This window comes from Solilutibacter silvestris, assembly GCF_002895945.1.
Lineage (GTDB): Bacteria > Pseudomonadota > Gammaproteobacteria > Xanthomonadales > Xanthomonadaceae > Solilutibacter > Solilutibacter silvestris.
In genome coordinates this window covers 570,003-627,083 of sequence record NZ_NPZB01000002.1, presented here as the reverse complement: position 1 = coordinate 627,083, position 57,081 = coordinate 570,003, and the positions used below count along the sequence as shown (strand labels likewise).

At 64.6% G+C, this 57,081-nt stretch carries 50 protein-coding genes and 2 tRNA genes (2 of these 52 running past the window's edge); 19 read left to right on the top strand and 33 right to left on the bottom strand.

Going from position 1 to position 57,081, the window contains the following annotated elements; all coding sequences use genetic code 11:
• The 9 genes from folD to ndk all read right to left on the bottom strand — a co-directional run.
• Nucleotides 1-363, bottom strand: the beginning of a protein-coding gene (gene folD / locus Lysil_RS10535) for a bifunctional methylenetetrahydrofolate dehydrogenase/methenyltetrahydrofolate cyclohydrolase FolD (RefSeq protein WP_103075536.1). The gene continues 495 nt to the left of window position 1, outside the view; 363 of the gene's 858 nt are visible here — the first part of the coding sequence; it begins with the start codon at nucleotides 361-363; its stop codon lies off the left edge, out of view.
• A gap of 30 nt (nucleotides 364-393) precedes the next feature.
• Nucleotides 394-1,473, bottom strand: coding sequence for a molybdopterin-synthase adenylyltransferase MoeB (gene moeB / locus Lysil_RS10530; RefSeq protein WP_103075535.1), 1,080 nt, complete (start codon nucleotides 1,471-1,473; stop codon nucleotides 394-396).
• Nucleotides 1,470-2,870 (bottom strand): ribosome biogenesis GTPase Der, encoded by a 1,401-nt coding sequence (der, locus tag Lysil_RS10525; RefSeq protein ID WP_103075534.1) that lies wholly within the window; start codon nucleotides 2,868-2,870, stop codon nucleotides 1,470-1,472. Before der ends, moeB begins: the two co-directional genes overlap by 4 nt.
• Nucleotides 2,871-3,138: 268 nt before the next feature.
• Nucleotides 3,139-4,341, bottom strand: a complete 1,203-nt coding sequence (gene bamB, locus Lysil_RS10520; protein WP_425477173.1) for an outer membrane protein assembly factor BamB — start codon at nucleotides 4,339-4,341, stop codon at nucleotides 3,139-3,141.
• Between the two features lie 20 nt (nucleotides 4,342-4,361).
• The gene (locus tag Lysil_RS10515) at nucleotides 4,362-5,039 is read right to left on the bottom strand and encodes a YfgM family protein (RefSeq protein ID WP_240600509.1); all 678 of its coding nucleotides are present in this window, start codon (nucleotides 5,037-5,039) and stop codon (nucleotides 4,362-4,364) included.
• 86 nt (nucleotides 5,040-5,125) lie between these two features.
• Nucleotides 5,126-5,938, bottom strand: coding sequence for a helix-turn-helix domain-containing protein (locus tag Lysil_RS10510; protein WP_103076022.1), 813 nt, complete (start codon nucleotides 5,936-5,938; stop codon nucleotides 5,126-5,128).
• Between the two features lie 36 nt (nucleotides 5,939-5,974).
• On the bottom strand, nucleotides 5,975-6,784 hold the full coding sequence (locus Lysil_RS10505) for a tetratricopeptide repeat protein (protein ID WP_103075531.1): 810 nt from the start codon (nucleotides 6,782-6,784) through the stop codon (nucleotides 5,975-5,977).
• On the bottom strand, nucleotides 6,771-7,988 hold the full coding sequence (gene rlmN / locus Lysil_RS10500) for a dual-specificity RNA methyltransferase RlmN (protein WP_103075530.1): 1,218 nt from the start codon (nucleotides 7,986-7,988) through the stop codon (nucleotides 6,771-6,773). Before rlmN ends, Lysil_RS10505 begins: the two co-directional genes overlap by 14 nt.
• A gap of 22 nt (nucleotides 7,989-8,010) precedes the next feature.
• Nucleotides 8,011-8,436, bottom strand: coding sequence for a nucleoside-diphosphate kinase (gene ndk, locus Lysil_RS10495; protein WP_103075529.1), 426 nt, complete (start codon nucleotides 8,434-8,436; stop codon nucleotides 8,011-8,013).
• Between the two features lie 197 nt (nucleotides 8,437-8,633).
• Here ndk and Lysil_RS10490 point away from each other — a divergent pair, with 197 nt between their 5' ends.
• The 4 genes from Lysil_RS10490 (at nucleotide 8,634) to recQ (ending at nucleotide 14,778) form a co-directional block, all read left to right on the top strand.
• On the top strand, nucleotides 8,634-9,248 hold the full coding sequence (locus Lysil_RS10490) for a TetR/AcrR family transcriptional regulator (protein WP_103075528.1): 615 nt from the start codon (nucleotides 8,634-8,636) through the stop codon (nucleotides 9,246-9,248).
• 69 nt (nucleotides 9,249-9,317) lie between these two features.
• Nucleotides 9,318-11,693 carry a 3-hydroxyacyl-CoA dehydrogenase/enoyl-CoA hydratase family protein gene (locus Lysil_RS10485; protein ID WP_103075527.1) on the top strand — a complete coding sequence of 792 codons (2,376 nt, stop codon included), beginning with the start codon at nucleotides 9,318-9,320 and terminating at the stop codon, nucleotides 11,691-11,693.
• A 23-nt stretch (nucleotides 11,694-11,716) separates the two neighbouring features.
• Nucleotides 11,717-12,925, top strand: a complete 1,209-nt coding sequence (locus Lysil_RS10480) for an acetyl-CoA C-acyltransferase (RefSeq protein WP_103075526.1) — start codon at nucleotides 11,717-11,719, stop codon at nucleotides 12,923-12,925.
• 41 nt (nucleotides 12,926-12,966) lie between these two features.
• Nucleotides 12,967-14,778: a DNA helicase RecQ gene (recQ, locus tag Lysil_RS10475; protein ID WP_103075525.1), complete on the top strand. Its 1,812-nt coding sequence runs from the start codon at nucleotides 12,967-12,969 to the stop codon at nucleotides 14,776-14,778.
• A 61-nt stretch (nucleotides 14,779-14,839) separates the two neighbouring features.
• Here the strand turns inward: recQ and Lysil_RS10470 are convergent, their stop codons facing one another.
• From Lysil_RS10470 to cmk, 8 genes are all read right to left on the bottom strand, one after another.
• Nucleotides 14,840-15,565, bottom strand: coding sequence for a DUF4850 domain-containing protein (locus tag Lysil_RS10470; protein WP_103075524.1), 726 nt, complete (start codon nucleotides 15,563-15,565; stop codon nucleotides 14,840-14,842).
• A gap of 41 nt (nucleotides 15,566-15,606) precedes the next feature.
• On the bottom strand, nucleotides 15,607-16,497 hold the full coding sequence (gene galU, locus Lysil_RS10465; protein WP_103075523.1) for a UTP--glucose-1-phosphate uridylyltransferase GalU: 891 nt from the start codon (nucleotides 16,495-16,497) through the stop codon (nucleotides 15,607-15,609).
• 12 nt (nucleotides 16,498-16,509) lie between these two features.
• Nucleotides 16,510-18,426: a nucleoside-diphosphate sugar epimerase/dehydratase gene (locus Lysil_RS10460; protein ID WP_103075522.1), complete on the bottom strand. Its 1,917-nt coding sequence runs from the start codon at nucleotides 18,424-18,426 to the stop codon at nucleotides 16,510-16,512.
• Nucleotides 18,410-19,408 (bottom strand): MraY family glycosyltransferase, encoded by a 999-nt coding sequence (locus Lysil_RS10455; protein ID WP_165782468.1) that lies wholly within the window; start codon nucleotides 19,406-19,408, stop codon nucleotides 18,410-18,412. The genes Lysil_RS10460 and Lysil_RS10455 overlap by 17 nt, the downstream gene beginning before the upstream one ends.
• On the bottom strand, nucleotides 19,408-20,592 hold the full coding sequence (gene lapB, locus Lysil_RS10450) for a lipopolysaccharide assembly protein LapB (RefSeq protein WP_103075521.1): 1,185 nt from the start codon (nucleotides 20,590-20,592) through the stop codon (nucleotides 19,408-19,410). The genes Lysil_RS10455 and lapB overlap by 1 nt, the downstream gene beginning before the upstream one ends.
• Before the next feature lie 71 nt (nucleotides 20,593-20,663).
• Nucleotides 20,664-20,966, bottom strand: coding sequence for an integration host factor subunit beta (locus Lysil_RS10445; RefSeq protein ID WP_103075520.1), 303 nt, complete (start codon nucleotides 20,964-20,966; stop codon nucleotides 20,664-20,666).
• Nucleotides 20,967-21,062: 96 nt separating this feature from the next.
• On the bottom strand, nucleotides 21,063-22,748 hold the full coding sequence (rpsA, locus tag Lysil_RS10440) for a 30S ribosomal protein S1 (protein ID WP_103075519.1): 1,686 nt from the start codon (nucleotides 22,746-22,748) through the stop codon (nucleotides 21,063-21,065).
• 159 nt (nucleotides 22,749-22,907) lie between these two features.
• Complete coding sequence (cmk, locus tag Lysil_RS10435; protein ID WP_103075518.1) at nucleotides 22,908-23,609, bottom strand: (d)CMP kinase; 702 nt, start codon at nucleotides 23,607-23,609, stop codon at nucleotides 22,908-22,910.
• 137 nt (nucleotides 23,610-23,746) lie between these two features.
• Between cmk and ykgO the strand changes: the two genes are divergently transcribed.
• The 6 genes from ykgO to Lysil_RS10405 all read left to right on the top strand — a co-directional run bounded on the left by ykgO (nucleotide 23,747) and on the right by Lysil_RS10405 (nucleotide 27,949).
• Complete coding sequence (gene ykgO / locus Lysil_RS10430; RefSeq protein WP_010342887.1) at nucleotides 23,747-23,872, top strand: type B 50S ribosomal protein L36; 126 nt, start codon at nucleotides 23,747-23,749, stop codon at nucleotides 23,870-23,872.
• A gap of 132 nt (nucleotides 23,873-24,004) precedes the next feature.
• Nucleotides 24,005-24,343: a hypothetical protein gene (locus tag Lysil_RS10425; RefSeq protein ID WP_103075517.1), complete on the top strand. Its 339-nt coding sequence runs from the start codon at nucleotides 24,005-24,007 to the stop codon at nucleotides 24,341-24,343.
• A 5-nt stretch (nucleotides 24,344-24,348) separates the two neighbouring features.
• Nucleotides 24,349-25,398 (top strand): agmatine deiminase family protein, encoded by a 1,050-nt coding sequence (locus tag Lysil_RS10420; RefSeq protein ID WP_103075516.1) that lies wholly within the window; start codon nucleotides 24,349-24,351, stop codon nucleotides 25,396-25,398.
• Nucleotides 25,399-25,437: 39 nt separating this feature from the next.
• Nucleotides 25,438-26,337, top strand: a complete 900-nt coding sequence (locus Lysil_RS10415) for a carbon-nitrogen hydrolase (protein ID WP_103075515.1) — start codon at nucleotides 25,438-25,440, stop codon at nucleotides 26,335-26,337.
• 9 nt (nucleotides 26,338-26,346) lie between these two features.
• A complete protein-coding gene (locus Lysil_RS10410) occupies nucleotides 26,347-27,561 on the top strand; it encodes a TraB/GumN family protein (RefSeq protein ID WP_103075514.1) in 1,215 nt (404 codons plus the stop codon).
• Nucleotides 27,562-27,601: 40 nt separating this feature from the next.
• Complete coding sequence (locus Lysil_RS10405; RefSeq protein ID WP_103075513.1) at nucleotides 27,602-27,949, top strand: GFA family protein; 348 nt, start codon at nucleotides 27,602-27,604, stop codon at nucleotides 27,947-27,949.
• Between the two features lie 142 nt (nucleotides 27,950-28,091).
• On the opposite strand, the gene Lysil_RS10400 is transcribed toward Lysil_RS10405, so the two are convergent.
• Genes Lysil_RS10400 through Lysil_RS10390 form a run of 3 tightly spaced genes read right to left on the bottom strand, consistent with a single transcriptional unit; the run spans nucleotide 28,092 to nucleotide 35,872 of the window.
• Entirely contained in the window at nucleotides 28,092-31,241 is a 3,150-nt protein-coding gene (locus tag Lysil_RS10400; protein WP_103075512.1) for an efflux RND transporter permease subunit, read from the bottom strand.
• A gap of 9 nt (nucleotides 31,242-31,250) precedes the next feature.
• On the bottom strand, nucleotides 31,251-34,709 hold the full coding sequence (locus Lysil_RS10395) for an efflux RND transporter permease subunit (protein WP_103075511.1): 3,459 nt from the start codon (nucleotides 34,707-34,709) through the stop codon (nucleotides 31,251-31,253).
• Nucleotides 34,706-35,872, bottom strand: coding sequence for an efflux RND transporter periplasmic adaptor subunit (locus tag Lysil_RS10390; protein WP_240600507.1), 1,167 nt, complete (start codon nucleotides 35,870-35,872; stop codon nucleotides 34,706-34,708). Before Lysil_RS10390 ends, Lysil_RS10395 begins: the two co-directional genes overlap by 4 nt.
• 194 nt (nucleotides 35,873-36,066) lie before the next feature.
• On the opposite strand from Lysil_RS10390, the gene Lysil_RS10385 reads away from it, so the two are divergent.
• Both Lysil_RS10385 and Lysil_RS10380 read left to right on the top strand, forming a co-directional pair.
• A complete protein-coding gene (locus Lysil_RS10385) occupies nucleotides 36,067-36,411 on the top strand; it encodes a c-type cytochrome (RefSeq protein ID WP_103075510.1) in 345 nt (114 codons plus the stop codon).
• Between the two features lie 8 nt (nucleotides 36,412-36,419).
• Nucleotides 36,420-36,887, top strand: coding sequence for a c-type cytochrome (locus tag Lysil_RS10380; protein WP_103075509.1), 468 nt, complete (start codon nucleotides 36,420-36,422; stop codon nucleotides 36,885-36,887).
• An 89-nt stretch (nucleotides 36,888-36,976) separates the two neighbouring features.
• Here the strand turns inward: Lysil_RS10380 and Lysil_RS10375 are convergent, their stop codons facing one another.
• Both Lysil_RS10375 and Lysil_RS10370 read right to left on the bottom strand, forming a co-directional pair.
• Nucleotides 36,977-38,611, bottom strand: coding sequence for a hypothetical protein (locus tag Lysil_RS10375; protein WP_103075508.1), 1,635 nt, complete (start codon nucleotides 38,609-38,611; stop codon nucleotides 36,977-36,979).
• A gap of 3 nt (nucleotides 38,612-38,614) precedes the next feature.
• On the bottom strand, nucleotides 38,615-39,238 hold the full coding sequence (locus Lysil_RS10370) for an NfuA family Fe-S biogenesis protein (RefSeq protein WP_103075507.1): 624 nt from the start codon (nucleotides 39,236-39,238) through the stop codon (nucleotides 38,615-38,617).
• 53 nt (nucleotides 39,239-39,291) lie between these two features.
• On the opposite strand from Lysil_RS10370, the gene Lysil_RS10365 reads away from it, so the two are divergent.
• The gene (locus tag Lysil_RS10365) at nucleotides 39,292-39,633 is read left to right on the top strand and encodes a 4a-hydroxytetrahydrobiopterin dehydratase (protein ID WP_103075506.1); all 342 of its coding nucleotides are present in this window, start codon (nucleotides 39,292-39,294) and stop codon (nucleotides 39,631-39,633) included.
• Between the two features lies 1 nt (nucleotide 39,634).
• Here Lysil_RS10365 and Lysil_RS10360 read toward each other — a convergent pair whose 3' ends face one another.
• On the bottom strand, nucleotides 39,635-40,600 hold the full coding sequence (locus Lysil_RS10360; protein ID WP_103075505.1) for an RluA family pseudouridine synthase: 966 nt from the start codon (nucleotides 40,598-40,600) through the stop codon (nucleotides 39,635-39,637).
• A gap of 368 nt (nucleotides 40,601-40,968) precedes the next feature.
• Here Lysil_RS10360 and rne point away from each other — a divergent pair, with 368 nt between their 5' ends.
• On the top strand, nucleotides 40,969-44,007 hold the full coding sequence (gene rne / locus Lysil_RS10355) for a ribonuclease E (protein ID WP_103075504.1): 3,039 nt from the start codon (nucleotides 40,969-40,971) through the stop codon (nucleotides 44,005-44,007).
• Between the two features lie 66 nt (nucleotides 44,008-44,073).
• On the opposite strand, the gene Lysil_RS10350 is transcribed toward rne, so the two are convergent.
• Nucleotides 44,074-44,721, bottom strand: a complete 648-nt coding sequence (locus Lysil_RS10350) for a response regulator (protein WP_103075503.1) — start codon at nucleotides 44,719-44,721, stop codon at nucleotides 44,074-44,076.
• 315 nt (nucleotides 44,722-45,036) lie between these two features.
• Between Lysil_RS10350 and Lysil_RS10345 the strand changes: the two genes are divergently transcribed.
• A tRNA-Ser gene (locus tag Lysil_RS10345) sits at nucleotides 45,037-45,126 on the top strand.
• Here the strand turns inward: Lysil_RS10345 and serS are convergent.
• Nucleotides 45,127-46,404, bottom strand: coding sequence for a serine--tRNA ligase (serS, locus tag Lysil_RS10340; protein WP_103075502.1), 1,278 nt, complete (start codon nucleotides 46,402-46,404; stop codon nucleotides 45,127-45,129).
• 96 nt (nucleotides 46,405-46,500) lie between these two features.
• Between serS and Lysil_RS10335 the strand changes: the two genes are divergently transcribed.
• Complete coding sequence (locus tag Lysil_RS10335) at nucleotides 46,501-47,172, top strand: energy transducer TonB (protein ID WP_165782467.1); 672 nt, start codon at nucleotides 46,501-46,503, stop codon at nucleotides 47,170-47,172.
• Nucleotides 47,173-47,199: 27 nt separating this feature from the next.
• On the opposite strand, the gene aroA is transcribed toward Lysil_RS10335, so the two are convergent.
• The 5 genes from aroA to Lysil_RS10310 are packed head-to-tail and all read right to left on the bottom strand — an operon-like array spanning nucleotide 47,200 to nucleotide 52,527.
• Nucleotides 47,200-48,501, bottom strand: a complete 1,302-nt coding sequence (gene aroA / locus Lysil_RS10330) for a 3-phosphoshikimate 1-carboxyvinyltransferase (protein ID WP_103075501.1) — start codon at nucleotides 48,499-48,501, stop codon at nucleotides 47,200-47,202.
• A complete protein-coding gene (hisC, locus tag Lysil_RS10325) occupies nucleotides 48,498-49,601 on the bottom strand; it encodes a histidinol-phosphate transaminase (RefSeq protein WP_103075500.1) in 1,104 nt (367 codons plus the stop codon). The genes aroA and hisC overlap by 4 nt, the downstream gene beginning before the upstream one ends.
• 2 nt (nucleotides 49,602-49,603) lie before the next feature.
• A complete protein-coding gene (pheA, locus tag Lysil_RS10320; protein ID WP_103075499.1) occupies nucleotides 49,604-50,698 on the bottom strand; it encodes a prephenate dehydratase in 1,095 nt (364 codons plus the stop codon).
• Complete coding sequence (serC, locus tag Lysil_RS10315) at nucleotides 50,691-51,779, bottom strand: 3-phosphoserine/phosphohydroxythreonine transaminase (RefSeq protein WP_103075498.1); 1,089 nt, start codon at nucleotides 51,777-51,779, stop codon at nucleotides 50,691-50,693. Before serC ends, pheA begins: the two co-directional genes overlap by 8 nt.
• Nucleotide 51,780: 1 nt before the next feature.
• Nucleotides 51,781-52,527, bottom strand: a complete 747-nt coding sequence (locus Lysil_RS10310; RefSeq protein ID WP_103075497.1) for an FHA domain-containing protein — start codon at nucleotides 52,525-52,527, stop codon at nucleotides 51,781-51,783.
• A gap of 110 nt (nucleotides 52,528-52,637) precedes the next feature.
• Here Lysil_RS10310 and Lysil_RS10305 point away from each other — a divergent pair, with 110 nt between their 5' ends.
• The 3 genes from Lysil_RS10305 to Lysil_RS10295 all read left to right on the top strand — a co-directional run bounded on the left by Lysil_RS10305 (nucleotide 52,638) and on the right by Lysil_RS10295 (nucleotide 55,144).
• Entirely contained in the window at nucleotides 52,638-54,719 is a 2,082-nt protein-coding gene (locus Lysil_RS10305) for a hypothetical protein (protein ID WP_103075496.1), read from the top strand.
• 18 nt (nucleotides 54,720-54,737) lie between these two features.
• Nucleotides 54,738-55,010 carry a polyhydroxyalkanoic acid system family protein gene (locus Lysil_RS10300; protein ID WP_103075495.1) on the top strand — a complete coding sequence of 91 codons (273 nt, stop codon included), beginning with the start codon at nucleotides 54,738-54,740 and terminating at the stop codon, nucleotides 55,008-55,010.
• A gap of 59 nt (nucleotides 55,011-55,069) precedes the next feature.
• Nucleotides 55,070-55,144, top strand: a tRNA-Val gene (locus Lysil_RS10295).
• An 82-nt stretch (nucleotides 55,145-55,226) separates the two neighbouring features.
• On the opposite strand, the gene Lysil_RS10290 is transcribed toward Lysil_RS10295, so the two are convergent.
• The 3 genes in view from Lysil_RS10290 to Lysil_RS10280 are tightly spaced (at most 32 nt apart) and all read right to left on the bottom strand, a layout consistent with a single transcriptional unit that may run on beyond the window.
• Complete coding sequence (locus Lysil_RS10290; protein ID WP_103075494.1) at nucleotides 55,227-56,588, bottom strand: phage terminase large subunit; 1,362 nt, start codon at nucleotides 56,586-56,588, stop codon at nucleotides 55,227-55,229.
• Entirely contained in the window at nucleotides 56,572-57,018 is a 447-nt protein-coding gene (locus Lysil_RS10285; RefSeq protein WP_103075493.1) for a hypothetical protein, read from the bottom strand. The genes Lysil_RS10290 and Lysil_RS10285 overlap by 17 nt, the downstream gene beginning before the upstream one ends.
• Nucleotides 57,019-57,050: 32 nt before the next feature.
• Nucleotides 57,051-57,081: the final stretch of a major capsid protein gene (locus Lysil_RS10280; RefSeq protein WP_103075492.1), read on the bottom strand. Its footprint extends 965 nt past the window's final position; only the last 31 of its 996 coding nucleotides appear in the window; the start codon falls outside the window, past its right edge; it ends in the stop codon at nucleotides 57,051-57,053.

Sequence of the window (57,081 nt, the reverse complement as noted above, 5' to 3'; positions counted from 1 at the left end):
ATCGACGTCCTTGTCGGGACGGATGCGTTCGATCAGGCGGCTGGCATCGGGAATGCCGGGCAGCGGCAATTGCACCAGGATGCCGTGCACTTCGGGGTCGGCGTTGAGCGTGTCGATCAGCTCCAGCAATTCGGCTTCGGTCGTGCCCGCGGGCAGGTCATGGTCGAAGGCCTGGATGCCGACTTTCGCTGCCGCGCGACGCTTGTTGCGCACGTAGCTCTGCGATGCCGGATCGCCACCGACCAGCACCACTGCCAGCCCCGGGCGCGATTTCCCGGCCGCGATGCGCGCATCGACCTGCACGCGCAATTGGTCAAGCAGGGTGTCAGCGATGCGTTTTCCATCGAGGATGCGAGCGGTCATGCATGGGCCGGCGGGGGATGCGGACGTGCATTATCGCCCAGCGGAGCCGCAAGCCGGACACTCCGGATCGACCGGAATCCGCGTCTCGCGAAAACGCATCGCCAGCGCATCGAAGCTGAGCATGCGACCAACCAGTGGCGCACCGATGCCGAGGATCAACTTGATCGCTTCGGTGGCCTGCAGCATGCCGATCACGCCCGGCAACACGCCCAGCACGCCGGCTTCGGCGCAATTCGGCGCATCGTCCGGCGCTTCCGGAAACAGGCAGCGATAGCACGGCGCGACACCACGCTGGCGGCCAGCATCGAACACGCTCACCTGACCTTCGAAACGTTGGACCGCGCCGTACACCAGCGGCTTGCCGAGGCGCAGGCAGGCATCGTTGAGGACGTGCCGCGCCGGGAAGTTGTCGGCACCGTCGAGCACCACGTCGGCATCAGTGATCAAGGCATCGACATTGGTCGCGTCGATACGCGCGTTGACGGCATCGATCCGTGTGCGCGGATTCAGCGCGGACAGCGCCTGTTGCGCCGAAGAGACCTTTGCTTCGCCGATGCGATCGTTCGCGTGCAGGATCTGGCGCTGCAGGTTGCTGCGATCGACCACGTCATCATCGATCAGGCGCAAGCGACCGATGCCCGCAGCCGCGAGATAGAACGCCGCCGGTGATCCCAGCCCGCCCGCGCCGATGATCACCACCGTCGCCGCCTGAAGTTTTTTTTGCCCTTCCAGGCCAACCTGCGGCAAGCGGATCTGCCGCGAATAGCGATCGAGGAAATCGGGGTCTTCGCCCGTCACTTGCATCGGCAAGTCTTCCGCCTCCCAGCGTTCGGTTCCGCCCTCGATCGATGCGATATTGCGATAGCCGCGCGCCTGCAACGCTTCCGCCGTCGCCAGCGAACGCTGGCCGCGCTGGCAGATCAGGATCAGTGATGTCGAAATATCGGGAAATCGTTCGGCCACGGTGTCGAGCAAGTCGGCGGCAACGATGCCTTGCGCGCCTGCGGCCATGCCCAGCACGCGTTCCTCGTCGGAACGGACATCAAGCAAGACCACGCCGCCGCGCACCCGCCGCAGTGCTTCGGCCGGCGCGATGCGTTCGACGTTCACTCGTTGCGCTTGATGTGACGGATCAATCGGCGCCGCTTGGCGACCTGGCGATCGTTGAGTTCGTTCTTGCGGCCCGCGAACGGATTTTCACCTTCCTTGAAGACGAAACGCACTGGCGTGCCCACCAGCTTGAAACGCTTGCGGAAGAAGTTCTCGAGATAGCGGCGATAGGTCTCGCTCAGCGTCTTCAGGCGCGTGCCATGGACGATGAAGGTCGGCGGATTGGTCGGTCCCGGATGCGCGAAACGCAGCTTGGGGACGTGGCCACGCACCACCGGCGGCGGATTGGCGGTGTAGGCCGCCTCCAGCGCCTTGGTGACTTCGCTGGTACCCAACACGCGCGTGGCCGAATCATGCGCACGATGGATGGCGCGGAACAGTTCGCGCAACCCCGAACCGTGCAGCGCGGAAATGCGCACTTCCTGCGCCCACTCGACGAAGCTGAGCTTGCGCGCCAGCAGCGCTTCCGCCTGCTCGCGCTGATAGGTGGTCAGCCCATCCCATTTGTTGATCGCGATCACCAGCCCGCGCCCGGCATCGAGTACCGCGCCGAGCACCGTCGCGTCCTGGTCGGTCACGCCTTCGGTGGCATCGAGCATCAATACCGCGACCTGGCATTGTTCGATCGCCTGCAGCGTCTTCACCACCGAGAACTTCTCGATCGCTTCCTCGACCTTGGCCCGGCGGCGCAAACCGGCGGTGTCGATCAGGCGGTACTTGCGACCATCACGGTCGAGATCGACCGAAATCGAATCGCGCGTAGTGCCCGGCACGTCGGAGGCGATCATCCGCTCCTCGCCGAGGATGCGGTTCACCAGCGTCGACTTGCCGACATTGGGACGTCCGACGAAGGCAACGCGGACGCGCTCGGGATCCTGGTCGAGTTCCTCGCCCTGCCCCGCTTGCGGCAGGCGCGGCCACACGTCCTCGAGCAACTCGTCGATGCCGGAACGATGCGATGCCGCGATCGGCACCACCTCGGTAAAGCCGTAACGCGCGAATTCGTTGAGCGCCGTCTGGGTGTCGATGCCATCGACCTTGTTGACGACCAGCAGCGTCGGTCGCGCGGCCTTGCGCAACCACTTCAGGATCTCGTCGTCGAGCGCCGACGGCCCTTCGCGGCCATCGACCACGAACAGCACCAGATCGGCTTCCTCGGCACCGGCACGGGCCTGGCGCGCGGTGGCGCCGGCCAATCCTTCCTCATTGCCGGCGATGCCGCCGGTGTCGATCACCACGAACGGCCGTTCGGGATCGAGGCGGCAGACGCCGTAATTGCGGTCGCGGGTCACGCCGGGCTGATCGTGCACCAGCGCGTCGCGACTGCGCGTCAACGCATTGAACAGCGTGGATTTGCCGACGTTGGGGCGGCCTACTAGCGCTACCGTCGGCAACATGGCAAGGGCCTGTCTACGCAGTCTGGACTGGTCACGTTACCGTATCCGGCCGCCAGGGGGACGAGCGTAGCGCAGCGACAGGCTGGCCGCCTGTTCAAGCTGCGCACGGCCGCATGGCGGGCCGGATACGGCAACCCGCAGGGCCGCGCCATGGCGACCGCGGTGCGGCGTCATCACTCGATCATTTATCGGCATAAATTCACTCATTCTTCCTTGCACCGCGGGCGCCCTGACGCGGCGTGACCTGTCCAGACTGCGTAGACAGGCCCTATGGGCTCACGCGGAAAGCAGCAACATCACCATTGATATCCTGCGCGACCAGCACGCCATCCTCCGACACCACCGGCTGCGCGGCGATCGACTTGGAGCTCAAGCGGGTGCGTGCGGCGATCTTGCCATCAGCAAGCTTCAGCCAGTGCAGGTAGCCCTGGTAGTCGCCGACCACCGCGTAACCGCCCTGCACCGCCGGCGCCGAGAGATTGCGCAGGGTGAAACCGTTCTGCTGCCACATCGGCGCGCCGCTGTTGCGATCCATGCCCCAGACGATGTCCTTGCTGTCGGACACCACGGCACGATCACCACCGACGCCGATACCGCCGACGCCACCATGTTCCTGCACCCACATCAGCTGGCCGCTGGGCGCGTCCACCGCGATCGTGCGCGGCTTGTAGCTGGAGGCGTAGAGCACATTGCCGACCATCACCGGTGCGCCGTCGGAATCGTTCATGCGCATGATGTCGCTGCGGCCATCGGCATCAGCTACGGTGGTTTCCCACAGCAGCCCGCCATCGGTCAGCGACAGTGCCACCAGCTTGCCGCCATCGGTGCCGACGAAGACATAGCCGGGGCCGATCACCGGGGTGGAATTGCCACGGATGCTCAGCGGCACCGGCTCGGACGACCACGCCCAACGCTTTTCGCCAGTCGCGGCGTCGAAGGCGGTGACCTTGCCGTCATTGGAATGCACCACCACCACGCCGTTGCCGATCGCCGGCGCGGCGAGGATTTCGTTGAGCAGCTTGCCGCTCCACTTCTCGGTACCGGTGGCCTGGTCGAGCGCGATCACGTCGCCTTCCAGCGTGCCCACCACCACCAGCCCGCTGCCCACGCCGGGGCCGCCACTGAAGCTGGTGAGTTTCTTGTTCTTGCGTTCCTTGGGACGATACGTCCACAGCACTTTGCCGGTCTTCAGGTCGATGGCGCTGACGCCACCGATGCCAGCCGCGGCATAGACATGGCCGTCGGCAATGGCCGGATGCTGGCGTGCGCCGACGCGCTGCTCGCCCTTGCCGACGTTCACCGACCACAGCTTGCTCACGGTAGCGCTGGGGGTGAACTCGACCAGCTTGGCGGGCTTGGGATCCTTGGCGGAATCCTTGCCCTTGAACAGGTTCTTGGTGGACTGGCAACCACCGATGGCGAGCACACAGGCCAACGCAACGGTGGCACGGATCAGGGACGTGCGGGAAATCATTCCAGGGAGCCTCGCGGTCATTTCGTCGGCTGCTGGGCCGGGGTCTGTGCCGCGGCTGCGGCAACGGGGGCGTTCGTGGCGGGCGCCGCATCCGGCGCACCCCCGACATCGGCCAGCTTGAGTTCAACGATGGTGCGTTCGGGGCTGCCCACTTCCAGCATGGTCAGCGCGCGTTTGTAGGTGGCCTGTGCGGATTGGGCCTGGCCCTGCTTCGCCTGGGCATCGCCGACCACTTCCAGCGCACCGGGCGAGGTCGCCTTGCCCAGCAGTGCGATGGCGTCGGCGGGCTTGCCGGTCTCGACCAGCAGGCGGCCGATGCGCACGTCGATCACGTCGGACAATCCACTGTCGCTGGCGTGGATGGCGCGCAAGGTCGCCAACGCGTCCTGCGGCTTGCCGACATCGACTTGCGCCTTCGCCAGCTGCATGCGTGCCAGCGCGCCATACATCGAATCGGCCTTGAGCTTGCCGACCCCTGCGGCCAGTTTGGCCGGATCGTTGTTGGCATCGCCGATCAACGCCTCGTATTGCTCGGCATCGTGCATCTGGGTACCGTGCTGGCGGTCGCTCCACCATTGCCAGCCCCAGATGATGGCGATACCGACGGCGACGCCACCGATCAGGCTGCCGGCATTGCGCTGCAGCCAGGAGCGGACGCGTTCGCCCTGTTCGTGTTCATTGAGGAGTTCATCCATCGCCATGCGGGTTCACCACCGCGCACAGCGCGGAACAATTGCGGATCGGTTTGTCTGCGGAATTACGCAAGCTTCGGTTGGTACCGTCAGTTGGATACCGCACCCGGCGTGCCGTCAGAGGATACCGCAAAGCGCGCCACATCCGACCGGATGTAGGGCGCCAGATCGACGGCCTGACCGGCATGCTCGACATGCACCTGACTGGCGTTGCCGAGAGTAATGCGGCCCAGCTGACCGGAAGCGAAACTGCGGGATTCGCCGCCCTTGACCAATCCTTTTTCGATCACGCTGCCGTCAGGCGCGTACGCCTGCATCCAGCTCTGGCCATCGAAACGGATGCTGAGCGCAGTGGCGGGAACGCCGGCCTGCCCCGGCACCGGTGCCATCGATGCCATCGCCACCGCCTGCTGTGGTTGCGTCGCAGGTTGCGCCTGCGCCGTCTGCACCGATGCAGCGGGCTGCGTCGTGGCCGGCACGGCATTCTTCGGCATTTCGAGACTGGCGGTTTCGCCCGGCAAGGCGGTGACCGGAGAACGGGTCGCCATCAGCCAGACCGGAATCGCGATGGTCAGGGTGATCACGACATAGACCAGCTTGCGGCCGATCTCATCGGCGAAGCGCTGTGCCATCGGCGTGCGCTGGTGGCTGACCAGCTTCGGCGGTTCCACCGCCGGCGCCTGCTCCATCCAGCTGGACGTGTCGACGCCAAGCAAGCGGCCATAGCTGCGCAGTTGTCCGCGCACGAACACGCCGGCACCGGCGCGTTCCCACTCGCCCGATTCGAGCGCATCGAGGGTGCGCGCGGGAATGCGCGTGCGTTGCGCCGCCTCTTCGAGGGTCATGCCCTGCGCCTTGCGTGCGATGCGCAGCAGCGTCCCGTGTTCCGCGGTCGCCGTCATGCTTGCCTCAAACTGGAATTGTTCGTCTTGCATCGCTCAATGTCCCTTGGCGTTGGGAGTGACGTTGGGGAATTCCTGCGCCATCCGTTGGCGATAACGACTTGCCGCGACCTGGTCGCCCAGGTGGGTTTCGATCTCGGCGGCGCGCGCCAGCGTTTCGGCCGTCGCCGGGGCGGCGGCGAGACGACGCTCGTTGAAGGCGCGCGCTTCCAGCATGCGGCCGCGCACGAACATCAGTTGCGCCATGCCATCCAGTGCGACCGCATTGGCCGGCGCGAGGTCCAGCGCGGCGCGCAGGTCGCGCTCGGCACGCTCGGTCTGGCCGGCGCGCAATGCGCACTTGCCGGCGTTCGCGCGCATCCCGGCGAGGTCGATCGCATCGGGATAGGCCAGCGAACGATCGAGCCATTGCAACGATTCCGCCGGCTGGTTGGCCTCGCACAGCCACGTGCCGTAATTACCCCATTCAGCCGGGCCGGAGTTGCCTTGTTCGGCTGCCCGCTTGAACCATGTACCGGCATCCGCGACATGGCCGCGGCGTTGTTCCACCAGGGCAAGGATGGTCATCGCGGTGGTGTTGCCGCGATCGGATTCGAGCACATGCCTGGCACTCTTCTCGGCGCCATCGAGATCGCCGCCCTGCAAGCGATTGCCGGCGAGCTGCAGTCCATCCGATGCCGCCATCCGCTGCCGGTCGCTGGCGCTGTCGCGGACGTCGGGTACGCTGCGCACGTCTTCGAACTTCGACTTCTTCATGTTCGGCTTGACGAAGGTCAAGCGATCGCAACCGACGAGCAGTGCCAGCGCGATCGTTGCAACAAACAATGCGCCCTCACGCCACCGCATCGAAGCCTCCCTGCGCTTCCAGCCGCTTCTTGTGTTCGGCCTGGCGGCGGGTGCGATCGAGCACTTGCCCCTTCAACTGGCCACAGGCGGCGTCGATGTCGTCGCCGCGCGTGCGTCGCAGCGGCGCGACCAGCCCGGAATTGTTCAATATCTTCTGGAACGCACGGATGTCATCGGCATCCGAGCGTGCATAGCGCGTGCCCGGGAACGGGTTGAACGGAATCAGGTTGACCTTGGCCGCGTCCTTCATCTGCACGCGGCGGTCGAATTCGTGCATCAACCGCGCCAGCGCGCGCGCATGCTCGGGTTGGTCGTTGACGCCGCGCATCAGCGTGTATTCGAACGTCACCGATTCGCCCTTCTTGCGCAGTGCATAGCGCACGCAGGCGTCCATCAGCGTTTCGATATCGTATTTCTTGTTGAGTGGCACCAGCTCGCTGCGCAATGCGTCGAACGGCGCATGCAGCGACACCGCCAGCGAGACGTCGCTCTCGACGGCGAGGCGATCGATCATCGGCACCAGTCCCGCGGTCGACAGCGTCACCCGCTTGTTGGCGAGGCCATAGCCGAGGTCGTCGCGCATCACGCTCATCGCGCGCACGACGTTGTCGAAATTCATCAGCGGTTCGCCCATCCCCATCATCACCACGTTGGTGAGGCGACGCTCGCGATGCGGGACGTTGCCGAGATGGCGCGCCGCCACCCACACCTGGCCGATGATTTCGGCGGTGGAGAGATTGCGGTTGAAGCCCTGGGTCGCGGTCGAGCAGAACGTGCAGTTCAACGCGCAACCGACCTGCGACGACACGCACAGCGTGCCGCGGCCCTTGTCGGGAATGTAGACCGCCTCGATGGCGTTGCCGCCATCCATGCCGAGCAGCCACTTGTGGGTGCCGTCGACCGACGGTTTGTCGAGCAGGATGTTGGGAACGATGATCTCGGCGTGCTGCTCGAGTTTCGCGCGCAGCACCTTGCCGAGGTCGGTCATTTCATCGAAGGTGGTGACGTGGCGATGGTGCACCCACTTCATCACCTGGTGGGCGCGAAAGCGCTTCTCGTCGAGGACTTCGACGAAGAAGCGCTCCAGCCCCTCGCGGTCGAGTTCGAGCAGGTTCTGCTTGCGGACATCGACGGACGGCAGGCGCACCGCGGAATCGGCAGACTCCACCTTTGCATCAACCGGATTTTCCGTCACCACTTGCATCTGCTGCCCTCCCTCTCCTGACTTATCGTGCGTAGACGTCGGTCGCCGGGAAGAAATACGCGATCTCGATCGCGGCGTTCTCCAGCGAATCGGAACCGTGCACGGCGTTGGCGTCGATCGAATCGGCGAAGTCGGCGCGAATGGTGCCGGCCGCCGCTTCCTTCGGATTGGTCGCGCCCATCAGGTCACGATTCTTCGTCACCGCGTTGTCGCCTTCCAGCGCCTGGATCATCACCGGGCCGGAAATCATGAAGTTGACCAGTGCGGCGAAGAACGGACGCTCGCGATGCACGGCGTAGAAACCTTCGGCTTCCTGCTTCGACAACTGCTTCATCTTCGAGGCGACGACCTTGAGGCCGGCTTTTTCGAAACGGGTGTAGATCTCGCCGATGACGTTCTTGGCAACGGCATCAGGCTTGATGATGGAAAGGGTGCGCTCCAGCGCCATATCACGATTCTCCGAAAAATGGAAGGCCGGATTCGAGCCCGGCCGAGGCTAGCATGAAAAATCCGCACGCATACGCGGACTTAGGAAAGTTTCCCCGACAACAGTCTAACTTTCTTGACACCTTCTTGCACTTGCAGGCATTGACGGCGTTCAATCTTTGCGGCACATTCAAGTGATTGTTTCAATCGAGTGTTGCCATGACGGGAACCCAGTTCAACACCAAGGATCGAATTCTCAATGCCGCTGAGACGCTATTCGCGCTGAACGGGTTCGCCGGCACCTCGTTGCGCGAAGTCACCGGCATGGCGGACGTCAACATCGCCGCCGTCAATTACCACTTCGGCAGCAAGGAAAACCTAGTCAACGAGGTGTTTCGCCGGCGCATGGACGAGATGAGCGCAGCCCGCCTCGCCCAGCTCGAACGCGCCCGCCGCGAGCATCCGGGTGAACTGGAAGCAGTGCTGGCTGCCTTCATCGAACCACCGCTGGCGATGGCCCAGGACCGCCAGGGCGCCGCCTTCGTGCGCATCCTCGCCCGCGCCTACGCCGAGCAGAACGCCGGCCTGCGCGATTTCATTTCCAGCCGTTACGGCCACGTCCTGCGCGGGTTTTCCCAGGAACTGGCGCACTGCCTGCCCAAGCTGCCCAAGGACGAGCTGTACTGGCGGCTGGATTTCGTCGCCGGCGCACTGACCTATGCCATGGCCGACTTCGGCCTGATTCGCCGGCCGAATCATCGTTCCGAAAAGGAACACCTGCAGGATGCCGCGCGGCACCTGATCGAATTCGCTGCCGCCGGCCTGCGCGCCTGACCCCATCTTTCCATGCGTTTCCGGCAGGGCGATGCGCTGCCGCTTCTTATCATCCCAAGGAGTGTTCCGATGTCGAATCCCCTACTCGTCCGTCGCGTCGCCGTGCTCGGCGCGGGCGTCATGGGCGCGCAAATCGCCGCGCAGCTGGTCAACGCCGGTGTCGATACCGTGCTGTTCGACCTCCCGGCGAAGGACGGTGACAAGAATGGCGTCGTGCAGAAGGCGATCGCCAACCTCGCCAAGTTGTCGCCGGCGCCGCTCGCCAGCAAGTCGCTAGCCGAGGCGATCGTCGCCGCGAACTATGAAACGGGACTCGATCAGCTCAAGAGCTGCGACCTGATCATCGAAGCAATCGCCGAACGCATGGACTGGAAGCAGGATCTTTACAAGAAGATCGCACCATTCGTGCCGGCACACGCGGTGCTGGCATCGAATACCTCGGGCCTCGGCATCAACACCTTGAGCGACGTGCTGCCGGAAGAAATGCGCCATCGCTTCTGCGGTGTGCACTTCTTCAATCCGCCGCGTTACATGCACCTGGCCGAGTTGATTCCGACCAAGCACACCGAAGCGTGGGTGGTCGAAAGTCTTGAAACCTTCCTCACCACCTATCTCGGCAAGGGCGTGGTGATCGCACGCGACACCCCGAACTTCATCGGCAACCGCATCGGCGTGTTCTCGATCCTGGCGACGATGCATCACACCGCGCAGTTCAAGCTCGGCTTCGACACCGTCGATGCGTTGACCGGCCCGCTGGTCGGCCGCCCGAAATCGGCGACCTATCGCACCGCCGACGTGGTCGGGCTCGATACCATGGCACACGTGATCCAGACCATGGCGGACACGCTGCCGAACGATCCGTGGCACCAGTATTTCGCGCCACCGGCATGGTTGAAGGCGCTGATCGAAAAAGGCGCGCTGGGCCAGAAGACCGGCGCCGGCATCTTCCGCAAGGCCGGCAAGGACATCCTCGTCGTCGATCTGGCCAAGCAGGATTACGTGCCATCGAACATGGCGGCGGATCCGGCGGTGATCGAAATCCTCAAGGAACGCGATCAGGCGAAGAAGTTTGCAGCACTGCGGGCGAGCGATCATCCGCAGGCACAGTTCCTGTGGGCGTGCTTCCGCGATCTGTTCCATTACAGCGCCTATCACCTCAAGGACATCGCCGAAACCGCGCGCGACGTCGATCAAGCGATCCGCTGGGGTTACGGCTGGTCGCTCGGCCCGTTCGAAACCTGGCAGGCCGCAGGCTGGAAGCAAGTCGCGCAATGGGTCGCCGACGATATCGCCGCAGGCAAGGCGATGAGCAATGCGCCGCTGCCCGAGTGGGTGTTGCAGCGTGATGGCGTGTATGCCGCCGATGGCAGCTACAGCCCGACGCTGGATCGCGACGTGCCGCGTTCGGCGCTGCCGGTGTACAAGCGCCAGCGTTTCCCCGATCCGATGCTGGGCGAACGCTTCCCCACCGGCGAAACGGTGTGGGAGAACGACGGCGTGCGCCTGTGGCGCGACAGCGACGATGCCGACATCGCCGTGCTCAGCTTCAAGACCAAGTTGCACACGGTGAACGATGCCGTGCTCGACGGCGTGCAGGACGCGATCCGCCGCGCCGAAAAAGACTTCAAGGGCATGGTGATCTGGCAGGCGAAGGAACCGTTCTCCGCCGGCGCCAATCTCGCCGGTGCGCTCGGCTTGCTGCAGGCAGGCAAGGTCGATGCGTTCGAGGCGATGGTCGCCAATTTCCAGGCCACCAGCCAGGCGATCAAGTATTCGCTGGTGCCGGTGGTCGCGGCGGTGCGCGGGCTCGCGCTCGGCGGTGGTTGCGAATTCCAAATGCACAGTGCCAAGACCGTGGCGCATCTCGAAAGCTACATCGGGCTGGTGGAAGCCGGCGTCGGCTTGCTGCCGGCCGGTGGTGGCCTGAAGGAGTTCGCGGTGCGTGCCTCGCAGGCGGCCGGCGCCAACGGTGATGTCTTCGCCGAACTGAAGAAGGTGTTCGAGACGGTGGCGATGGCCAAGGTCTCGACCTCGGCGATGGAAGCCAAGGAACTCGGGCTGATGCGCGCGAATGATCGCGTGGTGATGAATGCCTACGAATTGCTGCACATCGCGAAAACCGAAGCGGCCGCATTGGCCGATGCCGGTTATCGTCCGCCGCTGTCCGCGCGCAACATCCGCGTCGCCGGCGATGTCGGCATCGCCACGTTCCGGATGATGCTGGTGAACATGGCAGAGGGTCGTTTCATCAGCCCGTATGACGAGGAAATCGCCACCCGCATCGCCACCATCCTCTGCGGCGGCGAAGTCGACCGCAACAGCGTGGTCGACGAGGACTGGCTGATCCGCCTCGAACGCAAGCACTTCGTCGAACTGGCGCAACAGCCGAAGACGCAGGCGCGCATCGAATACATGCTCAAGAACGGCAAGCCGCTCCGCAACTGACCTGCGACGACAAGGACAAGACAATGACCAAGCAAGTTCAAGACGCCTACATCGTCGCCGCCACCCGCACGCCGGTCGGCAAGGCGCCCAAGGGCATGTTCCGCAACACCCGTCCCGACGACATGCTCGCGCATGTATTGAAAGCGGTAGTCGCGCAGGCGCCGGGCATCGATCTCTCGCGCATCGACGACGCCATCATCGGCTGCGCGATGCCGGAAGGCGAGCAAGGCATGAACGTGGCGCGCATCGGCGTGCTGCTGGCGGGATTGCCGAACACCGTGGCGGCGCAAACCGTCAATCGTTTCTGCTCGTCGGGCCTGCAGGCCGTGGCACTCGCCGCGAACGAGATCCGCCTCGGCAACGCCGACCTGATGCTGGCTGGCGGCACCGAGAGCATGAGCATGGTGCCGATGATGGGCAACAAGGTCGCGCTGTCGCCGCAAGTGTTCGCAAAGGAGGAAAACGTCGCGATCGCCTACGGCATGGGCATCACCGCCGAGAAGGTCGCCGAGGAATGGAAGATCTCGCGCGAGGACCAGGACGCGTTCGCCGTCGCCTCGCACCAGAAGGCGTTGAAGGCGATCGCCGCTGGCGAGTTCAAGCAGGAGATCACGCCCTACGACATCGTCAGCCACATGCCCGATCTCGCCGCGGATCGCATCCTCACCCGCGACCGCATCGTCGATACCGATGAAGGCCCGCGCGCCGACACCACGCTGGAAGGCCTGGCGAAATTGCGTCCGGTGTTCCGCAACGGCATGTTCGGCGGCTCGGTGACGGCCGGCAATTCCTCGCAGATGAGCGATGGCGCGGCCGGCGTGCTGCTGGCGTCGGAAGCGGCGATCAAGCAATACGGCCTCACCCCGCTCGCACGTTTCGTCAGCTTCTCGGTCGCCGGCGTGCGTCCGGAAGTGATGGGCATCGGCCCGATCGCGGCGATCCCGAAGGCGCTGGCGCAAGCCGGCATTACCCAGGACCAGCTTGACTGGATCGAACTCAACGAAGCCTTCGCTGCGCAATCGCTGGCGGTGATCCGCGACTGCGGACTCGATCCGTCCAAGGTCAATCCGCTCGGCGGCGCGATCGCGCTCGGCCATCCGCTGGGTGCGACTGGCGCGATTCGTACTGCAACGATCGTCCATGGCCTGCGTCGCCACAAGCAGAAGTACGGCATGGTGACGATGTGCATCGGCACCGGCATGGGCGCGGCGGGGATTTTCGAGGCGCTGTAAAACGACGAGGCTGCACCGGATTGTTGTTAGGCTAGTCACCGATGTCGGATTCCGCCCTGCCCCTGCTGCGTGACGTTTTTGGCCACGCGGCGTTCCGCGGCGAGCAGGAGGCGATCGTCAACCGCGTCACCGCTGGTGGTGACGCGCTGGTGTTGATGCCGACCGGTGGCGGCAAGTCGTTGTGCTATCAGCTGCCGGCGCTGCTGCGCGCGGGCACGGCGATCGTGGTGTCGCCATTGATCGCGCTGATGCAGGACCAGGTGGATGCGTTGCGCCAGCTCGGCGTGCGCGCGACCTTCCTCAACTCGACGCTGTCGTCGAACGATGCGATGGGCGTCGAGCAGGCCTTGCTCGCCGGCGATCTCGATCTGCTCTACGTCGCGCCGGAACGCCTGCTCACTCCGCGGTTCCTCGCGCTGCTCGATCAGGCGCAGGTCGCGCTGTTCGCCATCGACGAGGCGCATTGCGTCTCGCAATGGGGCCACGATTTCCGTCCGGAGTATCGCCAGCTCACCGTGTTGCACGAACGCTGGCCACAAGTGCCGCGGATCGCGCTGACCGCCACCGCCGACGCGCCGACCCAGCGCGAGATCGCCGAACGCCTGCAACTGCAAGACGCTCGCCATTTCGTCAGTTCGTTCGATCGCCCCAACATCCGCTATGCGGTCGAAGCCAAGGATGGCGGCCCGCGCCAACTGATGGAGGTGATTGATCGCCATCGTGGCGCCAGCGGCATCGTCTATTGCATGTCGCGACGCAAGGTCGAAGCGACCGCCGAAGCATTGCGCGAACAAGGCATCGACGCCCTGCCTTACCACGCCGGTCTGGCGGCGGAGATGCGCGCCGAACACCAGCGGCGCTTCCTGCGCGAGGACGGCGTGGTGATGGTGGCGACGATCGCCTTCGGCATGGGCATCGACAAACCCGACGTGCGTTTCGTCGCGCACATGGACCTGCCGAAATCGATGGAGGGCTACTACCAGGAAACCGGGCGCGCCGGCCGTGATGGCGACCCCAGCGAGGCCTGGTTGTGCTTCGGCATGGGCGACGCGGCATTGCTGCAACGGATGATCGAGAATTCCGATGCCCCCGATGAACGCAAGCGGGTGGAACATCGCAAGCTGGATGCGCTGCTCGGCTATTGCGAATCGACGGCCTGTCGCCGCCAATCGCTGCTGGCCTACTTTGGCGAGCATTACCCGCAACCGTGCGGCAATTGCGACAACTGCCTGTCACCCGCCGCCAGCATCGACGGCACCGAAATCGCGCGCAAGGCGTTGTCCTGCGTGTATCGCACTGGCCAACGTTTCGGCGCTGGCCACGTCATCGACGTCCTGCGCGGAAGCGACAACGCGCGGGTGCGCCAGCTCGGCCACGACACGCTTTCCACCCACGGCATCGGCCAGGATCTCGACGCGCGCCAATGGCGCAGCGTCTTTCGCCAGTTGATGGCCGCGGGCTTGCTGGAAAGTGATCTCGACGGCCACGGCAGCCTGCGCCTGGGCGCCTCCAGCGGACCATTGCTGCGCGGCGAAACCACGCTCTCGCTGCGTGTGGATGCGCCACGCAAGGCGGCACGACGCGAGCGCAGCAACCGCACCGGCGCGTCGGCGCCCGCGATTCTTGCGGACGACGCGCAACAGCGCTTCGATGCATTGCGCGCCTGGCGCGGCGACAGCGCGCGCAGCCAGAACATTCCGGCCTACGTGATTTTCCACGATGCCACCCTGCGCGAGATCGCCGTGCACGCACCGGCGGACCTCAACGCCTTGGCGCAAGTCAACGGCGTCGGTGCGGCCAAGCTGGCGCGTTATGGTGATGCGCTGCTGGAAGTGTTGTCCGCGGCCGGCTAGCCGCCGGTCTTGCGGAATATTCCCGATGAGCAGCCGCCCGGCGACGACTCATGTCAGGCGTTCACTCTTCTTTCGATCTCGGCACATACCAGTTCAACATCGGTGTGGCGAGATCGCGCTGCGCTGCCGGCAGACTCACTTCATGGTTGCGATACGGCAGATCGCTGGCACTGTCGTAATAGGCGATCCCATCGATGGGTTGGCCATCCACAACGGTGCGATACAGCATCCGATGCTTGCCATGGCGCGTGAGTTTCAGTGGCGTGGCACTGCGCTCGTACACGGGATACTCGTCACGCTGCGCATCCGCGCGCGCTTCCGGGAAGAACAGGCTGGCGGGCGTTTCCGCGCATCCGCGGCAAGCACTGGCATCGTAAAAATCAAGATGTCCGTTGCCTGACGACGGAACGAAACTGATCGCGGTCGACCCATCGGCGCCGACGCCACCCTTCAGCAATTTCCAGTCGCGCGGTACCAGCATCCAACCCGATGGCGTGGCATACGCGGCCAGACGTGCAGCCTGTGTCGCGGTGAGTTTCGCGCCATCGACCTTCATCGACTCCGGCTTCGCCGTTGTCCAGCCATCAATGCCATCGACGACAGTGATCGCATATGCCGGCAAGTGCAGCGCGCCGTTGACCACCAGCTCGCCGATCGGCGTCGTCTTCGGCACATCGGATGCTGCAGGCGCCTTGCGCGCAATCGTGAAGCGATAAACCTCGGCACTGGCTGGTACACAGGTCAATGCCAGCGACAATGCCAGTGCAAGTTTCGCGGTTGCAGACATCACGGTAACTCCCCTTTCCACTACTGCATGGGCAGATTGCCTCAAGTCTCGATCACGCCCATTTCGTCCAGCGCATCCTGCATCATCTGCGCCGCCGGCGCGCTCAGGATCTTGTGGTCGAGCGCGTAACGCACGGTGGCTTCGATCAAGCCGAGATGGGTGCCGCAGTCGAAACGCGTGCCGTGGAAACGGAAGGCGTCGACTTCCTGCTCCGGCAACAGTCGCGCGATGGCATCGGTGAGCTGGATCTCGCCGCCGGCGCCGCTTTGCGTGCTTTCCAGCAAATCGAAGATGCGCGGATTGAGGATGTAGCGACCGACCACCGCGAGCGTGCTCGGCGCATCCGCCGGTTCCGGTTTCTCGACGATGGCATCGATGCGCCCGGCCCGCCCGGAAAACGCCGGGGCATCGACGATGCCGTAGCTTCCGGTTTGATCGCGCGCGACATCCTGCACCGCGATCACGCTGGAACCGCTCGCTTCAGCGTGATCGGCCATTTGCCGCAATGCGCCCGGCCCGCGACTCCAGATCAAATCGTCCGGCAACAACACCGCGAACGGCGCGTCGCCGACCACGGGTTTCGCGCACAGCACTGCATGGCCCAACCCCAGCGCTTCGGCCTGGGTGACGAACACCGCGCGCACGTGTGGCGGCAGCACGTTGCGGATCAGTTCGAGCTGCTCGTGCTTGCCGGCCTTCTCCAGCTTCTGCTCGAGCTCGTAGGCCTTGTCGAAATAATCGGCGACCGAGTGCTTGTAGCGATTGGTGACGAATACCAGGGTGTCGCAGCCGGCTTCGACCGCTTCATCCACCGCGTACTGGATCAGCGGGCGGTCGACGATCGGCAGCATTTCCTTGGGAACGGTCTTGGTCGCGGGCAGGAAGCGGGTGCCAAGGCCGGCGACCGGGAACACGGCGGTACGGATGCGCATGCGTTGTATCGTTCAGCGGCGACTGGCGCGGGAAGGGAATTTCACCACGACTGCGTTGTCGGCGTCGCCATCGGCGGCTTCGGGCGCGAACTCGGGCACGGTGTCGCGCAGCAGTTGGATCAGGGTGTCGAGATCGTAGGCTTCGCAGGCCTTGCGGATGGCGGCGCTGCGTTGTTCCAGCATCGCCGCATCCACCGGACGCGCGGTGCCTTGCAGGATCTTGGGATGCGCGGTCATGCGGTACTGCTCCTCGGAATGGAACAGCGTTTCGTGCAATTTCTCGCCGGGCCGCAACCCGGTATAGACGATGGCGATGTCGCGCCCGGGCTGCTTGCCGGCGAGGCGGATCATCTGCTCGGCGAGCTGGCGGATCGCCACCGGGCTGCCCATGTCCAGCGTGTAGATGGCTTCGTGCGAACCGATCGCCCCGGCCTGCAGGATCAGCAGGCAGGCTTCCGGAATCGTCATGAAATAGCGCGTGACCTGGGGATCGGTGACGGTGACCGGGCCACCGCTATTGATCTGGTCGCGGAACAACGGCACCACGCTGCCGGCGGAATCGAGCACATTGCCGAAGCGCACGGTGATGTAGTGGGTGCGTGAACTTTCGGCAAACCCTTGGCACAGCATTTCGGCGAGACGCTTGCTGGCGCCCAGCACGTTCACCGGATCGACCGCCTTGTCGGTGGAAATGAGGATGAAAGTACTGGCGCCGGCCTCGGCGCTGGCTGCGGCCATCGTCTGCGTGGCCAAGGCATTGTTGCGGATGGCCTCGCGCAACTGCGATTCCAGGACCGGCACCTGCTTGTAGGCGGCGGCATGGAACACCGCGTCGGCGTCCGACAATTCGAGCGCGCGACGCGCCACAGCGGGATCGCCGCAATCGCCGAGGATCTGGATCAGTTCGATCGAATTGAAATCGCGCTGCAACTCGGCGTGGATGCGCATCAGCGACAATTCGTCGAATTCCAGCAAGGTGATGCGCTTGGCCCCTTGGCGTGCGCACTGGCGGCACAGTTCCGAGCCGATCGAGCCGCCGGCGCCAGTCACCAGCACCGAACGCGCGCCCAGCCATTCGCGGATCGCGCGCCAGTCGGACACCACCGGTTCGCGGCCGAGCAGGTCATCGATGTCCACTTCTTTCAGCTGGCCCGGCAGCGCGCGCCCTTCCAGCACGTCCTTCAGGCGCGGCACCATGCGGAACGGCAACCCGCTGCGCTCGCAGACGGTGATGATCCGCTGCATCGAGGTCGCATCCAGCGAGGGCACGGCGATGATCAGCAGGCGCGCCGCGGTCTTGCGGGCGATGTCGGCGGCCTGGTTGATGGTGCCAAGCACCGGGATGCCATGCAGCTTGCCGCCGCGCAGTTGCGGGGAATCGTCAAGAAAACCGACCGGATGGTAGGCGCTGGTGCGGCGCAGGTCGCGGACCAGTTGCTCGCCGGCACGCCCGGCACCGAGGATGAGGACGCGGGTGGCGGTCGCGGACAATTGCCGCTGCTCGCCGGCGTCCTTCCACGCACGGTAGATCAGGCGCGGCGCACCGAGCAGGCCGGCCAGGACAAAGGGATAGAGGACGAGGACGCTGCGTGGCACCCCGACCAGGCGGTTGTAGACGAACAGGGCAACGGTGATGACCACGATTCCGGCCACCGCAGCTTTCAGAATGTTCCACAGATCCGGGGTGCTGGCGAAGCGCCACAGGCCGCGATAGAGACCGACCTGCCAGAACACCAGTCCCTGCGCCAGCACGACGAGCGTGGTTTCCGTCGACCAGAATCCCGCGCCGGAAGGCATTGGCCCGGAGGACGGCATGCCGTAACGGATCAGGTGCAGTCCGACCCAGGTCAGCCACACGATCGCGAGATCGTGGGCAACGATCATTCCCCTCGGCAACCATGCATTCAGCCGATCACGCAACGCTGTCAAAACCCACTCCCTTTGAAAATTGCCTGCCGTACTGAACGCTTCCCCAAAGCGCTGCCATTCCGATATACCACAGCAATATCAACGAAATCGTGACGGTGGTTTCCCGGAATCTTAACGCCCAGCCCAGAATCGCTCCAACACTGGCCAGCATCAGATAGATCCCGTTCACTTTCGCATGCGATCCCCAGATGCGCGCCAACCGCTGGTATGCATGTTGTGAATGGGCCTGCCACCAGCGTTCGCGCCGCCATATTCGCCGCAGCAGAGTCAGGCCGGCATCGACCAGGAACGGCGCCAGCACGCACAGGCAACCCAGCGCGGGAGCCCCCTGCTCCCGCGCCAGCAACAGGCCACTGCCTGCGATCAGGAATCCCAACGCGCCGCTGCCGACATCGCCCATGAAGATGCGCGCCCGCGGGAAATTGAACGGCAGGAAGCCGAGGCAGGCCATCGCCAGCGCCAAACCGACGTTTCCCGCCAGTGCGACCGGCGTCCACAGCAGTAACGCAAATCCCCACACCATCGCCTGGGTCGCGGCGATGCCATTGGTGCCGTCCATGAAGTTCCAGATATTGACCAGCACCGGGATCGCCACCAGCGCCAGCACCAAGCTCCATGCCGGCCAACCGGAACACGCTGCAGCGATGGCCACCAACACCGCCGCGAGTACATGCACCGCAAGGCGCAGGCGTGCCGACAGCGGTCGATGGTCGTCGAGCCAGCCGATCCCGGCGACCAGCAGCAACCCGCCCAGCATCGCCAGCAAGACCAGGCGATCGCTGGGACGCACAGATGCCAGCCACATCAAAACACCGGCCATTACCGCGACCATCGCGATGCCGCCGCCACGCGGCGTCGGTTGCGCGTGATTGCTGCGTTCTTCCGGATGATCGAACACTTGCGCGCGGTGCGCGTAACGCAGCGCCCAGCCGGTTCCAGCCAGCGCGGCGATCAGGCACAGCAGCCAACCGAACGGCGGCATCAGACCACGGCGTAGTTGAGCAGGGGTTTCACCGTCGCCCACTCCTTGCAGCTCGGGCATTGCCAATGATGCGAGCGCGCGCCGAAACCGCAACGGGTGCAGCGGTAGCTGGGGTTGCGCACCAGCAGCTGGTCGGTGATCTGGCGCAGGCTGTGCAGCGTCGCCTCGTTGTCGGCTGCATCATCGGCGAGTGTCAGGTCGATCAGCGCCGCTTCGCCGCGCACCGACGGACGATCGCGCAACTGCTGCGCCAGATAGTCGCGCGCTGCGGCGATGCCATCCTCGCGTTCGACCAGTCGCGTCAGTGCCAGTACCGGCGCCACGCCGCGATAGTGTTCGCTCATCTCGCCGAGGAAGCCGCGCGCACCCGGCACATCGCCCGTGCGTTCGTAGTTTTCCAGCAACGGCGGCAGGATGACCGGGAGGAAATCGGGATCGTGGCGCGCTGCACGTTCCCACGCCCGGATGGCAGCGGCATCATCGCCGCGTTCACTGGCGATGCGCCCTTCGATCATCCCGGCACGACAGCAGGTGGGATCCGCCTCGTAGGCGCGGGTCACCGCCTGCAGGGCCGCACTGGCATCGCCCGCCGAGCGATGACGCTCGGCCAACTCGCACTCGAACTGCGCGATCAGTTTGCCCATCGGCTCGCCGGTGACGGTTTCGTAGCGTTGCGCGTTCTCGATCGCCTTGCCCCAGTCGCGTTCCGACTGGTAGATGCCGATCAGGTGCTTGAGTGCGAGCGGTGCACGCTGGTCGAGCGCCGCCAGTTCGGTGAACACGGTTTCGGCGCGATCGAGCAGGCCCGAGCGCATGTAATCCTCGCCCAGCGCGAGCAGCGCCTGGACGCGTTGCTGGTCGCTGAGATCCTTGCGTTCCACCAGGCCCTGGTGCATGCGGATGGCGCGATCGACTTCGCCGCGACGACGGAACAGGTGGCCGATCGCCACCTGCGTCTCGAAGGTGTCCTTGTCGAGTTCGGCGACATGCAGGAACAGCTCGATCGCCTTGTCCGCCTGTTCTGTCAACAGGTAGTTCAAGCCGCGGAAATAGGTGGTGGAGAGACGGCTGACCTGGCTGTCATGCAGCCGTGCGCCACCACGCCGACCAAGGATCCAGCCGACCACCGCCGCCACTGGCACGAAGATCGCGACCCACAGCCATTCATCCAGGAATTCGAACATGGTGTTCCCATGCAAACGGGACGGGTCACTCTAACCCAGCCCCACGCATCACGGCCGATCGCCGCGATGAATCAATCTTCTTCCGGCTTCGGTTCCACCGCGCTGACACGCTCGCGCAGTTCCTTGCCGGGACGGAAATGCGGCACATGGCGCGCCGGAAGTTCCACCGCTTCGCCGGTACGCGGATTGCGTCCAGTCCGCGGCGGACGGTAATGCACGGAAAAACTGCCAAAGCCGCGGATCTCGATCCGCTCGTGCGTCGCCAACGACGACGCCATCAGGTCGAGCATCAGGCGCACACCCAGCTCGACGTCATCCTCTTTCAGATGCGGCTGCTGGCTCGCCAGGATTTCGATCAGTTCGGACTTCGTCATCCCCCACTTTTCCCTATCCAATGACGATGCGGCCCCCGCCGCAAGAACCACGGGCCGGCGACATGCGCCGGCCCGCGTCATCCCTGAAGTTGCTTCTTACTCGGAACGTCCGAGCTGTTCGCGCAACAGCGCGCCCAACTGGGTGGTGCCGCTCGCCGCATCGCTCGTCGACCGGTTGTACTCGGCCAGGGTCTCGTGCATCTCGTCCTGATCCTTGGCCTTGATCGACAACTGCATCTGGCGGCTCTTGCGATCGTTGCCGATGATCTTGGCTTCGACTTCATCGCCGACCTTGAGCTTCTGCGAGGCGTCGTCCACGCGCTCGGCGGCGATGTCGCGGGCGGCCAGGTAGCCTTCCACGCCGTCGGCCAGCTCGATGATCGCGCCCTTGGCGTCGACTTCCTTCACCACGCCCTTGACGATGGAGCCGCGGCTGTTGGTGGCCACGTAACCACCCATCGGGTCCTGTTCCATCTGCTTGATGCCCAGCGAGATGCGCTCGCGCTCCGGATCGACCGCCAGCACCACCGCTTCCAGGGTGTCGCCCTTCTTGAAGTTGCGGGCGAGGTCTTCGCCGGTGGAGCTCCAGCTGATGTCGGAGAGGTGGATCAGGCCGTCGATGCCGCCGTCCAGGCCGATGAACACGCCGAAGTCGGTGATCGACTTGATCTGGCCCGAGACCTTGTCGTTCTTCTTGTGGATCGCCGCGAAGGTTTCCCACGGATTGGAACTGACCTGCTTCATGCCCAGCGAGATGCGGCGACGCTCTTCATCGACGTCGAGCACCATCACCTGCACTTCGTCACCGACCTGCACGACCTTGGACGGATTGACGTTCTTGTTGGTCCAATCCATTTCGGAGACGTGGACCAGGCCTTCGACGCCCGGCTCGATCTCGACGAACGCGCCGTATTCGGTGACGTTCGAGACCTTGCCGAAGGCGCGGGTGTTCGGCGGATAACGACGGGCGACGTTGTCCCACGGATCCTCGCCCAGCTGCTTGAGGCCCAGCGACACGCGGTTGCGCTCGCGGTCGTACTTGAGCACGCGGACGTCGAGTTCCTGGCCGACTTCCACCACTTCGGACGGATGGCGCACGCGCTTCCAGGCCATGTCGGTGATGTGCAGCAGGCCATCGATGCCACCGAGGTCGACGAATGCGCCGTAGTCGGTGAGGTTCTTGACGACGCCCTTCAGCTTGGCGCCTTCGACCAGCTTCTCGAGCAACTGCTCGCGCTCTTCCGAATGCTCGTTCTCGACCACCGCACGGCGGGAGACGACCACGTTGTTGCGCTTGCGATCGAGCTTGATCAGCTTGAACTCGAGTTCCTTGCCTTCCAGGTAGTTGGGATCGCGCACCGGGCGCACATCCACCAACGAACCCGGCAGGAATGCGCGGACGTCCTTGATGTCGACGGTGAAACCGCCCTTCACCTTGCCATTGATGCGGCCGACGATGGTGGCGTCGTTCTGCAACGCTTCCTCCAGTTCGTCCCACACCATGGAACGCTTGGCCTTCTCGCGCGACAGCACGGTTTCGCCGAAGCCATTCTCGATGGAGTCGAGCGCCACCTTCACTTCGTCGCCGATGGCGACGTCGATTTCACCGGCGTCGTTGCGGAACTGTTCGATCGGGACGATGCCCTCGGACTTGAGGCCGGCGTTGATCACCACAACGTCGTTGCGCACGTCGACGACGATGCCCTTGACGATGGCGCCTGGCTTCAGCTTGGCAAGGTTGGTCTGGCTCTGTTCGAACAGCTCGGCAAATGATTCAGTCATGTTGATCTCTGGTTGATGTCCGGGCCGCGACGCGTTCACGATTGCGTCGGGCCCACCCGTTGTCGGCGCGGGCGGGATTGCCCTTTGGCCGGAAAAGGTGGTGGTGGATGAACCGCCGAGGATCGGCGGAGTTGGTTCTGCTGGTCGGGAAGACAGCCATCAACGCGCGGGAAGCAGATCCAGCACGCGTCGCACCACCGCTTCGATGCCCAATCCGGTGGTGTCGATGACGACAGCATCCGCAGCGGGTACCAGCGGCGCGACCGCCCGGTTGGCGTCACGCTCGTCACGGGCGAGAATCTCGCCCAGCAGACCGTTCAGTGTAACGGAAACGCCCTTATCCTTCAACTGCTTATAGCGCCTGCGCGCCCGTTCATCGGCGCTGGCGGTCAGGAACACCTTGGGACTGGCATCGGGGAAGATCACCGTGCCCATGTCGCGGCCATCGGCGACCAGCCCCGGGAGTCGGCGGAAGCTCTTCTGCAGATCGACCAAAGCAGCCCGCACCGCCGGCAGCGCGGCGATCGCCGAGGCCGCCCCGCCCGCGGTTTCGGTGCGCAGGTCGTCGGTGGCATCCACCCCGTTGACGATCACCCGCGGCTCGCCGCCATCGGCACCGCTCTCGGTCAAAGGCATCGGCTGGAAGCGGATGCTGGCGCGACGGGCGCAATCGGCCACGGCGTCCTCATCCGAGAGATCAATGGATTCCCAGGCCGCGGCCAGCCCGGTGGCGCGATAAAGAGCGCCGGAATCGAGGTAGTGCCAGCCCAGATGCAGCGCGACATTGCGGCTGATGGTGCCCTTGCCGGAGCCGGAGGGCCCATCGATGGTGAGAACCGGCACGACAGTGTGCGAAGACATGGGGAAAATGGGCAGCCTGGACGATGCATGATGCCATGCCGGCGCAGCCGCCTTGGATCATCCGTTTCCCGACTTGACCGAACGCAAACCCGTCCGCTAGAATGTTGGGCTGTTTCAATCCAGCCGAGTTACGTGTCATGAAGGTTCTGTCCTCACTGAAGTCGGCGAAGGCCCGTCACCGCGACTGCAAGGTCGTCCGCCGTCGCGGCAAGGTCTTCGTGATTTGCAAGTCCAACCCACGGTTCAAGGCGCGCCAGCGCTGATCCGTGTCCGGCTACGTGCCGGCATGAAAGGCCGCTCCTCGGGGCGGCCTTTTTGTTTGCGCGCTGCCGCTTGCCATTGCGGCAGTGGCCGTCGCTAGAATCCAGTTCATCCCCCCGACCCGGAATCCCCCGATGCGCCAGATCGTTCTCGCCGCCGTCGCCGTTTCGTTCATCGTCCTCGCCCCCGTCGCCCATGCCCGCGGTGGCGACACCTTGCTGGTCGATCGCGTGAAGCAGGAAGCGTCGATCGCGCATCCCGCGCGCGGCCAGACCATGGCGCAGGTGCAACAGCGCTTCGGCGCGCCGCAATCGAAACTGGATCCGCGCGGCGGCCAGAAACGCGACTGGCCGACCATCAACCGCTGGGTGTATCCGCAGTTCACCGTGTATTTCCAACGCGAGCGCGTGCTCGACGTGGTGGTGAACAAGGCCAGCGCGGACGAAGTCGGTCCCAAACCCGCCGTGCGTTGACCATTATGACGAATGCAGTGCGTTTCCCCGCCGAATGGGAGTCCCAATCGGCGATCCTGATTGCGTGGCCGACCGCCGACACCGACTGGGCGCCACGCCTCGCGGAAGTCGAGGACACCTACATCAAGCTGGTCGCAGCGATTACCCGCTTCCAGCCGGCGCTGGTGATCGTCGGCGACGACGATGTCGAGGCCTATGCCGAGGCGCGCCTGCGCAGCAACCGCATCGACATGGCGCGCGTGCATTTCGTCACCGCGCATTACGACGACACCTGGCTGCGGGATAGCGGCCCGATCACTTTGCGCGACGGCGAACGCTTCACCCTGCTCGATTTCCGCTTCACCGGCTGGGGCGGCAAGTTCGAGGCCAGCGCCGACGATCGGCTGGTACGCGAACTCGATTCGCAACGGTTGTTCGCGCATGCGATCCGCGATGAAATCCCGTTCGCGCTGGAAGGCGGCGCGATCGAAACCGACGGCGCCGGCACGCTGCTGACGACCTGGGAATGCCTGCGCCTGCGCCATCCCGACGCAAGCCGCGAGGAACTCACGGCGAAACTGTCCGGCTGGCTGCATCAGGATCGCGTGCTGTGGCTCGATCATGGCCAGCTGGAAGGCGACGACACCGACGCCCACATCGATACGCTGGCGCGCTTCGCGCCGGATGACGCCATCGTGTTCCAGGCCTGCGACGACGCAAGCGATTCGCACTATGCCGGACTGAAGGCGATGGCGGACGAGATCGCCGCGTTGCGCACTCGCGATGGCAAGCCGTATCGCTTGTTTCCGCTGCCGTGGGCGCAGCCGATCCTCGACACCGATGGCGACGGACAGCAACGCCGTCTCGCCGCGAGCTATGCCAACTTCCTGATCGTCAATGGCGCGGTGTTGATGCCGAGTTATGGCGACGTCGCCGATGCACGCGCCGCCGAAGTGTTGGCGCAGGCGTTTCCGGGTCGCGAGATCGTGCAGGTGGATTGCCGATCGATCATCTGGCAGAACGGCAGCCTGCACTGCCTGACCATGCAATTGCCGGAAGGATTGCTGGCCGCGTGAGATGACGGCTTCATCCATATCAAGCCCTACAATGCCGGCATGAAGAACCAGATACTCCCCGTCGCGCTGGTCCAGGAGCGGGCCATCACCGATCAGGGCCGTGGCAATGCCGAGGCCAATCTCGCCATCATCGAGGATCGCGTCGCCGAAGCCGCGCGCCAGGGCGCTCGACTGGTGCTTCTGCAGGAATTGCACAACGGTGCCTACTTCTGCCAGCACGAATCGGTGGACGAGTTCGATCTCGCCGAACCGATTCCCGGCCCGAGCACCGAGCGTCTCGGCAAGCTGGCCAAGCAACATGGCGTGGTGCTGGTGAGTTCGCTGTTCGAGAAACGCGCCACCGGCCTGTATCACAACACTGCGGTGGTCTTCGATGCCGACGGTTCGACCGCGGGCAAGTACCGCAAGATGCACATTCCCGATGATCCGGGTTTCTACGAGAAGTTCTACTTCACGCCAGGCGATCTCGGCTTCGAACCGGTCAATACCTCGGTGGGACGCCTCGGCGTGCTGGTGTGCTGGGACCAGTGGTATCCGGAAGCCGCGCGCCTGATGGCGCTGGCCGGCGCCGACCTGCTGCTGTATCCCACCGCAATCGGCTGGGACCCGAATGACGACGATGCCGAGAAGACGCGGCAGCGCGATGCCTGGGTGTTGTCGCATCGCGGCCACGCCGTCGCCAACGGCTTGCCGGTGCTGAGTTGCAATCGCGTCGGCCACGAACCCTCGCCGATCGGCGCATCGGGCATCCAGTTCTGGGGCAACAGCCACATCCTCGGGCCGCAGGGTGAATTCATCGCCGAAGCCGGCACCGATCCGACCTTGCTGATCGCCGAAGTCGACATGCAACGCAGCGAGCACGTGCGGCGCATCTGGCCGTTCCTGCGCGACCGCCGCATCGATGCCTACGGTGATTTGTTGAAACGCTATCGCGACTGAGCTGCACGAATGACTGACCACACATCTCCCGGCATCGATTGGCGCGACCAGCCGCATGCCGAAATCGAACGCGACGGCGTCCACTACACACTGCTCGGTACCGCGCATGTGTCGCGCACCAGCGTCGATGCCGTTCGCGCGGCGGTCGACAGCGGCGAATTCGATGCCGTGGCGGTCGAGCTGGACGAGCAACGCTACAAGGCGATGAACGATCCCGACGCGTTGGCGAAGCTCGATCTGGTCAAGGTGATCAAGGATCGCAAGCTGGCGATGTTTGCCGCGAATCTCGGGCTTGCCGCTTACCAGCGTCGCCTCGCCGAACAGCTCGGCATCGAGCCGGGCGCGGAACTGAAAGCCGCCGCCAACGAAGCGACCGCCCGCGGCCTGGCGATGAACCTGATCGACCGCGATGTCGGCCAGACCTTCCGCCGCGCGATGCACAAGCTCGGCTTCTGGCAACGGATGAAGATCGGATCGGGCATCGCCGTGTCATTGTTCGTGGACGAGGAAGTCTCGCCCGACCAGATCGAAGGCCTGAAGGAAGGCGACATGCTGGAGTCGAGCTTCGGCGAATTCGCCAGCGGTTCGCCGGCGCTGTATTCGGCATTGATCGACGAACGCGACCAGTACATGGCGGCGCGCTTGCGCGAAACCGCCGTCGCATCGAAGCGTGTCCTTGCGGTGGTCGGCGCCGGGCACCTGAAAGGCATCGCCAACTATCTCGCCAACGATGCGCGCGATCCGGCCGCATTGATCGAAGAACTGTCAGCGAGCAACAAGAAGAAGCGCATCCCGTGGTTCTCGATCGCGCTGACGCTGCTGATCCTCGGCGGTTTCACCTGGGGCTTCATGCACGGCGGCGCCGCGTTCGGCCGGCAACTGGTGATCCAGTGGATCGCGTGGACTGCCGGCCTCACGGCGCTCGGCGGCATCATTGCGCTGGCGCATCCGCTGGCGACGCTGGCGGCAACGATCATGGCGCCGCTGAAGCCGTTCCGTCCGCCGGGACTGAGTTCCGGCGTATTCGCGGCCTTGGTGCAGGTGCGACTGGTGCGCCCGACCTACTCCGACTTCATGGCCTTGCGCGACGATGCGCAAAGCCTGCGCGGCTGGTATCGCAACCGCGTGTGCCGGGTGATCCTCGTGTTCATGCTGACCAACTTTGGCACGATCGCCGGTGAGTGGATCGCGATCGCGAACGGGGCGCGGCATTTGGTGGGGTGAGTCGGCTACGCTTGCGCTTCTATCGAACGGAGCGCAAGAGATGACCAAGGGCAGCTGTCACTGTGGTGCCGTGACCTTCGAGGTTGAAGGTGCGCCCGACAAGGCAATGGAATGCAATTGCTCGCATTGCCAGCGCAAGGGCTTCCTGCTGTGGTTCGTGCCACGCGCGCAGTTCCACCTGACATCAGGCAGCGACGCGTTGCAGGAATACCAGTTCTACAAGCACAAGATCCGCCACCAGTTCTGCAAGACCTGCGGCGTGCAGGCATTCGCCTACGGCAACATGCCCGATGGCAGCGAGATCGCCGCGATCAACGTTCGCGCCTGCCCTGATGACGTGGATATCGCTGCGCTGCCGCGCGTGGCGGTCGACGGAAAATCGTTCTAGGCCTTCACCGCTGGCCGAACGCAGCACGAGGATGCCGAGCGGGATCAACCATGATCCCCAGAACAGACTGGCGATGGCCATGCCTTGGCCACAGGGCTGGATCGCGAACGGGGGCGGCACGTGATCGCCTGAAGCGCCCGGCTTACTCGCTTGCCGCGGCAACTCCTTGGCTTGACGCGCCACGCCGCCACATCCGTGCCCGCTTCCAGGTCCGCGAGGTCGCGGCGCGCCAGTCATCGAGAATGGCATAGATGGTCGGCAGGAACAGCAGGCTGACCAGCGTCGAGAACGCCAGGCCACCGGCGATCGCGCGCGCCATCGGGTTGTATGGAGGTCCGTCGCCCGCGATCTGCGTGTTCGACACCGCGATCGGGATCATCGCCAGGATCGCCGTGCCCATCGTCATCAGGATCGGACGCAAGCGCTCGCGGCTGCCCTCGACCAACGCATCGGTGCGACTCAACCCGGATCGTCGCAGGTTGTTGATGTGCTCGATCATCACGATGCCGTTGTTCACCACCACGCCCATCAGCACCAGGATGCCGATGAAGGCCATGATGTTGAACGTGGTCCCGGTGAGGAACATCGCCCAGAACACCCCGAAGATCGAGAACACCACGCCGCTCATGATCGCCGCCGGGAACAGCAGCGATTCGAACACCGCCGCCATCACGATGTAGATCATGATCACCGCGATCAGGAGATTGAACAGCATCTGCTGCATCATCTCGTCGCCACCCTGGAAGCCGTTGCCGCTCTTGAAGGTATAGCTGTAGCCCGGCGGGAACGATGTCGCCTTGAGCACGCGCTCGATCGCCGCGTGCGCCTGCTCGCCGGTGCTGCCGGGGGTGACGTTGGCCTGGATCTTCAACGAGGTCTGGCGATCGCTGCGCTGGATCTGGTTGGCCGACGGCGTGACGCGCGCGTCGACCATCGCCATCAACGGGATCTGCCGCCCGTCCGACGACTGCACCATGAAACCCTGCAAATCCTCGATCCGCGATTGTTCGGCGCCGGCAAAACGCACCACCACCGGGATCTGCTTCTGGTCGCGCTGGAATTCGCGAAGGTTGGAGCCACGCAAGGCCATGCCGACGTACTTGGCGACATCGCTGGAACTGAAACCGTAGGCCGCGGCGCGCACGCGATCGACACTGATGGTCAGCTCGCTGTTCTGGTCGCCGGAATCGATGCGGACGTCGCGCAACTCGGGCTGGCGCGACAACGCCGGCAGCAGGTCATTGGCGAGATCCTTAAGCGATTGGCCGGAATCGCCGAGCAGGTTGACGCTGACGCCCTCGTTGCCGGTGTCCTGCTGCTGGTTGCCGATGCCGATGCGGGCGCGCGCCGATTTCGGAATGTCCTTGCGCACGTCCTCCTCGACCTTGCTGACCAGCTTCGGATCCTTGGTGTCGATGCGGATCGTGGTACGTGCCCAGCCCTGTTCGCCCCAGCGCGAATTCAATTGCTTCACATGGAAGCGCTGGCGATTGGCGTTGATGTAGCGCTCGACCTTGGCGACTTCCTCGCCCATCTGGTCCTTGGTGTAGGCGCCGTTCCATTGGTAGAAGATGTCGACGCGGTCGGGATCCTGCGCGTCCATCATGCTTTTCTTCGACAGCACCATCGGCACCAGGCTGATGGCGACCACCAGCGCGATGCCGGCGACACTGGCACCGCGATGTTCCAGCGTCCAGCGCAGGAAGCGGGCATAGCGCGCCTGCATGCGGGGAATGATGCCCTTGTGCGATGCCACCGCCGGCGGCGTCTTCATGCGTGCCGACAGCATCGGGATCAGGCTCACCGCGACCAGCCACGACGCCAGCAGCGATACGGTGATGGTGATGGCGATCTGCGACAGCTGGATGGTCAGCATGTTGCGGGTGCCGAACATGTTGGGCAGGAACACGATGCAATGGCACAGCGTGCCGGCGGTCAGCGCGATGGCCACGTGCTTGGTGCCGATGATCGAGGCGTAACGCGGGTTGTTCGGGTGCCGCTCGCGTTCCTGGTAGATCGACTCCACCACCACCACCGCATTGTCCACCAGCATGCCGATCGCCAGCAGCAATCCCATCATCGACAGCACGTTGAGGGAGACGCCGGCGAAATACATGAAGCCGAGCGTCATGATGAAACAGATCGGGATCGCCAGCGTCACCATCAGCGTCGATGGCCAGTGGCGCAGGAAGAAGAACAGCACCGCGACCGACAAGGCAAGACCAATCGCCCCCGCTTCCGCCAACGCGGTCAGCGAGCTGATCACGCCCTGCCCGGCGTCGTCCACTACTTCCATGTCGATGCCGCGCGCACTGCCGGACGCCTTGATCGCGTCGAGCTTGGTGCGCACCACCCGGCTCATGTCCACCAGGTTGGCGGTGCGTTCCTTGTAGATGTCGATGGCGACCGCAGGGCGCCCGTCGATGATGCGCGCGTAGTCCATGCGCTTGGGCTTGAGTGCGATGTCGGCGATATCGCCAAGCCGGATGCCCTTCGAATTGACCGGCATGTCGCGCAGTTGCTGCAGGTTGCGCAGTTCGCCGATCGGCTGCACGCGCAGGCGCATGCCGCTGTCCTCGATTTCGCCGGCCGACACCGCGAAGTTCGCCGACTGCATGCGGCTGACCAGTTCATTCAGGGCGACGCCTGCCGCAGTCAGGCGATCGGGATGCAGCGCGATCTCCACTTCCTGCACGGGGACGCCATCCACCTCGACGCGCGCCACGCCGGGCAAGCGTTCCAGCTGGCTCTTGAATTCGCGATCGATGCGATCTGCCTGCGTGCGCAGGTCGCCGTCCTTGCTGGTCAGGCGGATCGTCATCGCCGACTGGTCGCTGGTCGACCAGCGCCAGATGAAATAGCGCTGGAAATCGTCGGGCAACTGGTCGCGCGATGCGTCCAGGCGTTGCCGTGCATCGGCGGAGGCGACCGCCACATCGCGACCCCAGTCGGTGAACCACACCATCAACTGGGCGCCATCGGCATTGGCGCGACCGCTGATCGACTTGATCCCGCTCATCGTGCCCAACGCCTCCTCGGCGGGACGCAGCACGTTGCGCTCCACTTCCTCCGGCGTCGATCCCGGATACGGCAACTGCACGAACAGGAACGGCGCGGTCATTTCCGGCATCGATTCCAGCGGCAGGCGCACCGCGGCGATCAATCCGACCACCACCAGCGACACGAACAACATGATCGTGCTGACGGGGCGCCTGATGCTGAGTTCGGCGAGCCATTTCGACCACGCCGTGCTGGCCGGGCCCTTGGTGTTGAGTTCGTCGAGCAGCGTCATCGTGCGGCCTCAGACCATCTCTGTGTCGGGAGCGACATCGAGCGCTTCATGCTTGCGTCGCCCGCGTTCGCGGTAGTAGCCATCGTCGTGGCGATCGAGGCGATCGTAGACCACCGGGATCACCACCAGCGTCAGCAAGGTGGAGACGAGCAAGCCGCCGATCACGGTGATCGCCATCGGGCTGCGCACTTCCGCGCCTTCGCCGAAGGCCAGCGCCAGCGGCAGGAATCCGAACAACGTGCACAGCGTGGTCATCATGATCGGACGCAGGCGTGAACGCGCGCCTTCGATCAACGCTTCGCGCTTGGGCAATCCTTCCTCGCGCAACTGGTTGACCTTGTCGATCAGGATGATCGCGTTCTTCACCACCAGTCCGACCAGCAGGATCAGGCCGATGAACACCACCACCGACACCGGCGATCGCGACAGGAACAGCGCGAGCACCGCACCGACCATCGCCAACGGAATGGTGAAGAGGATGACGAAGGGATGCAGCAGCGATTCGAACTGTGAGGCCATCACCAGATAAACCAGGAACACCGCCAGTCCGAACGCGAACAGCAACGATTTGATGGAATCGCCGAGTTCCTCGCCCTGCCCGCCGATGTGCATGCCGACATCGGCGCCGAGCGGATCGTCGGCCACCAATTGCTGCACTTCCTTCACCGCGCCGCCGAGGTCGATGCCGGACAGGTTGGCGGAGACGATGGCGACGCGACGTTGGTCGGCACGATGGATTTCGCTGGGGCCGGTGGTCTGCACCACGTCGGCGACCGCGGCCAGCGTCACCGGCGCACCGCTGCCGGGATTGACGATGATGTTGCGGATCGCGTCCACCGAACCGCGATCGGCTGCATTGGCACGCACCATCACGTCGATCTTGCGATCGCGGAAGCTGTAGCGCGTCGCAACGTTGCCGGCGACCTTGTTCACCACCACGTCGGCGATTTGGCGCGTGGTCAGGCCCAGCGCGGCAGCGCGATCGGCGTCGAAGTGGATCTGGATTTCCGGGAAGCCCTGCTCCACGCTCGACTTGACGTCGGTGTAGTGCGGGTTGTTGCGCAACTTCGTCGCCAGTTTCTGCCCCGCCTTCTTCAAGGTGTCGAGGTTGTCGCTGCGCACCTCGATTTCCAGCGGCGGCGCGAACGAGAACAATTCCGGTCGCGCGAAATCGGTCTGCGCACCAGGATGGTTGGCCATGCTCTTGCGGAATGCATCCACTGCGGCCGCTTCGGCCTTGGTGTCGCCGCTCTTGGCCATCACGATGCTGAGCTTGCCGATGTTCTCGCCACTCTCGGTCGGGCTGGCGTCAAGGCGCGTGCCGGTGCCGCTGACGCCGTAACGCAGGCGCACGCCGGGTTCCTGCGCGTGTTCGACCGCCAACTGGTGCAGCACATCGTCGGTGATGCGCAGCGGCGTACCCGGCGGCAACTTCACCGTCATCTCGACGCGATCCTGCGCCAACTGCGGGATCAGGTCGGCACCGAGCATCGGCACCAGCAACAGCGCACCGACGAATGCCGCCGTCGCCAACACGATCACCAGCACGGGACGCTGCAAGGCCGCCGGCAACAGGTGCAGATATCCGCGTTCGGCGCGACCATAAGGCGCCATCGCCAGATCGCTGGCCTTGCGCATCACCGGGCCGATCACCGCGGAGAGCATGTTCCAGATCCGCATCACCACCCACGCAATGCCATAGCTGACCCCACGAAACACCCAGCCGATACCGTGACCGATGAGCGCAAGCGGTTTCTGCCAACCCTTCTGCGGCACCCAGCGCGGATGCGGCGGTTCTTCCTGGAAACTGTCGATGTTGCGGCCGCGGATCGACGACAGCATCGGGATCAGCGTCATCGACACCACCAGCGACGTCGCCACCGCGATCGCCACGGTCAATGCCTGGTCGCGGAACAACTGGCCGGCGATGCCCTGCACGAACACCAGCGGCAGGAACACGGCAATCGTGGTGAGCGTCGATGCGACGACCGCCATGCCGACCTCGCGGGTGCCGGCGATCGCCGCCTGGACGATGCCGAGCCCACGATCGCGCGCCTTGGCGATCGATTCCAGCACCACGATCGAGTCATCCACCACGAGGCCGGTGGCCAGCGCGAGACCGCCCAGCGACATCACGTTGAGGCTGAGTCCCAGGCGATCCATGAAGAAGAATGTCGAGACGATCGAGACCGGCAGCGACAGCGAAATCACGAACGTGCTCCAGCCATCGCGCAGGAACAGGAAGATGATGAGGATGGCGAGCATGCCACCGATCACCGCGTCCATCTTCACGTCATGGATGGCGTTGCGGATGAAGATCGACTGATCGTCGACGATCTGCAGGTCCATGTCCTTGGGCAGGTCGTCCTTGATCGATTCGAGGCGCTTCTGCAAGGCGTCGGCGGTCGCCACGGTATTGGCGTCGCCTTCCTTGTAGATCGCCAACTCGACCGCTTCGCGACCTTCCATGCGGATGATCGCTTCGCGTTCCTTGAAGCCCTGGCGCACGGTTGCAACATCGCCGAGACGGATCGGCACGGTGCCGCCACCACCGCTTTGCGCCGCCGATGCCGCCGCGATCATTTCCGCCGAACCGCTGCTCGCCGCGAGGCGCGACATGCGCAGGGCTGCGTCGTTGGACGCGCCCGATCCACTCTGCACCGTCAGCAACAGATTGCGGATGGTGTCGATATTCGGGAACTGGTTGACGGTGCGCACCAGATAGCGCTGGCTGCCTTCTTCCAGGCGTCCGCCGGAGACATTGATGTTCTCCTGCTGCAAACGCTGGATCACCGAATCAACGGTGATGCCGAGCTGCGCGAGCTTGCGCTGGTCGATGTCGACCTGCACCTGGTCTTCGAGGCCACCCGCGACCTTCACCGCGGCAACGCCCGCGACCGTTTCCAGTTTCTTCTTGAGATCGTCGTCGGCGTAGCGACGCAGGCCCACCAACTGGGTGTCGACGCCATCCGCGCCGGGGCGCGCCGTTTTCGGTGCCAGCGCGATGCGCACGATCGGCTGCGTCGAAGGATTGAAGCGCAGCAGCACCGGACGCTTGGCGTCCAGCGGCAGTTGCAGCGCATCCATCTTGTCGCGCACTTCCAGGCTGGCCTGGTCCATGTTGGTGCCCCAGGCGAACTCCAGCACCACGTCACTCTGGCCAGTGCGCGACGTCGACTTCATCTTGCGCAGGCCCTTGACCACGCCCAGCGCTTCTTCCGACGGCTGGCTGATCAGGGTTTCCACTTCCGACGGTGCGGCGCCGGTGTAATCGGTGCGCACGGTCAGCGTCGGATAGCTGAGGTCGGGCAGCAGGTTGACCTTGAGCGCCGCCAGCGCGATCAGGCCGAACAGGAACATCGTCACCCAGAACATCGCCACGGTGACGCGGCGACGCGTCGCCAGCGCGATCAACCCACCCGACGCCTGCGCATCGCGGTCCTCGTGTCCGTCGGCGGCGTGGCTCATGGCGTCTTCGCGACCTGCGCCGGCGCCTTGCCGTTGATCACCTGCACCGCCACGCCATCGCGCAGCGCCGCCTTGCCCGCGGTCACCACCGGATCACCGATCTTGAGTCCGGACAGCACTTCCACCCACTCGCCCTCGACATAACCGGTCTTCACCGGCACGCGCACGGCCTTGCCATCACGCACGGTGAACACCGCCGCCTGGTTGTCGTCCTCGAGCATGGCGATGCGCGGAATCGCCAGCGCGTCGGCGCGACGATCGAACACCACCGCGATGCGCCCGAACATGCCCGGCTGCAACACGCCACCGCCATCGAACGCGCAGATCACGCGGAAGGTACCGCTGCCGGAATCGACCACCGGCGAAATGCGCGCGACGCGGCCGTCGAAACTCTTGCCCGGCACCGCATCCACCGTCATCGTCACCGGCAGGCCGTTCTTGATGGCTTCGAGATTGCGTTCCGGCACGTTGAGCGTGGCTTCCAGCCGATCGTTCTCGACGATGCGGAAGATCGGCGTGCTGATCTGCACCAGGTTGCCTGGCTTGATCATGCGCTGGGCGACCACGCCGGAAATCGGTGCAGTCACGCGGGTATAGGACAGATCCAGCTTCGCCAGGTTGAGCTGCGCGCGCATGTTCTGCAGGTCGTAACGCAACTGTTCGACATCGTTGGCGCTGATCATCTTCTGCTGCGCCAATTGTTCCGACCGCGCGAGGTTGCGCGAGAGCTTTTCCGCCTGCGCACTCATCTGTTGCACGCGCAATGCCTGCTGGGCGGAATCGATCTGCACCAGCACCTGGCCCGCGCGCACATGCTGGCCTTCTTCCGCCATCACGCGTTCGGCGATGCCCGAGGTCTTGGCCACCACCTGCGATTCGCCACGCGCCTCCAGCGGTGCGGTGCCGCTGAAGCTCGCGGTCATTTCGCGCACCGCCACCGGCGTCACTTCCACCGACACGGCTTCGTTGGGCTTGCCGTCCTTGCCGTCCTTGCCGTCCTTGCCGTCCTTGCCGCCTTTGCCATCCTTGGATGCGGCCTGCGCATTGCCGTCGCCCTGCTTCTTGCAGCCGGCAACAGGCGCCATCAACAGGACCACGCATGCGGAAGCCAAGGCCGTCCGCAGCAGCGGAGCGGTCAGGCGGGAACGCGGTGGAATCGACATGAGCAGACCCTGTATTGGTGTATGAGCAAGATATAACACCCCGGGATGACGCTCACCTGCCGGAGGTCACCATGACTTCCGACCCGCGCGAACCTGATCGGTTCCGGTGTGCCTGCGTCTTGATGAACGGGCACGATATACTGCGCCGATTGCTTGTCACGCGGCCCCGCGCCGCACGAACCCGGAACCCGCTGATGCGAATGCCGTTGTTGATGAACGCCGCCATCGCTGCCCTGCTGATCCTGCCCGCGCTGGGCCAGGCCGCCGATGCCCCCGCCGCAAAGGGCGACGCCGCGCAAGGCAAGGATCTCGCCTATACCTGCCAGGGTTGCCATGGCATCACCGGCTACAAGAATGCCTATCCGAGTTACCACGTGCCGAAGATCGCCGGGCAATCCGAGCAGTATCTGCACAACGCGCTGATGGAGTACAAGGCCGGCAAGCGCAAGCACCCGACCATGCAGGCGCAGGCCCAGAGTTTCTCCGATCAGGATCTGGCCAACCTCGCCGCCTACCTCAGCAGCCTGAAAACGAAGTGAGCACCCCGATGACGAACCGTTCCAAGATCGCCGCCGTCGCCGTGCTCGCCGTCATTCTGTCCGCTTGCTCGGGCGGTGGCGAAAAGGCCCACGAGGAAGCCAAGGCCGAAGGCGAAGCGCGCCAGACCGCACCGAATTCAATGGCGAGCATGCCGGCCGGCAATGCCGAACATGGCAAGCTGCTGGCGGAAAACGGCGACAAGGCACGCGGCCAGGCGGCATGCGCGTCCTGCCATGGTCCGACCGGCAACGCGCCGGTCACCGCGAACGTGGCGCCGGAGAACATCCCGCCGCGCCTGGCCGGCCAGTACGCCGACTACCTGGAACATTCGTTGCAGATGTATCGCGACGGCGAGCGCCAGCATTCGATCATGGGTGCGCAGGCGAAGACGCTGAGCGATCAGGACATCGCTGACGTTGCGGCGTACTTTGCCGAGCAGAAGGGCGACCTCGGCGATCTCGCCACCGCGCACTGATCGCTTCGCACGCGCTGGCTGGCGTGTGTGTTGTTGCTTTTACGCGAAGAGCCACAACGCCCGGCCGCGCCCCGCAGCCTGCTCGTGCCCTACGGCTTGCTTGAACTTCCGCCCTGCGCAGGCGTTTCAACTTCGGCGCCCTTCTCCGGCGCACCGAGCGCCGACGGATCATCGAAATACTTCGACTTGAACGGCACCGCCGGCGGTTTGCGCGCCCGCGCCGGATTGTCCTTGACGCCATTGATGCCGCCGGCGATGCCGCAACCACCACCAAGTTGCAGGATCGAAATCTGGCACTTGATGACGCGCTTGCCATCGCTGCCGAGTGGAATCTCGATTTCCTTGATGCCTTTGCGCACCCACTCCTCGAGCAGGTTTTCGTGCGGCACCCAATACGGTTCGAAGATCGTCGCGTCGTCCTTGCGCACCTGGCGCTTCACCCACGACCCTTCCTTGTAGGGGTCCTTGATGCGCGCGGTGAACTGATCCGCACCGTACTTCGCCACACCCGAAGTGTCGTACTGCCCACTGGTGCCGCCACCGCGGTTTCCGTTGATCGCGCCATGTGGCTGCCCCGCAACATTACGGCTCGATGCACCCCAATCATCACCCTTCAGTGGCGTCGGCGGACCGCCGGTTTTCGCCTGCGTCCCGGCACCAACGCCACGACCAGTGTTGATACCGCTGCCATTGCCGACCGTTGTCGAAGGCGCGCCGGTGGTCGCGGATGTTCCGCGCAACGGCGAGTTCGATCCCGCCGTCGATGCGGCCTGCGCCGAAGACGGCGCAGCGGATGACGCGCCCGAAGCTGCGGTCGGCGCCGGCGGCAGGTTGATCGGCTTGACGGCTTTCGCCGACAGCGTCGGCATCGCTGTGACTTGCGCCTGCACGTTCGGCAACGATGCCTGCGCGAGCGGTTCCGGTTCCGGCGGCGTCGGCAACGCCTGCGCATGCAATTCCTGCGGCTGCACCGCAACCGGTGTCGGCAGCGTCGGCATTTTCTGCGGCGGCTGGGTGAACTTGGGCACGGCTTCGGTCGGCTTCGCCACCAGGATCGGCGTCGACGGTGGCAACGGTTCCGACGGCGCGGGATGCGCCGGCGTTTGTGGCGCCTGCATCGCCATCGTCGCCACGGATTCCGTCTGTGATTGAGTGTGCACCTGTTCGACCGATGCGCTTTGCGGCGCAGCAGATGCGGACGCCTTCGCTTGTGTCGGATGTTGCGTTGCACGCGCGGTGGTGATTTCCGGTTGCGGCTGCGGCGTGCCACCGCCTTCCTCTTCGGGCGCGCCTTGTCCGATCAACTGCACCTGGATCGCCAGGTCTTCTTCGTGGGTCGGTCGCGCCATGAAGCGCAGGTACATCAACCACAGCAGCATCGCCGCGAAGAACAGATTGATGACGAGGCTGGCGATCGCCGAACCGATGCGCAGGCGGCGATTGCCGTCGCTTTCTCCATCCCAACTCTGGCGGAACATGCTGCGGAAACTCTGCCAGCGCGTCAGCTGCATGCGCGATGCGGGCGGACGCTTGGGCGGCGCGCGCGTGACCAGCACATCGCGCAATGTGGATTCGGAATATCCGGGAGATGCCGCTTTCGTCGGCGCGGCGTGCAGCCATGCCCGCCAACTGGTCAGGAATGGCGATTCGGATTGCGGGCGAATGGAGCGGAGACTGCGGCGACGACTGCGCAGGGCTGCTGCGAGATCATCGGGCCCGAACATGGGTCAGCCGCGGTCCTGCTGGGCCTGCTCTTGTTGAGCCTGCTCCCGTTGGTAGTACGGCTCTTCGCCCGTCTCGTGATCGGTGGCATCACGCACCGCAGTCACGCCGGGCACGCGTTCCAGCAAGGTTTTCTCGATGCCCTGCTTCAGGGTGACATCGGCCATGCCGCAACCGTGGCAGCCGCCGCCGAAACGCAGCGTCACCACGCCTGCGGCATCAACCTGTTCCACCTGCACATGGCCGCGATGCGACGCCAGCTGCGGATTGATTTCGTTCTCCACCACGTAATGCACGCGCTGCGCCAGCGAGGCACCTTCGCCCGGCGCTTCGCCCTTCACTTTCGGTGCGCGGATCTGCAACTGTCCGCCGGTGGCCTGCGTCACGTAATCGATGGTGGCGCCATCCAGCGCCTCGACGCTGATGGCCTCGATCCACAAGGTGAAGCCCTGGCAGTCCACCGCCCATTCATCGCCGGAGAGGTCACCAGGCGCGGCGAACTCCAGGCGCACGTCGGCGCGTGGGGTGCCGGCATGCACTGCGGACAGCTTCACGCCGAGGCCGGCGATGTCCTCGCGTTCGATCAGCTTGCGGAAGTACGCCTGCGCGGTTTCGGAGATATCAATCATCCCGGTATTCTAGCCGTCCCGGCGTCCGACCCGAGCCGCCTGCAGGAGTTGCCATGTCCGACATGATTCCTTTGGTTCAGGCCCATTGCTGCGCACGCGTGGGCGCCTCCCACCGCTTGAGCGAAGCGGACGTCCGCGACCTGTTGCCGCAGGTGCCGGGCTGGGAGCTGGTCGAGGACGGCCATGCCATCAACAAGACCTTCCAGTTCGAGGATTACTACCGGACGATGGCCTTCGTGAACGCCCTCGCCCATATCGCCCATCGCGAGGACCACCATCCCGACCTGTCGGTGCACTACAACCGCTGCGTGGTGCGCTATTCCACCCATGATGTCGGCGGCTTGAGCGAGAACGACTTCATCTGCGCGGCGAAGGCCGATGCGTTGGCGGAATGAACTAACCCAGCTTGTCCAGCACCTCGCGCAAATCCGGCGCCAGCGGCGCATCCAGCACGTAGTCCTCACGGCCGCCATCCAGCGCGAAACGCAGCGATGCCGCGTGCAGGAACAACCGACGCAATCCGGCCTGGTCGCGCAAGCGCTTGTTGACCTCGCCATCGCCGTACTTGTCGTCGCCCGCCACCGGATGACCGATGTGTTGGGCATGCACGCGGATCTGGTGGGTGCGGCCGGTGTCGATCTTCACTTCGCAATATGAGTGTCCGCCGACACGCTGCAACAGCTTGAAGTGGCTCCGTGATTCCTTGCCGCCATCGTTCACCTGCACGTGGCGTTCGCCGCCCTGGCGCAAGCCGATCAGCAGCGGGGCATCCACATCCATCGTGCCGTTCGGCATCCGCCCGGCCAACAGGGTCAGGTAGCGCTTGTCGATGCCGGCGCCGTGATCCTCGCGCATCAGTGCCTGGAGTTCGCGCAAGGCCGAGCGCTTCTTCGCCACGATCAACAGGCCCGAGGTGTCGCGATCGAGGCGATGGACCAGCTCCAGCGATTCATTTGGCCGCAGGGCGCGCAGTGATTCGATCGCGCCATGGCGGATGCCGCTGCCGCCGTGACTGGCCAGCCCGGACGGCTTGTTCAGGGCGAGCAGGCGGCTGTCCTCGAAGACGATGGCGGCGTCCAGCGCCTCCAGCAGGCCCCTGGGCGGCGGCGCGGATTCCTCGGGTTCACCCAACCGTACTGGCGGAATGCGGACTTCATCGCCGGCCACCAGCTTGCGTTCGGGCTTGCCGCGGCCACCGTTCACCCGCACCTGCCCGGAGCGAACGATCTTGTAGATCAATGACTTGGGCGCGCCCTTGAGCTGGCCCAGCAGGAAATTGTCCAGCCGCTGGCCATCGCGATCCTCGGGAACGCGGACCATGCGGACCCCGGGACTGGAAGCTGGTGATCCTGAATTGGCCATGTTCGATCTGTTACACTCTATGGACGGGACAAGTTCCTGATTTCGTTGCACTCTCGGGTCGAAAGCCCGCCGCAGCGAAACCGCGCAACCGGCATCACCGTCCGCGGGGCGGTCATGTTAACCGGCTGGGCGGCAGCGAACTCGATCGTCGGGCGTTCGCGTCCGTGCTGCACATTCGTCGCGTGGCGTCGTTTCCCCGGAAGCGATGCGGCCGGCACCCACAACCAGAACATCAAAGCGCTCCCGCGGTCCGCCGTGGTGTTGTAGCGCTGGAATACTCCAAGGCCCGCGCAGCGATGCGCGGCCAGCGGTCTCCAGAGGCACGATGCCCCGGTGTTCCGCGCCGTAGAGCGCAGGGAACACCACTCATGAAGCGCATGCTGATCAACGCGACGCAGGCGGAAGAACTCCGCGTCGCCATCGTCGATGGACAGAACCTCTACGACATCGACATCGAGCAACCCTCGAAAGAACAGAAAAAGTCCAACATCTACAAGGGCAAGATCACCCGTGTCGAGCCGTCGCTGGAAGCGGCGTTCGTCGAATACGGCGCGGAACGCCATGGCTTCCTGCCGCTGAAGGAAATCTCGCGCGACTACTTCCAGCCCGGCACCGACCATCGCAGCAGCAACATCCGCGAACTGGTGCGCGAAGGCCAGGAAGTCGTCGTCCAGATCGAAAAGGACGAACGCGGCAACAAGGGCGCCGCGCTGACCACCTTCATTTCGCTGGCCGGCCGTTACATGGTGCTGATGCCGAACTCGCCGAGCGCGGGTGGCGTGTCGCGCCGCATCGAAGGCGATGATCGCGCCGAACTGAAGCGCGCGATGGATGCACTCGCGATTCCCGATGGCATGGGCGTGATCATCCGCACCGCCGGCGTCGGTCGCGATGCCGAAGAACTGCAGTGGGATCTCGATTACCTGCTGTCGGCATGGAAGGCGATCGCCGAAGCCGCGCTGAGTAAGCCGGCGCCGTTCCTGATCTACCAGGAATCGCGCCTGATCATCCGCGCCCTGCGCGACTACATGCGCCCCGACATCGGCGAAATCCTGGTGGACACGCCGGAGATGTACGCCGAAGCGCTTGAATTCGTCGAGCAGGTGATGCCGCAGTCGCTGCGCAAGCTGAAGCCGTACACCGACGACACGCCACTGTTCAACCGCTTCCAGATCGAATCGCAGATCGAGAGCGCCTACGAGCGCGAAGTGCGCCTGCCCTCCGGCGGCGCCTTGGTGATCGACCAGACCGAAGCCTTGACCGCGGTCGACGTCAACTCGGCGCGCGCGACCAAGGGCGGCGACATCGAGGAAACGGCGTTCCACACCAACATGGAAGCGGCCGAGGAAGTGGCGCGCCAGTTGCGCCTGCGCGATCTCGGCGGCCTGGTGGTGATCGATTTCATCGACATGGAATCGAGCAAGCACCAGCGCGAGGTGGAGAACCGCCTGCAGAACGCCCTGCGCTCCGATCGCGCGCGCGTGCAGCTTGGCCGCATCTCCAAGTTCGGCTTGATGGAGATGAGCCGCCAGCGCCTGCGTCCGTCGCTGGGCGAAGCCAGCCAGATCGTCTGTCCGCGTTGCGAAGGCCACGGCCGCATGCGCAGCGTCGAATCGCTGTCATTGTCGATCCTGCGTCTCGCCGAAGAACACGCGATGAAGGACAACACCGGACAAGTGCTGGTGCAGGCGCCGGTCGAAATCGCCAACTACCTGTTGAACGAGAAGCGCCGTGCGCTGAGCGAGATCGAACAGCGCCATGGTGCGCCGATGGTGATCGTCGCCGACGAGCAGATGCACACGCCGCACTACGAAGTCACGCGCATCCGCGAGAACGAACTCGGCGAAGAAACCAGCAAGCCCAGCTACCACCGCGGTACGCCGCGCAAGGTGCCGACGCATGCCTTGAGCAAGTCGCATCTCAATATCCCGGAGCCGATGGTCAAGGCGGTCAAGCCTGCACAGCCGGCACCGATTCGTCCCGAAGCACCTGTGCCCGCACCCGCGCCGGTGCCGCCGCCCGCTCCAGTGGCTGCGCCCGCACCCGTCAAGCGCAAGGGCCTGCTCGGCCGCATCGTCAGCGCATTGGTCGGCGGCGACGAGGCACCGGCTGTAGCGCCTGCTCCCGCGCCTGCGCAAACGCAGGCAACGCGCAATGATCGTGGCGGCAACAAGCGTGACCGCGACGATCGTCGTCCGCGCGATGGCCAGCAACGCGGCCAGAACAACGGGCAGCGCCAGCCACGCGAACGTGGCGAGAATCAAGGCAAGCAAAACGCCCCGCAAGGCAACCAGAAACAGCCGGGCAACAAGCCGGCGCAGCAACAGCAGGCTCCGCGCGCACAGCAGCAGGAACAGGTGGCTGCCGCCGATGTCACGACCGCGAACGAACAACCGGCACAGACTGCGGGCGAACGCGAACCGCGCAGCAACAATAACCGCCGTCGCAGCCGCAATCGTCGTGGACGTGGCGAAGGTGCGGCAGTTGATGCAGGGGCTGATGGCAACATCGAGCGCCTGGATGCCGCGGCGGAGGCAGCGGTCGCGACGACAGTCGTCGTGACGCAGGATGCCGCACCGGAAGCTGCCCCCACGGCAGTCAATGTTGCCTCGGAGCAATCGGACACCGTGAAGCCGGCCAGCGATGCCGCGACGGTCGAAGGCGTGGAAATCGACACCGATACCACGCCGGAAGACGATGACAAGCCGAAGCGTCGCCGCGGCCGCCGTGGTGGTCGTCGCCGTCGCAAGGGCGGCGTCGAAGGCGAAGCTGGCGGCGATGACGTGTTCGACGACATCGGCGACGACGAAGCCGCCGTGAGCACCATCGGCAACGGTCACCAGCCGGAATTCGAGTTCGACGATCTCGGTGAGGATGCCGCTGCTGTCGCGAAGCCCGCACCGGTGCGCGCGCCGCAACCGCAAGCTGTTGCGGAGCAGGCGCCTGTCGTAGTGGAACGCGCCGTGGAAAGCGCTGTCGCAGCGACGCAGCGCACCGCAACGCCCGAGCCGCTTGTGGAAACACAGCCCACCGAAGTGGCTCCTGAACTGGCGACGACACCTCCCGCGCCGGCTGCCGCTGCTCCCGCAGCTGCAGGCCCGTCGATGATGTTCGCGAACACGCCACCGCGCGAAACCAACCAGGCGATGCCGTTGTCGGCCGCCATCGCGGTGTCCCTGGTCGATTCGATGCGCATGCCGCGTCCGGCTGCGCCAGCCGCTGCGCCCCAACCGCAGGTCGCGAAACCGGAACCTGTGCAGACGCAGGAACCGGAAGCCATCGAAGAAGCGCCGGCTGAAGAGTCTGCGATTGAACTCGCCAGCCAGGAAGCTCACGTGCCGGAAGCGGACCACGCTGTCGTCCCGCATCTGTCAGGTGACGAGATCGAGCGCGCCCACGACGCCTGAAACAGCATCGCCTGAAATGAAAAAAACGCCGGTCATGCCGGCGTTTTTTTGTTCTGCGAATCGTTGTCAAACCGCGTCGGCGATATCGACCATGCCGTACTGAGTGGCAAGACGCGCGAGCGCGACGTTGTCGCGGATCCCGAGTTTCTCGAACGCCCGCGACTTGTGCGTGTTGACGGTCTTCGCGCTCAACGACAATCGCTTGGCGATTTCTTCCTGGCGCAGCCCGCGCATCAGCAGCAACGACACTTCGAGTTCGCGACCCGAGAGCTCATCGAACGGCGATCCGCCACCGCTCACCGACGACAATGCGATCGCCTGGGCGATGCCATTGGCGAGGAAACGCTTGCCGCGCGCGACATCGCGCACGGCACGGATCAATTCCGAGGCGTCGCCGCCCTTGCCGACGTAACCGCTGGCACCGGCATCGAGCAGGCGCTTCGGCATCGGGCCATCTTCCAGCACCGAGACCGCGATGACCTTGGTCTCGGGCAGGCTGCGGGTGATGCGTTCGGTGACTTCCAGCCCGCTCAACCCGGGAAGATGGATGTCGCACAGCACCACGTCGGGCTTGAGCTGGCGCACCTGATCAAGTGCGGTTTCGCCGGTCTCGGCTTCGCCCACCACTTCGATATCGACCTCGCCGGCCAGGATCATTTTCATGCCGGCACGCACCAGGGCGTGGTCGTCCACCAGATAGACACGAATCGTCATGCGGCCCTCCCTCATTTCGACGGGGACAGGTTAGCGCGTCTGCCAAACTGTGGAAACCGTCAAATTCCGCGATCAGGCGTCGGGGAAATCCGACATGGCGGCCCACCGATTTGGCGGAAGCGGTGAGATTGATTCGGGCTTGCCGGCCCTCGCGTGCAGCGCTCGGGCGTTCGAAACCGCGCGCACCATGGCGCGCAAGCACGGTTTCTCACCCATGGCCCTCACCGCTACGCGGACAGCCTGCGGCTGTCCAAATCGACAGTCCCTGCCGATTTGTCGAACCCACATAGCGAGTCATGCGAGAATTAACGTACAGGAGAGATGGCCGAGTGGTTTAAGGCACCGGTCTTGAAAACCGGCGAAGGGTTAAACCTTCCGTGGGTTCGAATCCCACTCTCTCCGCCATCACCCGATGCTTTCGGCCCCGCCCATGTACGGCCGCAGCACTTCCGGAATGGTGATGCTGCCATCGGCGTTCTGGTAATTCTCCATCACCGCGATCAGCGCACGGCCAATCGCGACACCCGATCCGTTGAGCGTGTGCACCAGTTCCGGCTTGCCGGTTTCGGGGTTGCGCCAGCGCGCCTGCAGGCGTCGCGCCTGGAAATCGCCGCAGTTGGAGCAGGAGGAAATCTCGCGGTACGTGTCCTGCGAGGGCAACCAGACTTCGAGATCGTAGGTCTTGCGCGCGGAGAAGCCCATGTCGCCGGCGCACAACAGCATGCGGCGATACGGCAGGCCGAGTTTCTCCAGCACGGTTTCCGCGCAGCGCGTCATGCGCTCGTGTTCGGCGTCGCTGTCGCCGGGCTTGGTGATCGACACCAGCTCGACCTTCTCGAACTGGTGCTGGCGGATCATGCCACGGGTATCGCGTCCCGCCGAACCGGCTTCGGCGCGGAAGCACATCGAATGCGCAGTCATGCGCAGCGGCAACGTCGTGGCATCGACGATGTCGTCGCGCACGAGGTTGGTCAGCGGCACTTCCGCAGTGGGGATGAGATAGCGCTTGTGTTCGCCGAGTTGCGTGGAGAACAGGTCTTCCTCGAATTTGGGCAATTGCCCGGTGCCGCGCATCGATTCCTCGTTGACGATCACCGGGACATTGGTTTCCTCGTAGCCGTGTTCGCCGGCGTGGAGATCGAGCATGAACTGCGCCAGCGCACGATGCAGTCGCGCCAGGCCGCCACGCAGCACGGTGAAACGCGCACCGCTGAGCTTGGCTGCGCTTTCAGCATCGAGCCAACCGTTGCGCGCACCGAGTTCGACATGATCCTTCACCGCGAAATCGAAAGCGCGCGGCGTGCCCCAGCGCTGCTGTTCGACGTTGGCGCTTTCGTCGTCGCCATCGGGCACCGAGGCATCGGCAATATTGGGAATGCCGAGCGCGATCGCTTCGAGTTCGCCACGGATCACGTCGAGGCGCGCTTCGCTCGCCTTCAATTCATCGCCCATGCCCGCCACTTCCGCCAGCAGCGGCGCGACGTCCTCACCCTTGGCCTTGGCGATGCCGATGGCCTTGCTGCGGGTATTGCGCAGGTTCTGCAGTTCCTGGGTGCGCACCTGCAGCGATTTGCGTTCGCCTTCCAGCCGCTCGAGCGTGGCGACATCCAGCACATGACCACGGCGTGCCAGTTGCTTGGCGAGTCCAGCGGGGTCGGTACGAAGCAGGTGTGGATCGAGCATGGGTGCGCGGGCAACGTGAATGACCGCCCATTATCGCCCAGAGCAGCGCCCCGCATCCGTGCCAGAATCGGGGTTCGGCCGCCTCCTCCCCCACGCATGCCCGAATTCATCCAGAAGATCCGCGCTTCCGCCGCATTCCAACGCCTGTCCGCCTTCGCCCGCCGCGGCAACACACCATGGCTGCTCGCCGCGCTCGGCGTCGGCTTCGTGTTGTTCCTGCTGATGTGGGGCCAGACCCGCAAGCAGTTCTTCACCGTCGAACCGGTGGCGAAGAGCGAACCGGGGCAGGAATACACGCCGCTGCCGACACCGACGCCCGGCGGATCGATCACCGATACGCCAGCCGATAGCGGTGCTCCGTCGTCCGGCGACCAGCCGCGCCTGCTGGAACCACCGAAGCCGCCACCGGCGCCGAAAGCACCACCGCCGAGTGACGACAGCGCGATCGCCAATGCTCCGACGGCAGCCCACGGCGCGGGCACGACGAACGGCGCGACTTCGGCGGCCGTGCCGATCAGCCAGCCGGCACCAAACTATCCGCGCACTGCGATGCAGATGTCGCGCGAAGGCCGCGTCCGTGTGAAAGTGGAAATCGACGCCGAGGGGGTGCCGACCGACAGCAGCCTGGTGGAATCAAGCGGTGATCGCGACCTCGACCGCGCAGCCTTGCAGAGCGTGCGGCGCTGGCGCTTCAAACCTGCGCTGGCGCATGGCACGCCGGTCGCCAGCAACGCCACCGTGCCGATCGAGTTCAAGTTGTCGCAGTGATCTTGTTGCCGAGGTGATGCGCGCCGATCAATCGCCGCGCAGGTCGAACCCAATGGAACGCGTCGAGGCCGCGAAGCCCGGATAGGACGTCGCGACGTTGGCGGTGTCGCGGATCTCCACATCGGCGGACGCGCGTTGCGCCGCCACCGCGAATGCCATCGCGATGCGATGGTCGCCATGGCTTTCGATGACGCCGCCGTGCAAGCTGCCGCCGTGGATGTCGGCGCCGTCCGGAGTTTCATCGACGCGGATGCCAAGTGCGCGCAAGCCATTGGCCATCGCGGCGATGCGGTCGGATTCCTTGACGCGCAGTTCGGCGGCGCCGCGCACGCGGGTGATGCCATCGGCCAATGCGGCGGCGATGAATAACACCGGGAATTCATCGATCATGTCGGGCACGCAGTCGACCGGCACATCGATGCCGCGCAAGGTCGTTGCACGCACGTATAGATCGGCGACCGGTTCGCCATCGTTGCCCTTGGCATCGTCGGCGCGGATATCGGCGCCCATCATCGCGAGTACGCGCAGCAGGCCGGTGCGACGCGGATTCATCCCCACCTGTTGCAGCACCAAGTCGGAACCGGGAATGACGCAGGCGGCGACCAGCGCGAATGCCGCAGAGGAAAAATCGGCGGGCACGTGGATGTCGGTGGCGATCAGGCGATGACCGCCCTCCACTTCCGCCCAACCTTCGCCGAAACGAATCGGCCAGCCGAAGGCCTGCAGCATGCGTTCGCTGTAATCACGGGTCGGGTGCGGCTCGGTGATTCGTGTGGTGCCGTCGGCATAGAGGCCGGCCAGCAGCAGCGCCGATTTCACCTGCGCGCTGGCAACCGGCAACGCGTAATCGATGCCTCGCAAGGTGGATGCGGGCGAAACCCGCAACGGCGGAACATCGCCTTCGGCTGCTTCGATCTGCGCGCCCATCATCCGCAACGGCTCGATCACGCGACGCATCGGCCGCTTCGTCAGCGATTCATCGCCAACCAGCGTGCTCGCGAATGCTTGCGCGGCGAACAGGCCGGAGAGCAGGCGCATCGCGGTGCCGGCATTGCCGCAGTCGAGATCGGACGCGCTCGCCTTCAGGCCATGCAAACCAACGCCATCGACGATGCGCAACGACGGTTCCGGCGCTTCGATACGTACGCCAAGTTGCTGGAAAATCGCGGCGGTCGCGCGGGTATCGCCACCTTCTAGGAAGCCATGGATATGCGAACGCCCTTCCGCCAACGCTGCCAGCATGATGGCGCGATGCGACACCGACTTGTCGCCGGGAATCGCCAATCGCCCATGCAGCGGTTGGCCTTTCGATGCGATCCACGCGCTCATCGCAGCGCATCCAGCGCGGCGAGCAGCGTCGCGTTCTGGTCCGCGGTGCCAATGGTGATGCGCAGGCAGTCGGGCAAGCCGTAGCCGCCCATCGGCCGCGGTACGATGCCGCGTGTACGCAAGGCTTCATCGATGCGCGCGGCATCTTCACCAAATCGCACCAGCAGGAAATTGGTCTGCGAGGGAAACACGAACAGGCCGCGCGAACGCAATGCATCCGCCAAGCGCTCGCGTTCGATCTTGTTCTTGCGCACGCCTTCGCCGACATGCGCGGGATCGCCGAGCGAGGCTTCCGCCGCGGCAAGACCCAGCAAGTTCACGTTGAAACTCTCGCGTACACGCTCCAGCCAGCCGATCAATTCCGGCTGCGCGATGCCGTAGCCGACGCGCAATCCCGCCAATCCATGCGCCTTGCTGAAGGTGCGCAACACGATCAGATTGGAATGCCGCGCCACCAGCGCGATCGCCGACGCCCACTCCGGCGCATCGACGAATTCGGCGTAGGCCTCGTCGATGGCAACGATGACGTCATCGGGTATGCGTGCGAGGAATCGCTCGATCGCGTCGATGCCACACCAGGTGCCGGTGGGATTATTGGGATTGGCGAGATAGACCAGATGCGTGTTGGCATCGACCGCCGCAACAATCGCGTCGAGATCGTGGCCGGCCGCCATCGCGTGATCCATCGCCAATGCCGGTGCGGCGCGGAACGGCGCGCCAACCGCAGCAGCCGCAATCGAGTACACCGCGAATCCGTATTGCGACGCCACCACGCCCGCGTCCGGCCCGGCGAACACCTGTGCCAGCTGCATCAGCAGTTCGTGCGATCCGTCGCCGAGCACGATCTGCTCGACCGCCACGCCATGCCGCTGTGCCAGCGCGCGCTTGAGATCACCGCCGCGCGGATCGGGATACAACGCGAGTTCGTCGAGATGCTTCACAACTGCATCGCGCGCGAGTGGGCTCGGGCCGTAGGGATTTTCGTTGGAACCAAGTTCAACCAACGCGGCATCAGCCGCGCGTCGCAACGCCACCATGTCGTGGCCGGGATCATAGGCGCGCAGGCCGCGGATGGCCGGCTGGACTCGGTGTTCCAACATGATCAAAGCACCGCGACGGGATACGAACCCAGCACCCGCACATCACCGGCGGTGCTGTTGATCTCCGCGAGTGCATCCTTCAACGGCGATTCGTCGCGATGGCCGCTGACGTCGATGAAGAAGGCGTACTCCCACAACCGCGAATGCGACGGCCGCGATTCGATGCGGTTCATGCTGATGCCGTGGCGCGCCAGCGGCTCGAGGATGCCGTAGAGCGCGCCGGGACGATCGTGGATGAACACCAGCAGCGAAGTGCGATCGTTGCCGGACGGCGGGAACAGCGAACGGCCGATCACCAGGAAGCGCGTGGTGTTGTCGTCGCGATCCTCGATCGATCCGGCGATCGATTTGAGCTGGTAGACCATGCCCGCGGATTCGCCGGCGATCGCCGCGGCATCATCGGCATTGCGCGCGCGGCGTGCCGCCTCGGCATTGCTGGATACCGGAATGCGTTCGGCGTTCGGCAGATGCTGGCGCAACCAACCGCGGCATTGCGCCAGCGACAACGGATGCGAATACACGCGTTCGATGTCCTCGATCCGCCCGGTGCGCGACAACAGGTGCTGGTGCACGCGCAGTTCGACTTCACCGCAGATCGCCAACGGCGAGGTCAGGAACATGTCGAGCGTCGACTGGATGGTGCCCTGCCCGGAATTCTCGACCGGAACCACGCCGAAATCGGCATGCCCGGCATCCACTTCCTGGAACACTTCCTCGATGCTGGCCAGCGGCAAGCCGCGCACGGAATGTCCGAAATGCTTGTGCACTGCCTGCTGCGAGAACGTGCCTTCGGGCCCGAGGTAACCGACTTTCAGCGGTTCCTGTTGGGCCAGGCAGGCCGACATGATTTCGCGGAACAGGCGCACCAGCACTTCATCGCTGAGCGGCCCTGCGTTGCGATCGATCACGCGACGCAGCACCTGTGCTTCGCGTTCCGGACGGTAATAGTCGACCGCCGCGGCGAGATCGCCCTTCGCCTGCCCGACCTGCCGGGCGAAGCGCGCGCGCTCGAGGATGAGTTCCTCGATATTGGAGTCGATGCCATCGATCCGCGCACGCAACGCGGCGAGATCGGCGGGTGAAGGTTGGTCAGCCATGGCGTTTCCGGAAATCGTGCATGAAGTCGACGAGCACGCGCACGCCGTCGACCGGCATGGCGTTGTAGAGCGATGCACGCATTCCACCGATGGCCTTGTGGCCCTTGAGCCCGATCAGGCCCGCAGCCTGCGATTCGGCGAGGAAAGCCGCATCCAGCGCGGCGTCATGCAGCACGAACGGTATATTCATGCGTGAGCGCGCCGATGTCACGACATCGTTGCGGTAGAAACCTTCCGAGTCGTCGATCGCGGCGTACACCAGCGCCGATTTTTCGCCATTTCGACGGGCGAATTCCGCAGTGCCGCCTTGCTCGATCATCCAGCGCACGCACAGGCCGAGCAGGTACCAGTTCCAAGTCGGCGGGGTGTTGAGCATCGAACCCTGCGCCGCGTGCGAGGCCCAGGTGAGGATGTCCGCGCGCGGTTGGCCGCGGCGTTCCAGCAAGTCCTTGCGGATGATGGCGAGAGTGATCCCCGACGGCCCGAGGTTCTTCTGCGCACCGGCATAGACCATCGCATAGCGCGACAGATCCGACGGGCGCGAGGCGATGTTGGAGCTGAAATCGGCGATCAGTGGCGCGCTGGTGCCAGCGTCGATGTCATCCGGCAATTCGACGCCGTGGATGGTTTCGTTGGCGGTGACATGGAAATACGCGGCATCGGGCGAACGCTGCCATTCGCTGCGCGGCGGGATCGAACGGAACTGCCCGGCTTCGCCACTGGCCACCACATGCACGTCCGCAGCGGGCGCCGCCTGTTTCATCGCCACCTTCGCCCAATGGCCGGTGACGAGATAGTCGGCGCGCTGGCCCTGCTTGGCGATATTCAGCGGCAACAGGGCCTGCAACGTGGTCGCACCGCCGGCAAGGAACAGCACGGCGTGCGATTCCGGCACGGCGAGCAAGTTGCGCACATCGGCTTCGACTTCTGACGCCAGCGCCATGAACGGTGCGCCGCGATGGCTGAGCTCGGCGACACAGGCGCCGGTGCCGCGCCAATCGAGCATTTCCTCCTGTGCCTGCCGCAACACCACTTCCGGCATCACCGCCGGTCCGGCGCTGAAGTTCAGGACACGCGCCATCTCAAACTCCGAACCAGAACAGCGCCAGCAACACGATGGCGATCGCCGCCGCCGCGATCAGCAACCACGGCATGCGCATGCGCTTGGGAGTGTCGTCTTCCGGCGTCGCCTTGGGCATCGGTGCGCGGACACTGGTTTCGATGGCATCCGCGCGCAATTCCGGGCCTTCGAACAGGAAGCGCTGGCCGTTCGGCAACACCAGCTGGTCGCCGATGCGCAGCCACGCCGACGTTACCGTCATCCCGTTGACCTGCAGCGGCACCATCGGATCGAAACTGGACACGCGCACATCGGCATCCTGCATGTCCACCGTCGCCCCGACCAATGGCGTGGCGCCGTTGGCAGGATCACCCACCGGAACCGCCTGACCGTGGAATGCGCCGCCCTGACCACGCAGCACCGGAATCACATCGCAGCCACGCGGGCGCGCGGAGCCGGCGACCGGCTGCGCCGACGCCGCACTGGCCAGCACCATTTCGCGACCCTCCACATGCAAGCTGTCGCCGGCGTGCAGCATCGCCAGCTTGCGGATCGGGCGGCCGTTGACGTGGACACCCCAGGTGTCGGGCATCACGTTCATCCACACGCCGCGCTGGTCGACCACCAGTTCGATCAATGCAGGTTCGCCCAACGGCGCCACCCGCAGGCCGCGTTCCTGATCGGGATCGAGACCCAGGCCGGTCGCTCCCGGCGCAAGCGCGAGATCGGCGTGGGTGTGGTCGGGGAAACGGAGGGCGAAGGCATTCACGATGCACCGATTTAACCATAGAAACCGCTGCCCATTGCACTGCAACATGCATGGCGATCCGATCATGGCGGCACGCGTGGCACCATCTGCGCAATCGTCCGGAGCCTGCCATGCCCAGAGCCATCGTCTTCATTGCTTGCGCCCTGCTCACCTGCGTCACCGGCATCGCGCAAGGCAGGCAGGCGAACGATGGCGATGTCCTCCACCTGCTCGCCATCACCCCCTCCGCGCAATCGCTGGATTACGTGGCGAACAAGCGCCAGTTCCAACTGCACACCCTGCTCACCGAACAGCGCCATCCGCAGACGATGGATCTGAGCCGCAGGATCGCCAGCGACACCACGGCCGGCCTGCGCGAATTGTTCGCGGTCGATCGCGACGTGACGCGCACGATGGATGCCGTCGCCGCCGATCCCGCGCGCCTGCGTCAACTCGAGAACGCCTCGAAGGCAATGCAGGATGCATTGCGTCATGGCCATCGCGTGTATTTCTACGGCACCGGATCGACCGGTCGGCTGGCGGAAACGCTGGAAAGCAGCCTGTGGCGACCGTTCTGGGAACGCGCGGCGAAAACTCCGTCGTGGCGCAAGATCGACAAGGCGCTGCCCGGCATCGGCGATCACGTGCGCGGCGAAATCACCGGCGGCGATCGCGCATTGATCGCCTCGCTGGAAGGTTTCGAGGACCTGCAACTGATCGGTCGCCTGCAATTGCAGGACAACGGCATCCGCCGCGACGACGTGGTGTTCGCGGTGACCGAAGGCGGCGAAACCTCGGCGGTGATCGGCACCGCCAAGGCTGGCGCCGAACTCAACGGTGGTCGCCCCGGCAAAACCTGGTTCGTCTACAACAATCCCGACACCGTGCTGCTGCCGTTCACCCGCAGCCGCGAAGTGATCGAGGCGTCGGGCATCACCAAGGTCAACCTTGCCACGGGCCCGCAGGCGATCACCGGATCGACGCGCATGCAGGCGACCACCACCAGCCTGTACGCGCTGGGCGTGGTGATGGAGGACGCGATCCACCACCTGCTCGCACCCGTGCTGTCGAAAACGGAATTGCGCGCACTCGGTTTCGACGGACGCGCGACGATCGCCGCGCGCCTGCGCGAATTCTCCACGTTGCAACACACCGTCGCCGCCACCGCGCCACGACTGGCGGCATGGACCGATCGCGAATCCGCCACCTACGCCAGCGGCCACCACACCACCTATCTGGCCGGTCACGCCCTGATGCCGGTATTCGTCGATGTCACCGAACGCGCACCGACCTTCCGCCTTGCGCCGCTGGATCGCGTCGATGCCAAGGAACGCCGCTCGTGGATCCAGGTGTGGGCGCCAGTGGACGATGCCGATTCCGCGTGGCGATTGCTGCTGCATCGGTTCTTCCATGGCCTTGATCCCGCGTTGTATGCACAACCGTTCGCGACGCAGATCGACGATGCCTGGCTGAAAGCTGCAGCGGCGCGCAGTCTCGCCAATGCCGGCGCCGAACAGCAAACGCTTTACGACCTGTCGTTCTCGCCGCGCAACCTGCAAGCGGTCGGCCCGGCGCAAGGCGACCATGGCGCGATGATCCTGCTCGGCGCGGAAACGCCGGACACTTCCAGCATGCGCTGGCTGCGGACATTCACCACGAATGGCGCCTCCATCGACATTATCCACGTCGGCGATGCACCATTGCTGCAACGGACAGTCGCAGCGTTGCGTGCAGGATCGCCGCGACCAGCATTGCTCGATGTCGTGTTGCCGATCCGCCACGACCCGCTGGAACTTGATCGCATCATCGCGCTGAAGATGCTGCTCAACGCCCATTCCACCGCCATCATGGCCAAGCTCGGTCGCGTCGTCGGCAACACCATGACCGCGGTACAACCCGGCAACCTCAAGCTGATCGGCCGCGCGACCTTCCTGATCCAATCGCACGTCAACACGGTGCTGGCCAGCGGAAAATGGAAACAGGCGCATGGCGCGACCCCGCCGCTCACTTATGCCCAGGCCAACGCCGTGCTGTTCGACGTGATCGAACAACGCGGCAAGAATCCCGCACTGGCATCGAGCCCGGAAGTGGAACTGGCGATCGTGCGCATCCTCGAAGGCCTGCGCCTGCAACGTGCGTTTTCCCTGGATGAAGCCGCCGCCCTGCTGCGCAGCAGACGGCTCGATGCGTATCTTGGCGGTTACGATGGCTGATCTTTGACGGACATCGCCATGGCCAACATCCACATCCGCCACGCCCACTCCCTCAATCAGGACGACGCCCGCAACGCGTTGACGGAACTCGTGGAATCACTGCAACGCAAGCTCGCGGTGGAGACGCGCTGGCAGGATGACGCCCTGCATTTCAGCCGCAGCGGCGTCGATGGCAGCATCCGCCTGCTGCCTGGCGAAGTCGAGATCCTCGCCAAACTCGGGATCTTCCTCGCGCCGATGAAGGGCATGGTCGAGCAGGAAATCAACCGGGTGCTGAAGGAGCGGTTCTGAGAAGAAGTGGCCTCCCGGGCTGACAAATCCGTGACTGCTCGTTATACTGGGCGGCTCCCGGGCGGTTAGCTCAGCGGTAGAGCATTGCCTTCACACGGCAAGGGTCGCAGGTTCGATCCCTGCACCGCCCACCAGATAAGCCCCTGATTTTTCAGGGGTTTTTCTTTTTTATACGCTGCCGCAAAAACTCACGCGGACAGTCACGCGGAAAGTTTTTCAAAGATGCAGCGGCCTAACCTCTGCATGCCACGATTGCCGCAGGCATCCGTAGCGCACCGCATCGGCACCATGATCCGGGCCGGTGCTATCCATGTCCTCGATGCGTTTGGGATCGCGCGGGAGATACGGCACGGTCGCCCAGAAATACGTGCATGTCCGCGCTACGTACAAGCCTGCCCGGTCGGGGTCGCCCGCTGCCGCGAGCAAACGCCGCATCCGATTCCAGCCGCTCATGCGGTCGGCCTTGCGCGCCGGATGGAAGGCCACGCCCGCCTGCCTGAATTCGTCCGCGATGGAACCCGCACCGTGTCCCGTCCGCGCAAAGCACGCATCGTCCGCCACGCCCGCAGGGCGGATGCTCCATCGCTTGCACATAGCCTTGATTGCATCGGCCAGCACGGGCACCGTCCAGCCCAGCCCAAGGTTGTGATTGCCCGCCTTGTACGTCGCCAGCTCGTCCACGATGACCAGGCTATTGCGCGGGTAAAACACCCCGCCCACTTCGTCGCCGGGTGACTGCGCAAACACATACGTGGCGCTCGGGGCCGCGCTGCCAAAGTCGTGCGCAAGGTATGCGTCCCAGCCTTCGGGAATTTCGTCCCACGGCTCCACCGCGTTGCGGTTTTCATCCAGACACCCGGCGAAGTAAGCGCCGCGATTGACCGCCCAGTCTCCGTCCGTCCATGCCTTCAACAATTCGGGATCGTCGGGACATGCGGACTCCAACTGATCGGCGTATTGCTCGCGGTCGATGAAGTGATTCCCAGCGAACGTGGATGGCGCATAGACCCATTCGCGTTTGCTCTTGGGTTCATTGAATGCCGACCACGGCGCTGCGCGAAACACGTAACGTTGTGCCAGCCAATGATGCCCAGCACCGCCGGGGTTTGCCGCAACTGTCATGCGGATGGGTAGCCCCTTCGGGCCGCGCAGGTTCGACCGCAGCACGTCCAACAGGCCCGGATCGGGGAATTGTCCGGCCTCGTCCACCTGCAACATGGTGAAACTGCGGCCTTGATATTTCGCATAGTCCGCGTGACTTTCAAGCTGGCCCAGTTCGAGATACGCGCCATTCGGAAAGCGCCACACGTGTTCCGCCGCGTTGTAGCGTGCAGCGGTGCCGTACACCTTGCCGAATAGGTCACGGCAGACAAGTTCAAAGTCCGCCAGCCCCTTGTACGTGCGGCGGATGTAAAGCATTCGCGCATCACTGCCGTATTGTTCGGCATGACGTAAGCACAACAGCGCGAGTGCATAGCTCTTGCCGCCACCACGGCCACCGCCCAGGAACAGGTCGAGTTCCTCCGGTACGGCCATGGCGGCTTGCTGAAATTCGTTTAGTTCAAGCGTCTGGATCATGTTCGATCACCCGCCCTTTCTTGAATTGATCCAACGGCATCGCGCCGGGCAGGTTGAAGGTGACGTTCACCCGGTTTGCCTGCTCCGATTGGTCGCCCTCGCGGTATCCGTGGCGTGACTTCAACAGGAACATGGCCGCGATCTTGTCGCCGCCTACGGCGAGCTGGTATAGCGCCGAATGGAGCATTTTTCGCTCTGTCTCCCGCCCTTCCTCGAACGCATCCCGCAGCGATTGGTGACGATCCATCCAGACATTGAAGGTTTCCAGCGATACGCCAAGGCTTCGGGCGATGCCCTTCACGTTGGTGCCTTCGCTAGCCCATGCCCGCACTTTGTCCTCCGCACCTCGCGGGGGCTTGCGGTCGATTGCAACGCGGTTCGCTCGTGCCATGTATGAAAACGGGGCACTGCCGCCGATGATGGAACCCATGAATCCATCCGCGACGACAGCGCCCCTATCCGTTAGGCGATCTTGTGCTTCAGGAACGCCAGC

What these genes read in the sequence shown, in the direction of transcription:
- der (WP_103075534.1), bottom strand. Translation starts at nt 2,870, where the DNA reads ATGTTGCCGACGGTAGCGCTAGTAGGCCGCCCCAACGTCGGCAAATCC.
- Lysil_RS10515 (WP_240600509.1), bottom strand. Translation starts at nt 5,039, where the DNA reads ATGGATGAACTCCTCAATGAACACGAACAGGGCGAACGCGTCCGCTCC.
- Lysil_RS10510 (WP_103076022.1), bottom strand. Translation starts at nt 5,938, where the DNA reads ATGACGGCGACCGCGGAACACGGGACGCTGCTGCGCATCGCACGCAAG.
- Lysil_RS10505 (WP_103075531.1), bottom strand. Translation starts at nt 6,784, where the DNA reads ATGCGGTGGCGTGAGGGCGCATTGTTTGTTGCAACGATCGCGCTGGCA.
- rlmN (WP_103075530.1), bottom strand. Translation starts at nt 7,988, where the DNA reads ATGCAAGTGGTGACGGAAAATCCGGTTGATGCAAAGGTGGAGTCTGCC.
- ndk (WP_103075529.1), bottom strand. Translation starts at nt 8,436, where the DNA reads ATGGCGCTGGAGCGCACCCTTTCCATCATCAAGCCTGATGCCGTTGCC.
- Lysil_RS10490 (WP_103075528.1), top strand. Translation starts at nt 8,634, where the DNA reads ATGACGGGAACCCAGTTCAACACCAAGGATCGAATTCTCAATGCCGCT.
- Lysil_RS10485 (WP_103075527.1), top strand. Translation starts at nt 9,318, where the DNA reads ATGTCGAATCCCCTACTCGTCCGTCGCGTCGCCGTGCTCGGCGCGGGC.
- Lysil_RS10480 (WP_103075526.1), top strand. Translation starts at nt 11,717, where the DNA reads ATGACCAAGCAAGTTCAAGACGCCTACATCGTCGCCGCCACCCGCACG.
- recQ (WP_103075525.1), top strand. Translation starts at nt 12,967, where the DNA reads ATGTCGGATTCCGCCCTGCCCCTGCTGCGTGACGTTTTTGGCCACGCG.
- Lysil_RS10470 (WP_103075524.1), bottom strand. Translation starts at nt 15,565, where the DNA reads ATGTCTGCAACCGCGAAACTTGCACTGGCATTGTCGCTGGCATTGACC.
- galU (WP_103075523.1), bottom strand. Translation starts at nt 16,497, where the DNA reads ATGCGCATCCGTACCGCCGTGTTCCCGGTCGCCGGCCTTGGCACCCGC.
- Lysil_RS10455 (WP_165782468.1), bottom strand. Translation starts at nt 19,408, where the DNA reads ATGCCGCCGTTCGGTTGGCTGCTGTGCCTGATCGCCGCGCTGGCTGGA.
- lapB (WP_103075521.1), bottom strand. Translation starts at nt 20,592, where the DNA reads ATGTTCGAATTCCTGGATGAATGGCTGTGGGTCGCGATCTTCGTGCCA.
- Lysil_RS10445 (WP_103075520.1), bottom strand. Translation starts at nt 20,966, where the DNA reads ATGACGAAGTCCGAACTGATCGAAATCCTGGCGAGCCAGCAGCCGCAT.
- rpsA (WP_103075519.1), bottom strand. Translation starts at nt 22,748, where the DNA reads ATGACTGAATCATTTGCCGAGCTGTTCGAACAGAGCCAGACCAACCTT.
- cmk (WP_103075518.1), bottom strand. Translation starts at nt 23,609, where the DNA reads ATGTCTTCGCACACTGTCGTGCCGGTTCTCACCATCGATGGGCCCTCC.
- ykgO (WP_010342887.1), top strand. Translation starts at nt 23,747, where the DNA reads ATGAAGGTTCTGTCCTCACTGAAGTCGGCGAAGGCCCGTCACCGCGAC.
- Lysil_RS10425 (WP_103075517.1), top strand. Translation starts at nt 24,005, where the DNA reads ATGCGCCAGATCGTTCTCGCCGCCGTCGCCGTTTCGTTCATCGTCCTC.
- Lysil_RS10420 (WP_103075516.1), top strand. Translation starts at nt 24,349, where the DNA reads ATGACGAATGCAGTGCGTTTCCCCGCCGAATGGGAGTCCCAATCGGCG.
- Lysil_RS10415 (WP_103075515.1), top strand. Translation starts at nt 25,438, where the DNA reads ATGAAGAACCAGATACTCCCCGTCGCGCTGGTCCAGGAGCGGGCCATC.
- Lysil_RS10410 (WP_103075514.1), top strand. Translation starts at nt 26,347, where the DNA reads ATGACTGACCACACATCTCCCGGCATCGATTGGCGCGACCAGCCGCAT.
- Lysil_RS10405 (WP_103075513.1), top strand. Translation starts at nt 27,602, where the DNA reads ATGACCAAGGGCAGCTGTCACTGTGGTGCCGTGACCTTCGAGGTTGAA.
- Lysil_RS10400 (WP_103075512.1), bottom strand. Translation starts at nt 31,241, where the DNA reads ATGACGCTGCTCGACGAACTCAACACCAAGGGCCCGGCCAGCACGGCG.
- Lysil_RS10395 (WP_103075511.1), bottom strand. Translation starts at nt 34,709, where the DNA reads ATGAGCCACGCCGCCGACGGACACGAGGACCGCGATGCGCAGGCGTCG.
- Lysil_RS10390 (WP_240600507.1), bottom strand. Translation starts at nt 35,872, where the DNA reads ATGTCGATTCCACCGCGTTCCCGCCTGACCGCTCCGCTGCTGCGGACG.
- Lysil_RS10385 (WP_103075510.1), top strand. Translation starts at nt 36,067, where the DNA reads ATGCGAATGCCGTTGTTGATGAACGCCGCCATCGCTGCCCTGCTGATC.
- Lysil_RS10380 (WP_103075509.1), top strand. Translation starts at nt 36,420, where the DNA reads ATGACGAACCGTTCCAAGATCGCCGCCGTCGCCGTGCTCGCCGTCATT.
- Lysil_RS10375 (WP_103075508.1), bottom strand. Translation starts at nt 38,611, where the DNA reads ATGTTCGGGCCCGATGATCTCGCAGCAGCCCTGCGCAGTCGTCGCCGC.
- Lysil_RS10370 (WP_103075507.1), bottom strand. Translation starts at nt 39,238, where the DNA reads ATGATTGATATCTCCGAAACCGCGCAGGCGTACTTCCGCAAGCTGATC.
- Lysil_RS10365 (WP_103075506.1), top strand. Translation starts at nt 39,292, where the DNA reads ATGTCCGACATGATTCCTTTGGTTCAGGCCCATTGCTGCGCACGCGTG.
- Lysil_RS10360 (WP_103075505.1), bottom strand. Translation starts at nt 40,600, where the DNA reads ATGGCCAATTCAGGATCACCAGCTTCCAGTCCCGGGGTCCGCATGGTC.
- rne (WP_103075504.1), top strand. Translation starts at nt 40,969, where the DNA reads ATGAAGCGCATGCTGATCAACGCGACGCAGGCGGAAGAACTCCGCGTC.
- Lysil_RS10350 (WP_103075503.1), bottom strand. Translation starts at nt 44,721, where the DNA reads ATGACGATTCGTGTCTATCTGGTGGACGACCACGCCCTGGTGCGTGCC.
- serS (WP_103075502.1), bottom strand. Translation starts at nt 46,404, where the DNA reads ATGCTCGATCCACACCTGCTTCGTACCGACCCCGCTGGACTCGCCAAG.
- Lysil_RS10335 (WP_165782467.1), top strand. Translation starts at nt 46,501, where the DNA reads ATGCCCGAATTCATCCAGAAGATCCGCGCTTCCGCCGCATTCCAACGC.
- aroA (WP_103075501.1), bottom strand. Translation starts at nt 48,501, where the DNA reads ATGAGCGCGTGGATCGCATCGAAAGGCCAACCGCTGCATGGGCGATTG.
- hisC (WP_103075500.1), bottom strand. Translation starts at nt 49,601, where the DNA reads ATGTTGGAACACCGAGTCCAGCCGGCCATCCGCGGCCTGCGCGCCTAT.
- pheA (WP_103075499.1), bottom strand. Translation starts at nt 50,698, where the DNA reads ATGGCTGACCAACCTTCACCCGCCGATCTCGCCGCGTTGCGTGCGCGG.
- serC (WP_103075498.1), bottom strand. Translation starts at nt 51,779, where the DNA reads ATGGCGCGTGTCCTGAACTTCAGCGCCGGACCGGCGGTGATGCCGGAA.
- Lysil_RS10305 (WP_103075496.1), top strand. Translation starts at nt 52,638, where the DNA reads ATGCCCAGAGCCATCGTCTTCATTGCTTGCGCCCTGCTCACCTGCGTC.
- Lysil_RS10300 (WP_103075495.1), top strand. Translation starts at nt 54,738, where the DNA reads ATGGCCAACATCCACATCCGCCACGCCCACTCCCTCAATCAGGACGAC.
- Lysil_RS10290 (WP_103075494.1), bottom strand. Translation starts at nt 56,588, where the DNA reads ATGATCCAGACGCTTGAACTAAACGAATTTCAGCAAGCCGCCATGGCC.
- Lysil_RS10285 (WP_103075493.1), bottom strand. Translation starts at nt 57,018, where the DNA reads ATGGGTTCCATCATCGGCGGCAGTGCCCCGTTTTCATACATGGCACGA.